This is a genomic window from Nonomuraea guangzhouensis (assembly GCF_019396345.1).
GTDB lineage: Bacteria > Actinomycetota > Actinomycetes > Streptosporangiales > Streptosporangiaceae > Nonomuraea > Nonomuraea guangzhouensis.
In genome coordinates this window covers 112790-169385 of sequence record NZ_JAHKRM010000004.1, presented here as the reverse complement: position 1 = coordinate 169385, position 56596 = coordinate 112790, and the positions used below count along the sequence as shown (strand labels likewise).

At 69.9% G+C, this 56596-nt stretch carries 53 protein-coding genes (2 of these 53 cut by a window edge); 25 read left to right on the top strand and 28 right to left on the bottom strand.

Going from position 1 to position 56596, the window contains the following annotated elements; all coding sequences use genetic code 11:
- Both KME78_RS08955 and KME78_RS08950 read right to left on the bottom strand, forming a co-directional pair.
- Positions 1 to 836 carry the 5' portion of a sensor histidine kinase gene (locus KME78_RS08955; RefSeq protein WP_308126857.1) on the bottom strand. The gene continues 277 nt to the left of window position 1, outside the view, so 836 of the gene's 1113 nt are visible here — the first part of the coding sequence; its start codon is at positions 834 to 836; its stop codon lies off the left edge, out of view.
- Positions 837 to 880: 44 nt separating this feature from the next.
- Positions 881 to 1864, bottom strand: coding sequence for an aldo/keto reductase (locus KME78_RS08950; protein ID WP_219528335.1), 984 nt, complete (start codon positions 1862 to 1864; stop codon positions 881 to 883).
- 99 nt (positions 1865 to 1963) lie between these two features.
- On the opposite strand from KME78_RS08950, the gene KME78_RS08945 reads away from it, so the two are divergent.
- Positions 1964 to 2812, top strand: a complete 849-nt coding sequence (locus tag KME78_RS08945) for an MmyB family transcriptional regulator (protein ID WP_219528334.1) — start codon at positions 1964 to 1966, stop codon at positions 2810 to 2812.
- Here the strand turns inward: KME78_RS08945 and KME78_RS08940 are convergent.
- Both KME78_RS08940 and KME78_RS08935 read right to left on the bottom strand, forming a co-directional pair.
- Positions 2807 to 3316: a cupin domain-containing protein gene (locus KME78_RS08940; RefSeq protein ID WP_219528333.1), complete on the bottom strand. Its 510-nt coding sequence runs from the start codon at positions 3314 to 3316 to the stop codon at positions 2807 to 2809. The genes KME78_RS08945 and KME78_RS08940 overlap by 6 nt on opposite strands.
- Entirely contained in the window at positions 3313 to 4191 is an 879-nt protein-coding gene (locus KME78_RS08935) for an NmrA/HSCARG family protein (protein ID WP_219528332.1), read from the bottom strand. The genes KME78_RS08940 and KME78_RS08935 overlap by 4 nt, the downstream gene beginning before the upstream one ends.
- Positions 4192 to 4302: 111 nt before the next feature.
- On the opposite strand from KME78_RS08935, the gene KME78_RS08930 reads away from it, so the two are divergent.
- On the top strand, positions 4303 to 5157 hold the full coding sequence (locus KME78_RS08930) for a helix-turn-helix transcriptional regulator (RefSeq protein ID WP_219528331.1): 855 nt from the start codon (positions 4303 to 4305) through the stop codon (positions 5155 to 5157).
- Between the two features lie 99 nt (positions 5158 to 5256).
- Here KME78_RS08930 and KME78_RS08925 read toward each other — a convergent pair whose 3' ends face one another.
- Positions 5257 to 6396: a PLL family lectin gene (locus KME78_RS08925; protein ID WP_219528330.1), complete on the bottom strand. Its 1140-nt coding sequence runs from the start codon at positions 6394 to 6396 to the stop codon at positions 5257 to 5259.
- 287 nt (positions 6397 to 6683) lie between these two features.
- Here KME78_RS08925 and KME78_RS08920 point away from each other — a divergent pair, with 287 nt between their 5' ends.
- Complete coding sequence (locus tag KME78_RS08920; protein ID WP_219528329.1) at positions 6684 to 7406, top strand: aspartate/glutamate racemase family protein; 723 nt, start codon at positions 6684 to 6686, stop codon at positions 7404 to 7406.
- Between the two features lie 49 nt (positions 7407 to 7455).
- Here the strand turns inward: KME78_RS08920 and KME78_RS08915 are convergent, their stop codons facing one another.
- Positions 7456 to 7980: a hypothetical protein gene (locus tag KME78_RS08915; RefSeq protein WP_219528328.1), complete on the bottom strand. Its 525-nt coding sequence runs from the start codon at positions 7978 to 7980 to the stop codon at positions 7456 to 7458.
- Positions 7981 to 8236: 256 nt separating this feature from the next.
- Between KME78_RS08915 and KME78_RS08910 the strand changes: the two genes are divergently transcribed.
- Positions 8237 to 8728, top strand: a complete 492-nt coding sequence (locus tag KME78_RS08910; protein ID WP_219528327.1) for a ricin-type beta-trefoil lectin domain protein — start codon at positions 8237 to 8239, stop codon at positions 8726 to 8728.
- A gap of 29 nt (positions 8729 to 8757) precedes the next feature.
- Positions 8758 to 9201 carry a peptidase inhibitor family I36 protein gene (locus KME78_RS67870; RefSeq protein ID WP_372454896.1) on the top strand — a complete coding sequence of 148 codons (444 nt, stop codon included), beginning with the start codon at positions 8758 to 8760 and terminating at the stop codon, positions 9199 to 9201.
- A gap of 230 nt (positions 9202 to 9431) precedes the next feature.
- Here the strand turns inward: KME78_RS67870 and KME78_RS08900 are convergent, their stop codons facing one another.
- Positions 9432 to 10376 carry a pentapeptide repeat-containing protein gene (locus KME78_RS08900; RefSeq protein WP_219528325.1) on the bottom strand — a complete coding sequence of 315 codons (945 nt, stop codon included), beginning with the start codon at positions 10374 to 10376 and terminating at the stop codon, positions 9432 to 9434.
- 174 nt (positions 10377 to 10550) lie between these two features.
- Between KME78_RS08900 and KME78_RS08895 the strand changes: the two genes are divergently transcribed.
- The 5 genes from KME78_RS08895 to KME78_RS08870 are packed head-to-tail and all read left to right on the top strand — an operon-like array spanning position 10551 to position 15540.
- Complete coding sequence (locus KME78_RS08895) at positions 10551 to 11159, top strand: biotin transporter BioY (protein ID WP_219528324.1); 609 nt, start codon at positions 10551 to 10553, stop codon at positions 11157 to 11159.
- A gap of 7 nt (positions 11160 to 11166) precedes the next feature.
- Entirely contained in the window at positions 11167 to 13074 is a 1908-nt protein-coding gene (locus KME78_RS08885) for a class I adenylate-forming enzyme family protein (RefSeq protein ID WP_246650757.1), read from the top strand.
- The gene (locus KME78_RS08880) at positions 13074 to 14234 is read left to right on the top strand and encodes a thiolase family protein (protein ID WP_219528323.1); all 1161 of its coding nucleotides are present in this window, start codon (positions 13074 to 13076) and stop codon (positions 14232 to 14234) included. Before KME78_RS08885 ends, KME78_RS08880 begins: the two co-directional genes overlap by 1 nt.
- Positions 14235 to 14263: 29 nt before the next feature.
- The gene (locus KME78_RS08875; protein WP_308126887.1) at positions 14264 to 14938 is read left to right on the top strand and encodes an energy-coupling factor ABC transporter ATP-binding protein; all 675 of its coding nucleotides are present in this window, start codon (positions 14264 to 14266) and stop codon (positions 14936 to 14938) included.
- Positions 14935 to 15540 carry an energy-coupling factor transporter transmembrane component T family protein gene (locus tag KME78_RS08870; RefSeq protein ID WP_219528321.1) on the top strand — a complete coding sequence of 202 codons (606 nt, stop codon included), beginning with the start codon at positions 14935 to 14937 and terminating at the stop codon, positions 15538 to 15540. Before KME78_RS08875 ends, KME78_RS08870 begins: the two co-directional genes overlap by 4 nt.
- A 39-nt stretch (positions 15541 to 15579) precedes the next feature.
- Here the strand turns inward: KME78_RS08870 and KME78_RS08865 are convergent, their stop codons facing one another.
- Positions 15580 to 16749, bottom strand: coding sequence for an MFS transporter (locus tag KME78_RS08865; RefSeq protein ID WP_219528320.1), 1170 nt, complete (start codon positions 16747 to 16749; stop codon positions 15580 to 15582).
- Positions 16742 to 17506: a GntR family transcriptional regulator gene (locus KME78_RS08860; protein WP_219528319.1), complete on the bottom strand. Its 765-nt coding sequence runs from the start codon at positions 17504 to 17506 to the stop codon at positions 16742 to 16744. Before KME78_RS08860 ends, KME78_RS08865 begins: the two co-directional genes overlap by 8 nt.
- A gap of 115 nt (positions 17507 to 17621) precedes the next feature.
- On the opposite strand from KME78_RS08860, the gene KME78_RS08855 reads away from it, so the two are divergent.
- The gene (locus KME78_RS08855) at positions 17622 to 18140 is read left to right on the top strand and encodes an MFS transporter (RefSeq protein WP_246650756.1); all 519 of its coding nucleotides are present in this window, start codon (positions 17622 to 17624) and stop codon (positions 18138 to 18140) included.
- 87 nt (positions 18141 to 18227) lie between these two features.
- Complete coding sequence (locus KME78_RS08850) at positions 18228 to 20099, top strand: bifunctional copper resistance protein CopD/cytochrome c oxidase assembly protein (protein WP_219528317.1); 1872 nt, start codon at positions 18228 to 18230, stop codon at positions 20097 to 20099.
- Here KME78_RS08850 and KME78_RS08845 read toward each other — a convergent pair.
- Positions 20075 to 22396 carry a beta-xylosidase/alpha-l-arabinosidase gene (locus KME78_RS08845; RefSeq protein ID WP_219528316.1) on the bottom strand — a complete coding sequence of 774 codons (2322 nt, stop codon included), beginning with the start codon at positions 22394 to 22396 and terminating at the stop codon, positions 20075 to 20077. The genes KME78_RS08850 and KME78_RS08845 overlap by 25 nt on opposite strands.
- Positions 22397 to 22604: 208 nt before the next feature.
- Between KME78_RS08845 and KME78_RS08840 the strand changes: the two genes are divergently transcribed.
- Together KME78_RS08840 and KME78_RS08835 are read left to right on the top strand one after the other, a co-directional pair.
- Positions 22605 to 23615 carry a LacI family DNA-binding transcriptional regulator gene (locus KME78_RS08840; RefSeq protein WP_219528315.1) on the top strand — a complete coding sequence of 337 codons (1011 nt, stop codon included), beginning with the start codon at positions 22605 to 22607 and terminating at the stop codon, positions 23613 to 23615.
- Positions 23616 to 23638: 23 nt separating this feature from the next.
- Positions 23639 to 24352 carry a cupin domain-containing protein gene (locus KME78_RS08835; protein ID WP_219528314.1) on the top strand — a complete coding sequence of 238 codons (714 nt, stop codon included), beginning with the start codon at positions 23639 to 23641 and terminating at the stop codon, positions 24350 to 24352.
- 9 nt (positions 24353 to 24361) lie between these two features.
- Here the strand turns inward: KME78_RS08835 and KME78_RS08830 are convergent, their stop codons facing one another.
- Positions 24362 to 24514 (bottom strand): SDR family oxidoreductase, encoded by a 153-nt coding sequence (locus KME78_RS08830; RefSeq protein WP_219528627.1) that lies wholly within the window; start codon positions 24512 to 24514, stop codon positions 24362 to 24364.
- A 408-nt stretch (positions 24515 to 24922) separates the two neighbouring features.
- On the opposite strand from KME78_RS08830, the gene KME78_RS08825 reads away from it, so the two are divergent.
- Positions 24923 to 25318, top strand: a complete 396-nt coding sequence (locus tag KME78_RS08825; RefSeq protein ID WP_308126856.1) for an SbtR family transcriptional regulator — start codon at positions 24923 to 24925, stop codon at positions 25316 to 25318.
- A gap of 282 nt (positions 25319 to 25600) precedes the next feature.
- Here KME78_RS08825 and KME78_RS08820 read toward each other — a convergent pair whose 3' ends face one another.
- From KME78_RS08820 to KME78_RS08810, 3 genes are all read right to left on the bottom strand, one after another.
- A complete protein-coding gene (locus KME78_RS08820) occupies positions 25601 to 26182 on the bottom strand; it encodes a tyrosine-type recombinase/integrase (RefSeq protein WP_308126855.1) in 582 nt (193 codons plus the stop codon).
- Between the two features lie 179 nt (positions 26183 to 26361).
- Positions 26362 to 27267 (bottom strand): hypothetical protein, encoded by a 906-nt coding sequence (locus tag KME78_RS08815; protein ID WP_219528312.1) that lies wholly within the window; start codon positions 27265 to 27267, stop codon positions 26362 to 26364.
- Between the two features lie 348 nt (positions 27268 to 27615).
- Entirely contained in the window at positions 27616 to 28551 is a 936-nt protein-coding gene (locus tag KME78_RS08810) for a DUF6414 family protein (protein WP_219528311.1), read from the bottom strand.
- Positions 28552 to 28860: 309 nt separating this feature from the next.
- Between KME78_RS08810 and KME78_RS64040 the strand changes: the two genes are divergently transcribed.
- Together KME78_RS64040 and KME78_RS64035 are read left to right on the top strand one after the other, a co-directional pair.
- Entirely contained in the window at positions 28861 to 29202 is a 342-nt protein-coding gene (locus KME78_RS64040; protein WP_308126886.1) for a sigma factor-like helix-turn-helix DNA-binding protein, read from the top strand.
- Entirely contained in the window at positions 29109 to 29546 is a 438-nt protein-coding gene (locus tag KME78_RS64035; RefSeq protein ID WP_246650755.1) for a UTRA domain-containing protein, read from the top strand. The genes KME78_RS64040 and KME78_RS64035 overlap by 94 nt, the downstream gene beginning before the upstream one ends.
- A 167-nt stretch (positions 29547 to 29713) precedes the next feature.
- On the opposite strand, the gene KME78_RS08800 is transcribed toward KME78_RS64035, so the two are convergent.
- Positions 29714 to 29956 (bottom strand): hypothetical protein, encoded by a 243-nt coding sequence (locus KME78_RS08800; RefSeq protein ID WP_219528310.1) that lies wholly within the window; start codon positions 29954 to 29956, stop codon positions 29714 to 29716.
- Positions 29957 to 30603: 647 nt separating this feature from the next.
- Here KME78_RS08800 and KME78_RS08795 point away from each other — a divergent pair.
- The gene (locus KME78_RS08795) at positions 30604 to 31380 is read left to right on the top strand and encodes a hypothetical protein (protein WP_219528309.1); all 777 of its coding nucleotides are present in this window, start codon (positions 30604 to 30606) and stop codon (positions 31378 to 31380) included.
- 320 nt (positions 31381 to 31700) lie between these two features.
- The gene (locus tag KME78_RS08790; protein ID WP_246650807.1) at positions 31701 to 32030 is read left to right on the top strand and encodes a peptidase inhibitor family I36 protein; all 330 of its coding nucleotides are present in this window, start codon (positions 31701 to 31703) and stop codon (positions 32028 to 32030) included.
- Between the two features lie 71 nt (positions 32031 to 32101).
- Here KME78_RS08790 and KME78_RS08785 read toward each other — a convergent pair whose 3' ends face one another.
- A complete protein-coding gene (locus KME78_RS08785) occupies positions 32102 to 32857 on the bottom strand; it encodes a phytanoyl-CoA dioxygenase family protein (protein WP_219528307.1) in 756 nt (251 codons plus the stop codon).
- A 101-nt stretch (positions 32858 to 32958) separates the two neighbouring features.
- Here KME78_RS08785 and KME78_RS08780 point away from each other — a divergent pair, with 101 nt between their 5' ends.
- On the top strand, positions 32959 to 33786 hold the full coding sequence (locus tag KME78_RS08780) for a helix-turn-helix transcriptional regulator (RefSeq protein WP_219528306.1): 828 nt from the start codon (positions 32959 to 32961) through the stop codon (positions 33784 to 33786).
- Here the strand turns inward: KME78_RS08780 and KME78_RS08775 are convergent.
- From KME78_RS08775 to KME78_RS08760, 4 genes are all read right to left on the bottom strand, one after another.
- Entirely contained in the window at positions 33761 to 35839 is a 2079-nt protein-coding gene (locus KME78_RS08775) for an alpha-galactosidase (RefSeq protein WP_219528305.1), read from the bottom strand. The two genes, KME78_RS08780 and KME78_RS08775, sit on opposite strands and share 26 nt — an antisense overlap.
- A 127-nt stretch (positions 35840 to 35966) precedes the next feature.
- Entirely contained in the window at positions 35967 to 36263 is a 297-nt protein-coding gene (locus tag KME78_RS08770) for a DUF3817 domain-containing protein (RefSeq protein ID WP_219528304.1), read from the bottom strand.
- 71 nt (positions 36264 to 36334) lie between these two features.
- Positions 36335 to 37780 (bottom strand): LCP family protein, encoded by a 1446-nt coding sequence (locus KME78_RS67075; protein WP_219528303.1) that lies wholly within the window; start codon positions 37778 to 37780, stop codon positions 36335 to 36337.
- A gap of 120 nt (positions 37781 to 37900) precedes the next feature.
- On the bottom strand, positions 37901 to 38611 hold the full coding sequence (locus tag KME78_RS08760) for a TetR/AcrR family transcriptional regulator (protein WP_219528302.1): 711 nt from the start codon (positions 38609 to 38611) through the stop codon (positions 37901 to 37903).
- Between the two features lie 68 nt (positions 38612 to 38679).
- On the opposite strand from KME78_RS08760, the gene KME78_RS08755 reads away from it, so the two are divergent.
- A complete protein-coding gene (locus KME78_RS08755) occupies positions 38680 to 39138 on the top strand; it encodes an RDD family protein (protein ID WP_219528301.1) in 459 nt (152 codons plus the stop codon).
- Here the strand turns inward: KME78_RS08755 and KME78_RS08750 are convergent, their stop codons facing one another.
- The gene (locus KME78_RS08750; protein WP_219528300.1) at positions 39139 to 39918 is read right to left on the bottom strand and encodes an alpha/beta fold hydrolase; all 780 of its coding nucleotides are present in this window, start codon (positions 39916 to 39918) and stop codon (positions 39139 to 39141) included. It abuts the gene before it with no gap.
- The gene (locus KME78_RS08745) at positions 39909 to 41111 is read right to left on the bottom strand and encodes an MFS transporter (RefSeq protein WP_219528299.1); all 1203 of its coding nucleotides are present in this window, start codon (positions 41109 to 41111) and stop codon (positions 39909 to 39911) included. Before KME78_RS08745 ends, KME78_RS08750 begins: the two co-directional genes overlap by 10 nt.
- Before the next feature lie 80 nt (positions 41112 to 41191).
- On the opposite strand from KME78_RS08745, the gene KME78_RS08740 reads away from it, so the two are divergent.
- A complete protein-coding gene (locus tag KME78_RS08740) occupies positions 41192 to 42061 on the top strand; it encodes a LysR family transcriptional regulator (protein ID WP_219528298.1) in 870 nt (289 codons plus the stop codon).
- A 3-nt stretch (positions 42062 to 42064) separates the two neighbouring features.
- On the opposite strand, the gene KME78_RS08735 is transcribed toward KME78_RS08740, so the two are convergent.
- Entirely contained in the window at positions 42065 to 43102 is a 1038-nt protein-coding gene (locus tag KME78_RS08735) for a helix-turn-helix transcriptional regulator (protein WP_219528297.1), read from the bottom strand.
- The gene (locus KME78_RS08730; RefSeq protein ID WP_219528296.1) at positions 43089 to 44075 is read right to left on the bottom strand and encodes a helix-turn-helix transcriptional regulator; all 987 of its coding nucleotides are present in this window, start codon (positions 44073 to 44075) and stop codon (positions 43089 to 43091) included. The genes KME78_RS08735 and KME78_RS08730 overlap by 14 nt, the downstream gene beginning before the upstream one ends.
- Positions 44076 to 44223: 148 nt before the next feature.
- Between KME78_RS08730 and KME78_RS08725 the strand changes: the two genes are divergently transcribed.
- Complete coding sequence (locus tag KME78_RS08725; RefSeq protein WP_219528295.1) at positions 44224 to 48195, top strand: S8 family peptidase; 3972 nt, start codon at positions 44224 to 44226, stop codon at positions 48193 to 48195.
- 62 nt (positions 48196 to 48257) lie between these two features.
- On the opposite strand, the gene KME78_RS08720 is transcribed toward KME78_RS08725, so the two are convergent.
- From KME78_RS08720 to KME78_RS08705, 4 genes are all read right to left on the bottom strand, one after another.
- Positions 48258 to 49154 carry an esterase/lipase family protein gene (locus KME78_RS08720; protein WP_219528294.1) on the bottom strand — a complete coding sequence of 299 codons (897 nt, stop codon included), beginning with the start codon at positions 49152 to 49154 and terminating at the stop codon, positions 48258 to 48260.
- A gap of 165 nt (positions 49155 to 49319) precedes the next feature.
- The gene (locus KME78_RS08715) at positions 49320 to 52382 is read right to left on the bottom strand and encodes an AAA family ATPase (protein WP_219528293.1); all 3063 of its coding nucleotides are present in this window, start codon (positions 52380 to 52382) and stop codon (positions 49320 to 49322) included.
- 148 nt (positions 52383 to 52530) lie between these two features.
- A complete protein-coding gene (locus KME78_RS08710; protein WP_219528292.1) occupies positions 52531 to 53574 on the bottom strand; it encodes an endonuclease/exonuclease/phosphatase family protein in 1044 nt (347 codons plus the stop codon).
- A gap of 40 nt (positions 53575 to 53614) precedes the next feature.
- Positions 53615 to 55714: a serine protease gene (locus KME78_RS08705; protein WP_246650754.1), complete on the bottom strand. Its 2100-nt coding sequence runs from the start codon at positions 55712 to 55714 to the stop codon at positions 53615 to 53617.
- A gap of 212 nt (positions 55715 to 55926) precedes the next feature.
- Here KME78_RS08705 and KME78_RS66010 point away from each other — a divergent pair, with 212 nt between their 5' ends.
- On the top strand, positions 55927 to 56052 hold the full coding sequence (locus tag KME78_RS66010) for a hypothetical protein (protein ID WP_281428659.1): 126 nt from the start codon (positions 55927 to 55929) through the stop codon (positions 56050 to 56052).
- A 49-nt stretch (positions 56053 to 56101) separates the two neighbouring features.
- Positions 56102 to 56596: the beginning of a YcaO-like family protein gene (locus tag KME78_RS08700; RefSeq protein WP_219528291.1), read on the top strand. The gene runs 807 nt beyond the window's last position; 495 of the gene's 1302 nt are visible here — the first part of the coding sequence; it begins with the start codon at positions 56102 to 56104; the stop codon falls past the right edge of the window.

Below are 56596 nucleotides of genomic sequence, written 5' to 3'. Positions count from 1 at the left end.
ACCTCGGAGACGGGCCGCCCGGCCAGCCCGTATTCGACGGTCACCGGCACGCACGACCGTTCGGCGACACCGGCCAGCGCCGTCCGCAGGCCCAGCTCGTCGAGCGCCGTCGGGTAGATCCGCCACGCCACGCTACGCAGCTCGTCGAGCAGCTGCCGCGACTCGGCGTAGGCCTGGTCCACGAGCTTGGCGGCCCCGGCGGGGCTGTGCCGGGCCCGCCCGAGCAGCATGGCCAGCGCCACGCCGCGCTGCTGCACGCCGTCGTGCAGGTCGCGCTCGATCCTGCGCCGCTCGTCGTCGACCACCCGCACGATGCCGTAACGGGTGACGGTCAGCTCGGCGATGCGCCGTCGCATCAGCTCCTGTGGCCCGGGGCCGAGGAAGCGTACGGCCAGCCGCCGCTCGGTCGCCACCAGCAGGCGGCACCAGAACGCGCCCAGGGCCAGCATCAGCACCCCGCAGGCCAGGCCGACCGCCCAGCTGTGCATCGACAGCCTGATGCCGGGCAGGTCCAGCGCCACCGGGGCGTACTCGCCGGAGAACACCACCCACATGCTGCCGCCCAGGAACAGCAGGGCGAGGAACAGCAGCGCCAGCGCGAGGTAACCCCCGAACACCCCGACCAGCGCACGCAGCGCCAGGTATCCGTGACCCGAGGCGGCCCCGTCGGTCTCCTGGCCGAACCAGGCGGCCAGCCGGGCCCGTTCCAGCTCCACCATCCGCGGCGCCCACCTGCTCCGGTACGGCCAGGCGAAGGCCAGCAGGGCGAGGGCCGCGGCTCCGGTGACCAGCCCGGCCAGCACTCCGGTGAGCTGCCTGAAAACAATGCCTGCCACGCTCGCGAAGTCTAGGCGCCGTCGCGGCGCGGCGGTGGCTCCAATCACACGGTGCGGGCCGTGCGGTGGGCGGCGAACGACTGGCGGTCGCCCGACCAGGCCGACCGGGGTACGGCCGCCTCCAGCCGGTCGAGGTCGGCGGGAGACAGGACGATCTCGGCACTGGCGGCGTTCTCCGCCAGACGCGCGGCGCGCCGGGTCCCGGGGATGGGGACGACGTCCTCGCCCTGGGCCAGCAGCCAGGCGAGCGCGAGCTGGGCCGGGGTCACCTCGCGCTCGGCGGCCAGCCGTCGCACCTCGGTGGCGAGCGCCTGGTTGCGCTCCAGGCTCTCGTCCTGGAAGCGCGGATCGCCGAGACGGAAGTCGTCGGCCCCGAGGGCGTCCGTGGAGACGGCGCCGGCCAGGAAGCCGCGGCCGAGCGGACTGTAGGGGACCAGCCCGATGCCCAGCCGGCGGGCCGTGGGCAGCACGTCGTCCTCGATGTCACGCCACCACAGCGACCATTCGTACTGCGCCGCGCTGATCGGATGGGTGGCGGCCGCCCGCTCGAGCTCGCCGGGGCTCGCCTCCGACAGCCCGAGGTGGCGGACCTTGCCCTCGGCGACCAGCTCCGCCATGGCGCCGACGGTCTCCTCGATCGGCACCTGCGGGTCGACGCGGTGCTGGTAGTACAGGTCGATATGGCCGACGCCCAGCCGGGCCAGTGACGCCTCGCAGTAGGCGCGGACGTTCTCGGGCCGGCCGTCGACCCGTCGTGCGCCGTCGTCGCCGCGGATGATGCCGAACTTGGTGGCCAGGACCACCTCATCCCGGCGCCCGGCCAGCGCCCGGCCGAGCAACTGCTCGTTGTGGCCACGGCCGTAGCTCATGGCGGTGTCCCAGAAGGTGACGCCGAGGTCGATGGCCCGGTGCAGGGTGGCGATCGACTCGGCGTCGTCGGCCGGCCCGTAGCCCTGCGACATGCCCATGCAGCCGAAGCCGACTGCCGAGACGGTGAGACCTTCCGGCCCTAGGGTTCGAACGTTCATGGCCTTCACCGTAACCGCGACCTATCCTGGTAACCACAGCACGCTGTTTCTAGTAATGGAAGTACCAGGATGTCGCGATCCGTGAGCTCCGTGAGCTCCGTGAGCTCCGTGAGCTCCGCGAGCTCGGCGATCCGGGCGAGAGAGCTGGGAGACCTGCTCCGCTCCCGCCGCGAGCGCCTTCAGCCCGCCGACGTCGGCCTGCCCGCGGGGACCCGACGGCGGACCCGCGGACTGCGCCGAGAGGAGGTGGCCCAGCTCGCGGCCATCTCCTCGACCTACTACACCTACCTGGAGCAGGGCCGTGAGGTGCGTCCGTCGCACCAGGTGCTCGACGCGCTCGCGGCGGCGCTGCGCCTCGACGCCGCCGAACGCGGCCACGTCCACGAGCTCATCCACGGCGCCCCGCCCGCCGAGACGCCGGCCGCCGCCGAATCGCTCTCACCTGTCGTCGTCTCACTCGTCGACCGGCTCGACCCGTGCCCGACCTATGTCACCGGCCGGTGCTTCGACGTCCTGGCCGCCAACCGGGCCGCCCGGGCATTGTGGACCGACTGGCCGGCCCGGCCGCCGGAAGCTCGCAACATGCTCTGGTGGATGTTCACGGATCCCGAGGCCCGGCAGGTCATGGTCGACTGGCCGGGCGAGGCCTCCGCGCTGCTCGGCCGCTTCCGCACGGCCGCGGCCCGGCACCCCGGCGACCCGGCCTTCAGCGCGTTGCTCGACCGCCTGCGCGCGGCGAGCCCCGAGGTGCGGGAGTGGTGGCCGCAGCACAAGGTCGTCCCTCTGGCCTCCGGCACCAAGCGGCTGCGCCATCCGGTGCTCGGCGAGCTCGAGTTGCACCACGTCGTCCTCCAGCTCGCCGACGAACCCGAGCACAAGCTCGTCACCTTCACCCCCACCGAACGTGACCAGGCGCGGATCTCCGAGCTGCTGCGGTTGCGGCTATAGGCGGTTCACAAACGGGGTCAGCTGGTGGATGTCGTGGCGGGCCCGTAGTGCCGCGATCGCCTCCTGATCGGGTGGCCGGCCGGTGGCTATCAGATCGGCGAGTTCGCGGAGATAGTGCTCGTGGCCGGACGGGGAGACGAGGAAGAGCATCCGCGCGGGCTCGGGTCCGGGATTGAAGAAGGCGTGCGGGCAGCCCGCGGGCACGAACATGACGCTCCCCGGACCGCCTTTGAACACCGGCGTGCCGGTGTCCGACTCCCACGTCCGCCAGTCGCCACCGGCCTTATCACGTGGGTGGAAGGCGAGCAGTTCGAGCTCCCCGTCGAGGACGTAGAACACCTCCTCGACGTTATGGTGCAGGTGCGCCCCGACGTCGAATCCCGGTGCGACGTCGGCCTCGAACACGGACCAGCTCGCCGACCGCTCCGCACCCACCTTGAGCGTGATGCCGGCGGTCTGGATCCGGGATCCGGCGCCGGGTGGGAGCAGCAGTCCGTCGGTCATGGCTTCCATCCGGTCGTGTCGAGCCAGGTCTCCAGCGTCATCAGGTCCGGGTGGGCGGCCCGCAGCGCCGGGAAGTCGGGTTCGTCGTCGTCGCGTTCGCCGAGCCAGGCGAACATCCGGGCCACCTGCTCGTCGAAGGCCCGTACCTGCTCGATGGGCACCTGGTGGAAGCGGGCGGGCAGGCCACCGGCCCGGCCGAAGGCCTCGGCGATCGCCTGCGCGGAGAGGCAGTCTCCGGCGATCTCGAGCGTTCGGCCGATGAACGCGCCGGGCTGGTCGAACGCGACCGCGACGAACGCCCCGATGTCCCGCATCGCGATCAGCCGTACCCGCGTCTCCGGTCGTACGGCGAGGTTGACCACCAGCTCGTCGCCGTCCACGACCGGGCGGGTGAGGGAGGTGAAGTTCTCCATGAACATGACGGGCCGCAGGACGGTGGCCGACAGCCCGAGCGAGCCGATGCGCTCCTCGATGCGGGCCTTGCTGTCGTAGTACGGGATGTCGCTCACCAGGCCCGCGCCGCTGATCGAGCTGTAGACGAGGTGCTCGACGCCGGACTTCTCGGCGAGCTCGGCCACCGTCGTGCCGCGCCGTTCCTCGGCCGCCACCCCTTCAGGGGTTACCTTGGCGCCGGTGAGCATGGTCAGCACCAGGAAGACGCCGTACGCGCCGTCCATCGCCGCCCGGAGCGACGCCGGGTCGTCCAGGTCGCCGGTGACGAGGGTGGCCCCCGCCGCCCGCAGCGATGCGGCGCCCGGCGAACCGGCATCCCGTACCAGGGCGCGAACCTCCCACCCACGATCGAGTAACTGGCGCGCGGCCGCGCCGCCCTGCTGGCCGGTGGCCCCGATCACCAGCACCTCTCGCTGTGTCATGTGCTCTCCTTCGCCCGGCGGTGACAATGATCAGGCTAGCCACGGAGAAGCGGTCGATCCTGGTACAGATACTGCTAACCTGCCGGTCGGTTCACCGTCCACGGGAGCGCTGTGGGAAGCGGCCACGACAGCGGACAGCCGGCGCGACGCGCCGAGCTGGGCGCCTTCCTGCGCGCGCGCCGGGCCCGGCTGCGGCCGGCCGACGTGGGGCTGCCGGAAGACGGCATACCGGGGCGACGCCGGACCGCCGGGCTCCGGCGCGAGGAGGTCGCCGAGCTGTCCGGCGTCGGCGTCACCTGGTACACCTGGCTGGAGCAGGGCCGGAACATCTCCGCGTCGGCCCAGGTGATCGACGCGCTGGCCCGCGCGCTGCTTCTCGGCCCGGACCAGCACCGCCACCTCCGCGACCTCGCCGGCCTCGCCGCCCCGGACCGGGAAACCTCCACCGATGACGTACGTCCGCGACTGCGCCGCCTGGTCGACGCCGCGGCGCCGAACATCGCCTCGATCTATGACGGCCATTTCGACTACCTGGCATGGAACCGTCCGTACGCGCTGATCCGCCACGATCCGGAAAGCTTTCCGCCCGACCGGCGCAACCTGGTGTGGATGATGTTCACCGACGAGGAGAACCGGGCCCGCATGACCCGATGGGAGCCGGCGGCGCGGGCCGTTCTCAGCCAGTTCCGGGCCATGGCCGGGCAGCGACCGAACGATCCGCGGTTCGCGGACATCGTCGCCGGGCTGACGGCGGCGAGTCCGGAGTTCCGGGAGTGGTGGAAGGAGTATCCGATCCGCTCCTTCAGGCCGGCGACGGTCGAACTCGATCACCCTGAGGCCGGGCGGGTCGAGCTGGAGATGTTCCAGCTCCGCCTGGTCGAGCGCCCTGACCTGGTGATGGTCGTACAGGTGCCGGTCAGCGACGCGATCCGCCGGCGGATCACCGCCATGCTCGAAACCACGTGATCGGGTTGCTGGGCCCCGGCGGAGTTCGCTGACAGGGCCGCCGCCCCGCTCAGCACGAGCGGCCGCGGGAGGCGCGCCGACGCTGGACGATGCCCGGGCTTACTGCTCCCAGTTCTCGTATACGAGCCCGTCGGTGGTTCGCACGAAAGCATTGGGCAGTGGAGGCCCTCCAGGCGAGGGATAGGTGGTGTTGCAGATGCCAATGCCCGCGTCGATGGTACGGCCGGTTGGATTCCCGTGGTCCTCCCAGACCGCCTTGACGCCGTCCCACCGGCAGGCCCAGACGGAGTTGTTGCCGTCGGTCACGAAGACCAGCGCGTATTGGGAGTCGTTGGTGCTGTCCGGGACGCTGATCGCACCCAAGCTGGCAAGGGCGTAATGGTCACTCAGCGGGGCACCCACATCGAGCCAGGAGTCGTCCTGACAGACCCAGACGTTGCTGGTCCCTCCGCTCAGGACGAAGCAGCAGGCTTGCGAGAGCTGCCCGGGGCCGCGCTTGATGATCGCCGCACCGGCCGGTCCACCGATAATCGAAGGGTATGGGGGCGAGCCAAGAGCAGTCCACCGTGAGTACACCGTGTCCGTGACGCCGAGCCACAACTGCCCGTCGCTGCCCCACACGTACACCTGCAGGCTCTGCTCGCCGGTCCTCTCGTCCGTGACGGCGAGGACTCCCATCGAGGAGCCGATCCCGACAACGCCGGGCGTACCCATGCTGTGCCAGAGCCAGGACGACCCGTTCCACCAGTTCACCCACGCATTGCCGTCGCTGCCGATGACGACGGCGAAGGGCGCGGGACTCATCGACGGCTTCAGCGCGACCGTCACCGCGCCGAGGCCTCGGAAAAGGTTGACGCCCGGCGGCTGCCCCTGGTCGGACCAGAGCCACGTTGTACCGTTCCACCACCTCACCCAGAGATGTTGGTCTCGTATGACGAACGCGTAAGGTCGATTTCCCTCCGGCCTGTCGTCGAGAGCGATGACGCCGACCGGCCGGTCGACCTTTCCTCCTTGGTCGACCCATTCGAAGATGCCATCTGGCCTCTGCCAGAGAATCCACAGATGACTGTCCTCCGCCCGTACGAATACGAAGGGGCGGGAGGCCGGCGAGACATTCCTGTCGACGACCGCCACCGCACCGATCCCGTACGTCACCCCAGGGCCGGGGTTGCCGCGACCAGCCCAGTGCCATGACGGCGGGATGGGCGCGCCGGCCCAGGGCAGCGAGCTCAGCGCCATGGCTCCGAGGCTGGTCCCCAGAAAGGCCCGGCGGGAGAGCTCCGGTATGACGACGTCCGCCGGGGATCGTCTGCCTTCGTTGCCGTCGTCGGATAACGCGGGCTGGTCGTCGGGTCGTTGTTCGCTTGATAACATGACTATTTCCTCTCGCTGCTTGAGCGCGAATGTTGCGGAGATTCAATAGCCAGTGGCTCGATAAACGATTAGTAGCGGGTTGCAGCCCAATGCCGTCCAGTTTCACGGATCCCGCGAATCGCTCCACGGCGGTCGCCGAAGGAGTGATCATCATGCGGCATCTCGGCATTCTCGCCCACAGCACCGAAGGCGCGGCCCTGTGTTTCCTGGCCTACTGCCAGGAGGGTTTCCGCCGGGTGGGCCGGCACGAGTATCCCGACGTGACCCTCGACTACATCGCCTTCGGCTACAGCATGCCCGCCTGGGACGCGGGTGACCACGACTCGATCAGGGCCACACTGGCCGTCAGCGTCGAGCGCCTCGCGCGCGCCGGGGCCGACTTCTTCGCCTGCCCGGACAACACCGCCCATCTGGCGCTCGAACGGCCCGGCGAGGATCTCGCCCTGCCGGGCCTGCACATCGCCGAGGTGGTCGCCGACCAGGCAGTTCGCGACGGGCGGACGAAGATCGCTGTGCTCGGTACGTCGTACACGATGGGCAGCGGGCTTTATCCGCGGGCGCTAGCCGCGCGCGGGATCGCGGCCGAGGTGCCGGAGGCGGACGACCGGCGGATCATCAACAAGATCATCTTCGATGAGCTGGTGAACGGCGTGTTCACCGAGGAGTCGCGGCAGGAGTACGTCCGTGTCATCGCGCGGCTGGCGGACAGGGGCTGTGACGCCGTCGCGCTCGTCTGCACCGAGATCCCGCTCCTGGTGACCCCCGAGGTGTCGCCGCTGCCGACGCTCGACTCGACCCGCCTCATGGCCGTCGCCGCCTACGAGGTCGCCACCGGCCACCGGCCTCTGCCCACCTGGCGCGGAGGGGGTGGCTGAGGCCCTGGATGCTCCCCCGGGCGGCGGATTCCAGGGCCTTTCGTATGCGCTAGTACCTGACGCAGTCCTGCTTGGCCAGAACCAGGCTCATCCCCGCGACCTTGTTGTTGCTGTTCGACACATAGAACATGTAGTACGCCTTCTTGCCCGGCACGTCGGCGGTGGGGTAACCACCCGGACCGCGCCGCAGATTGGGGTAGGCGGCCTTCAGCTGCGCCCTGCTGGAGCCGAGGCCGATGCCCTGAGGCGTCTTGAGGCCAGTGGGCGCGACGATCATGGCCACGCCGTGCTTCTTGGAGATGTACATCCCCACCCGGTATTCGCCGTACGGGCTCTCCTTGAGGTCCCAGCCCGTGCACCTGGCGTTGTCTCCGACTGACTTGCGGACGATTCGCCCGGTCGCCTTGGCCTTCGTGGCGGTCATGCCGAGCTTCAGGTTGCCGTACCCGTACGGCCCCAGCGTCGCCTTCTGGGCGGCGAACGCGGCGGGCGCGACGGCGACCGGCACGACACCTCCCGCCAGCGCCACCACAAGCGCTGAACGGCCGATCCGCAGGGCGGTCGTCTGCTTCATGGTGTTTCCTCCTTGATCTTTGACTTGATCACTTTAGTGATAGTTCGGACTGGTTGTGGAGGAATCACGGAGTTGCGGGCAAGCGCCGTGCGGCCCTCGCTCTGCAGGGGGTTGACTGGCGCGACCTAGCCGGTGCGGCCGAACACCCGGCCGTCGATCCGCCACCCCTAACAATCGGGATGGGTGGAGAGATTCGCTCGGACCAATATGTGGATTACGTCATTCGACTCCCATCGGTCCGTTCAAAGGAAATGGCATGAAGCTGACAACTCGTGTATTCAGCACAACGCTGGCGCTGCTCATCGCCGGTAGCGGTACGGCGTTGGCACAGCCTGCGAAGCCCGCTGCCGCCAAGTCGGCGCTGTCGGTGCGGCACTTCCATAACGTGCGTTTCCAGCGGTGCCTGGACGCGGACACGAACACCGGCGGCAATGGCGGCAAGGTCCAGCTGTGGGACTGCGGTCCCTGGAACCAGCAGGACTGGGACGTCCGGGCGGACGGCTCCATCTACAACATGCGTTTCCAGCGGTGTCTGGACGCGGACACGAACACCGGCGGTAACGGCGGCAAGGTCCAGCTGTGGGACTGCGGTCCCTGGAACCAGCAGCAGTGGGTTCTCCGTGACGATGGCTCCGTGTACAACGTGCGTTTCCAGCGGTGTCTGGACGCGGACACGAACACCGGCGGTAACGGCGGCAAGGTCCAGTTGTGGGACTGCGGCCCCTGGAACCAGCAGTGGTGGCGGTAACGGGGGCTGAGAAACACCTATGCAAGATCATGCGGCCGCGTCCTCACGTCCTCACTCGAACGCAAAGAATCGGCAACCTCGGGCGCGCGTCCCTACCCGAAACGAGAGGAAGAACAATGTTCCGCAACGTGAAATTCATCAGCATCACTTCAATCGCACTCATCGGCCTTTCTGTCGGCCCTGCCATGGCAGACGCAAAATCTAGCGCCGCCGATGCGTGCCCGAGGTCCAGGCTGTGCTTCTACAGCGACACCGACTTCGAAGGGCGTTCGCTGTTCGTCGCATCGGCGCCGACCGGTACCTGCTGGAACACAAGTGGCGACGGTTTTCCCTACAGGTCGATAATCAACAACACGAATTATCGGCACCGGGCATGGAGAGGTGGCAGCTGCGACGGAGAAAGCTGGATCATCGGCCCACACGACAGTGTCGATGACCTTGGATTCGACGCCCACAGCACATCGAGAGACTGACCAGTCGGGCGTTCCCTCCGAGGGAGCGGCGAGGCCATTCGCCGGGCTCGTCAGTGTGATGCGATGAAGACCGCACATCATCGAACGCCCCTTCTCGCGCGAAGCGAGAAGGGGCGTTCGACGCTTGACGACTTTTTCGGTCACCGTATCCATCAGGCCGCCGAGCGGATCGATCCGGACTCTGTCGGCGATGGCCTTGCCGATTTCCGTGTTCGCGCTGATCCCGCTGGTCACGGCCACTTCGTGTGGGTGTCCCATTGGACGATCTTCTTGAGTTGGGCGGTGGGCGGCAGTCCTGTGGCGCCGGTGAGGTCAGCGCGCCTGAAGTCGGCGTCCTTCAAGGTGGCGCCCTTCAGGTCGGCGCCCCTCAGGTTCGTGACGAAAAAGATGGTGCCGGTCAGGTCGGCGTCCTCCATGCGGGCCTTGGACAGGTCGGCGAGATTGAAATTGGTGCGCGCGAGGTTCGCCTTCGTCAGGAAAGCTTCGGAGAGGTCGGCGAAGGGCATGAGGCTGTCGGACAGGTCTGCTTCGATGAGATTGGCTTCGGCAAGAACCGTGCCGAACATCCTGTTGCGCGGCAGGTAGGCGCCTTGCAGGGTGGCGCCACCGAGCCGGGCATGTGACAAGTCGATCCAGCCGTCCTTCGCACCGACCGGCCGGACCCGGCCCAGCACAGTGAGCATGGTCTGAACATCTCTCGCTTGCCCGAACTGCTTCTTCGTCGACGTACGGCCGTTCCCCACGACATAGGAGGCGAGCACGTCGACGGTGGTCTGCCGGTAGGCGGGGACGTCTCTGCCGATGCCGTCCAGGGCGTAGACACCGCCGATCCGCACGTCCATGCTCTTGCCGCCGAGTTGTTCGACGGCCTTGCTGAATCGGTCGGTGACCTGGCCCTTCTGGGCGACCTCGAGGCCCTTCCTGGCGATCAGCAGCTCCTCGCGGGAGGCGTCGATCGATTTCGCGGTCTGAGCCAGTCCCTGCGCGGTCAGCAGCAGTCCGCCCAGCACACCGATGGTCGTGGCGACCTGCAGCAGGGTGGCGACGAACTGGCGTCGGCTGTTTCGGGCCACGCTGTGCAGCTCAGCGCGTTCCTTGGGCGGAAGCGTGTCGAATTCCGCCCGGGACAGGGGAGCGGTCGCCCGTTCATCGCGTCTCCACCGGAACCACGTCATGGACAGATGGTCTGATCAGCCGGGCGTCTTGGCCAGAGCAAACCCCAACTCAAATGCCGCCTCTCCGGGTGCGACATCTATCGTGGGCGATTGTTGTGGCATCCCTCCATGCGTGCCCTGCGACGTTGTGGTGTGAGATCGGATCCGCGCACCTACAAGAGTGGAGGAGGCGACATGTCCAAGTTCAACCTGGGGAACGGGTTCCCCACCGGCGACATCGCCCGGATCGCCGTCTTCGCGGCGCTGATCGCCGCGCTCGGCCTGCCGGGCAGCCTGAACGTCTTCGGCAACACGGTCCCGATCACGCTGCAGACGTTCGGCGTCATGCTGGCGGGCACGATCCTGGGGTCGTGGCGGGCCGCCGTGGCCGTCGCCGTCCTGCTCGTGCTGGTGGCCGCGGGCCTGCCGCTGCTGGCCGGCGGGCGTGGGGGGCTGGGCGTGTTCGTGGGGCCGTCGGCCGGCTTCCTGCTCGGCTGGCTGCCCGGCGCGGCCGTGACCGGCTGGATCGTCGAACGCGGCGGTCATCACCCGAGCGTCGTACGGCTGGTGGTGGCCTGTGCGGTCGGCGGCATCGGGGTGGTCTACCTGGCCGGTATCCCGGTGCAGGCGCTGGTCACCGGGGTCTCGCTGGGCAAGGCGGCGGTGTTCAGTCTCCAGTTCCTGCCCGGTGACCTGATCAAGGCGGTGCTGGCGTCGATTGTGACGAGGGGGACTCAACGGGCATACCCTGACGCCGTCCCGGCCGTACATCGCGAACGGCTCCGCGCCGGCAAGGAGGGCTGACCAGGTCATGCCGGTCGCCGTACAGGTATTGCGACACGCTTACGACCACCCGCACCGCCTCGCGGTGTGCGGTCCGGCGGGCGAGCTGAGTTACGCGGAGCTCGCCCGACGGATCCGCGGCACGGCGACGCACCTGGCCGCGCTGGGGATGGGCCGCGGCGCACTGGTCGCGATCAGCCTGGCCGACCCGGCGGACCAGCTCACCGCCGCGCTGGCGACGGATCTGGCGGGGGGTACGCCGCTGCTGTGCGATCCGGCGTGGGACGAGCGCGTACGGGCTGCGATCCCAGCAGATCTCCACCTGGACGGCCTGGACCACCTGGACGGTTTCGACCACCCGGACCACTCCGACCGTCCCGACCGCTCCGACCGTCCCGACCGCTCCGACCGTCCCGACCGCTCCGACCGTCCCGACCGCTCCGACCGTCCCGACCGCTCCGACCGTCCCGACCGCTCCGACCGTCCCGACCGCTCCGGTCACCTCGGCCGCCCGGGTCAGCCCGGGCACCTCGAGCGCCCGGATCAGCCCGGCCACCTTGACCGCCCAGGTCAGCCCGGCCACCTTGAGCGCCCGGGTCAGCCCGATCACCTCGACCGCCCCGGTCACCTCGGGGGCCTCGATGGCCGCCCTTCCAGCGAGAGGGATGCTGCTCTTGGGGTGGATGGCCTTGTGTCACCCGCTGAGGGAGGTGTACGGCCGTCCGCGCCAGCGGTGTGGCCGCGGCCGGAGGCCGGGGATCGGGCCTGGGCGTGCTTCAGCTCCGGGAGCACCGGCCGGCCGCGGGCCGTGGTCCGCACCCGCGCGTCCTGGACCGCGTCGTTCCCGCAGATGAGCGAGCTCGCCGGGATCGGGCCCGGCGACGTCGTCCTGGTGCCCGGGCCCTTGAGCTCGTCCCTGTACGGTTTCGCGGCCGTGCACGCGCTGGCCGTTGGTGCCACAGCCTTGGTGCCGGGCCGCTGGTTGCCCGGGTCCCTGGGCGCGCAGCTCGGCCAGGCGACCGTGGCGCACCTGGTGCCGCACTGCCTGCCGACCGTACTCGACGCCCTGCCGGAGGGCGCTCCGCTGCGGACCGTCGTGATCGGCGGGGCGGCACTGCCCGCAGAGCTGCGGGAGCGGGCGGTGGGCGCCGGGATACGGGTGGTGTCCTACTATGGCGCGACCGAGCTGTCCTTCGTGGCCGTCGACGTGGACGGCGCGGGGCTGCGCCCTTTTCCAGGTGCCGAACTACAGGTCAGGACGCCCCCTGGCCAGTCGCTCGGCGAGGTGTGGGTGCGCTCGCCCTGGCTGGCCGAGGGCTACCTGGCGGGAGCGTCGGGCCCGCTGCGGGTGGACGGCGACGGGTGGATGAGCGTCGGCGACGTGGCGGAGCCGTACCTGCCAGGTGAGGTTCTGCGGTTGCGCGGCCGGGGAGACGGCGCGATCCAGACCGGCGGAGCCACGGTCGTGCCGGAGGACGTCGAGGAGGTGCTCAGGAGCGTGCGCGGAGTGGGCGACGTCGTGGTGGTCGGCTCACCGCACCCGGACCTGGGCGCGGTGGTCACGGCCATCGTCGAGGTGGGCGCCGGGCCGCCGCCGCCGCGAGCCACGCTCGAGGCCGTGGCACGCGGCGGCCTGGCCGCCGCGCAACGGCCCCGCCGCTGGTACGCGATGGGCACCCTGCCCCGCACCTCGGCAGGCAAGCCGGCCCGCGGCCTCCTCACCGCCCGCTTGGCGGACGGTGATGCTGCCCGCTTGGCGGACGGTGACATCGCCCGGGGGACGGACAACGATGCCGTCCGGTTGACGGGCGCCGACGCCGCCGGCTCGATAGACAGTGGTATCGCCCGCTTGGCGGACGCCGACCCCGCCCGCTTGGCAGACGGTGACGCCGTCCGCCAGGCCGACAGCGACCCGTACCTCTGGCGGCTCCCCTGATGCGACCGCTCCCACCCGAGGCCCTGCCGGTCATCGTGGCCGCACGCCGTACGGCGATCGGGACCGCCGGGCACGCCTTCAAGGAGGTGACGGCCGACAGGCTGGCCGCGCCGGTCATCCAGGTGGTGGCCCGTGACGTCGCCTGCCTCGGTGTGCCGATCGACGACGTGGTGCTCGGCAACTGCATGGGTCCCGGCGGGAACCTGGCGCGGGTCTCGGCGTTGGGCGCGGGGCTCGGCGAGGCGGTTCCCGGTGCCACGGTGGATCGGCAGTGCGGCAGCGGGCTGGCGGCGATCCTGATGGCCGGTCAGGCCGTGGCCAGCGAGGAGATGGAGCTGGTCATCGCCGGTGGAGCCGAGAGCGCCTCCACCGCGCCGTTGCGGGCGCACCGGGAGAGCCCCGACACGCCGTACGAACGGGCGCCCTTCACCCCGGCGGGCCATCCGGACCCGGACATGGGGGCCGCCGCCGAGGCGCTCGCCGCGGCGCGCGGCGTGGAGCGGGAACGCCAGGACGACTACGCCGGCGCGAGCAACGCCAAGGCGGTGGCCGCGCGGGAGGCGGGGCGGTTCGCGGCGGAGATCGTCGAGGTCGGCGGCCGGACGGAGGACCAGCGTCCCCGGCTGATGCGGCCGGCGTCGCTGTCGCGGTTGCCGGCGGCGTTCGTCCCGGGTGGGTCGGTGACGGCCGGGAACTCCTCGCCGGTCAGTGACGGGGCGGCGGTGGTCGCCCTCACCTCGGAACGACTGCGGGCCGGAGCCGGGCTGCCCGGACTCCGGCTGCGGGGCGGAGCGGTCGTCGGCTGCGATCCCGCCCTGCCCGGCTGGGGTCCGGTGCCCGCGGTACGGCGGCTGCTCGGCCGTACCGGAGTGAGCATGGAACAGATCGCGGCGGTGGAGATCGTGGAGGCGTTCGCGGCCCAGACGCTGGCCGTCACCGACGCGCTCGGGCTCGATCCACTCGGCGCCGACAGGGAGCGGGTCTGCGCGGACGGCGGCGCGCTGGCGCTCGGCCATCCGTGGGGGGCGACCGGAGCGGTCGTGGTCACGCGGCTGTTCACGCGGCTCGTGCGGTCGGGCGCGCCGCCGGGGACGCTCGGGTTGGCGACGGCGGCGGTCGGCGGCGGCCTCGGAGTCGCCGCCCTGTTCGAGGTGGTATGAGCGGTGCGTGGGATCCATGGGTGGTGTGCGTGATCGAGCTGGACGACGTGCGGGTCCGGCTCGGGCAGCGTGAGGTGCTGTGCGGTGTCACGGCCGCGCTGCCCGAGCGGCGGGTGGGCGTGATCGGAGCCAACGGTTCGGGCAAGAGCACCCTGGCCCGGCTCCTGAACGGCCTGGTCCTGCCGACCTCGGGCACCGTCACCGTCCTCGGTGACGACACCCGCCGCCACGCGGCCAGGATCAGGCGGCGTGTCGGGTTCCTGTTCACCGACCCCGACGCGCAGATCGTCATGCCGACCGTGGCCGAGGACGTCGCGTTCTCCCTGCGCCGGCGGAAGCTGCCGCGCGAGGAGGTCGAGCGCAGGGTCGCCGACGTCCTGGAGAGGTACGGCCTGGCAGGCCACGCCGACCACCCCGCCCACCAGCTGTCCGGCGGTCAGAAACAGCTGCTCGCCCTCTGCTCGGTCCTGGTGCTCGAACCCGAGATCCTCGTCATGGACGAACCCACGACCCTGCTGGACCTGCGCCACTCCCGGCTGGTCGCCGACGTGCTGCGTGAGCTGCCGCAGCAGGTGGTCGTGGTCAGCCACGATCTCGCCCTGCTGGAGGACTTCGACCGTCTGCTGGTGCTGGACGAGGGGCGGATCGTGGCCGACGCCGCGCCGCGGGCGGCCATCGGCCACTACCGGAAGCTCATGTCGTGAACGCGCTCACCGGCGCCTACGTCCCCGGGGACTCACCGCTGCACCGCCTCCCCGCGGGGGCCAAGCTCGCGGCTCTGGCCGCCTTGTGCACGGTGCTCGTCCTCCTGCGCGCGCCGATGGCGATGGCGGTCGCCGCGCTGGTGGTGGGCGTGCTGTTCGCCGTCTCGGGGGTGGGCGCGGCGGCGGCCTGGGCGCAGGTACGTCCGGTGCGCTGGTTCGCCGTCGCGCTGTTCGCCATGCAGATGGTGTTCGCGGACCTGCCGTCGGCGATCACTTCGGTGTCGCGGGTCGTCCTGGCCGTCGCCCTGGCCGGGCTGGTCACCCTGACGACGCGGACGGCCGCCATGATGGCGTTCCTCGAACGCTGCCTGTCACCCGCGCGGTTCGTGGGGCTGGACCCGTTCCGGCTGTCGTTGCTGCTGTCCCTCACGATCCGCAGCGTGCCGGTCATGGCCGACCTGGCCACCCGGGTGCGGGAGGCTCAGCGTGCCAGGGGAGTGGAGTGGAGCATGCGCGCCTTCGCCGTACCGCTGGTGGTGAGCGCGTTGCGGCACGCCGACGCACTGGGCGAGGCCCTCAGCGCCCGCGGCCTGGACGACTGACAGCGCTGCTGACGGCGCTCACGTGTCGGCTGACGGCTGTCATGTGTCGACAGGCAGGCGGCGGGCGGCCACGCCTGCCCAGCCGAGGCCGAGTGCGGTGATCAGGAGTACGCCCGCGGCCCCCGCACCCGCCGCCACCAGGCCGGCCGCGCCCGGGATGAGGATCTGGCCGGTACGGTTGCCCACCAGTCGCAGCGACATCGCCCGCCCCCGAAGACCGGCGGGTGCCGACTCCGCGAGCCACGACATGGTCATCGGCTGCCCCACCCCGAGCCCGAAGCCCATGACCAGCAGCACACAGGCCAGCAGCCACAGCGGCATGGGCAGCGGTGTGACCACCATGGCCAGGGCCGCCGCGACGGTGCTGGCCACCAGGAGGCGCCGTCTGCCGAAGGTGCGTGAGAGGCGGCCCAGGAAGAACCTCGACCCCATCGACGCCACGCCACGGATCGCCAGTAGGGCGCCGACCACGCCTGAGGCGAGTCCTTGTTCGGTGCCCAGTGCCGGGAGGTAGACGAGGGTGATGTCGACCGCGGCCAGCACCACGCAGCTCGTCACGAGTGCGTGCGCGAGACCTGGCAGCCGCAGCAGCGACCGCACCCCGGCGGCGTCGCCCTTGACCTGCGCGGTGGTCCGTGGGCTGCCGGTCAGGAGCGTCGACAGTACGACGAGTACGGCGGCGAGGCCGCAGGTCCACAGGTAGATCCGGCCGGTGTCGGGAATGGCCAGCGCGCCGCCGAACACGGTGATCAGGACCGGACCGGCGGCCTGGCCCAGCGAGGCGGCGAACGTGTAGTGGCCGAAGGCCGTGTCGTACCGGCCGGGCGCGGTCACGTTGGCCACCAGCGCCTGCTGGGCGATGACGCAGCCGAGATGCCCCGTGCCGAGCAGGACGCCGCCCGCGATCAGCCCGGGGATCGTGTGGCCGAACGCCAGGAACGCGGCACAGGCGGCCGTGAGCAGGATCGCCCCCGCCACGGCCATGCGCCGCTCGCCGTACCGGTCGGCGGCCTGACCGGCGGGGATGGCCAGGAGGAGCGGCGCGATGGCGAAGCTGGCGCCCAGCACGCCCAGCCACGCCGCCGGGACATGCAGCTCGATAGCCCCGTACGACATGGTCGGCCGCAGCACGAACGTGACCACCTGCGTCCCCATGGAGTGCGCCAGCAGCAGAGCCGTCCGATGGCGCCGATGCCAGCCGTCAGACATCGATCCCGTCCCATTCAGACCCGGCCCGCTCAGATCCAGCCTGGTCAGATCCAGCCTGGTCGAGCGCAATACGGTCGGAGTCGGCTCGGGCGCGCAGCCGCCGGGCCGCCTGCGCGCCCAGGCTGGTGTCGATGTGCTCGCGCATGACGGCCGCCGCCCCCTCGGCGTCTCCGGCGATCACGTACTCCAGCAGGGCCTCGTGCTCGGCCGCCTTGCGGTCGCGGGCGGCCTGGCCGCGTTCGACCTCCAGGGCCAGGCGGCGGAAGCGGTCGGACTTGTCCCACAGGCCGTCGAGCGTGCTGATGAGCAGGTCGTTGTGCGAGGCGCCGTAGAGGGCGGCGTGGAAGCGGCGATGGGCGACGAGCTGCTCGTACGCGGGATCGCCGGGCAGCGGGCTGAGCCCCTCGGCGGCCGCGCGCATGCCCGCGATGTCGGCCCTGGTCCTGCGCTCGGCGGCCAGGGCGACGGCCAAGGGATCGAGGGAGCGCCGCAGCTCCAGCAGGTCGCGCGCCTCCTCCGCGGACAGCGGGGCCACCCGGGCGTCGCGGTGGGCGTCCAGCGCCACCAGGCCCTCACTCTTCAGCCGGCGCAGCGCCTCGCGGAGCGGCGTGGTGCTGATGCCGATGTCGCGCGCCAGCGTGACCTGCGCGATCACCGAGCCGGGCGGCAGGACTCCGGACAGGATCAGCTCCTTCACCCGCAGGTACGCATGGTCGGCCTTCGTGGGGGAGAGCTCGGCCGGCGTCCCGTTCGTCACGGCTATAACGTACCGCACCACGTTAAGACGCGAAATTTCGGGCTAAATGGTCATAGGTTATAACGGGACTCCCGGCAGCCCTCCGGTGTGGGAGCATTTGGGCACCATGCGAGCCATGCTGCCGTTGCGATTAGCGCGGTCGGCCCTCTTCGCGGCCGTCTGCGTGACGCTGGCCGCCCTGGCCCACTGGTTCGCGGGTGGCACACTGCCGGGCGTCGGCCAGGTCGCGCTCGGAGCCGGGGTCGTGACGGCCATCACGGTCGTGGCGGCCGGCCGCGAGCGCGAACCAGCCCCGATCGCCCTCCTGCTCGGCTCGGCGCAACTCCTCCTGCACGGCCTCTTCTCCTGGCATGCGCCCATGACGCCCGGTCACGGGCTGGCCTCCGACGTCGAGATGGAGCTCTGCCACCTCACCGCCACGCTGATGACCGGATGGTGGGTGGCCAGGGGCGAGACCGCCCTGTGGTCGGTGCTGCGGCGCCTGGCCGTACGCGTGCTGCTGATCCTGGCGCCGTGCCCCGTACGCCCGCCGACTCCGCCGGCGCCCGCCTACCGCGCACCCGGCATTCCCTACGAAAGCGTCCTACGTCACGCGGTCGTCCGGCGTGGACCCCCGCTCCCGGCTGCTCGCTGAAAACTCCCATCCCGCAGCCACGTGGAGAACACCATGACGTCTACCCCCGCATGCCGTCGACCGCTGCCCGCCCGCACCTGAGCAGCCGTGTCCATTTCCCGAGGCGGGCCGTCGACGGCCCGCCGTTACGCCGTTGTCGCCGTGGCCGCCGGACTCCTGGTGCTGGTCGCGGCCCTGCTGTTCGGCGGAAGCCTGCCGGTGCGGGCGATCCCGGGCCTGCCCAAGGCCGGACCGATCACCGATTGGGGCCTGCCCCTGGCCCGGTTCGTCTATGACCTGTGCGCCTTCGCCACCGTGGGAACGCTCGTCGCCGCCGTGCTCCTGGCCCCGCGCGGCACGCCGGAGGCCGCCGCCTGCCTGCGCGCCGCCGGCCGGTGGGCGCTGGGCTGGGCCGTCGCCGCGGCCGCGATGTACCTGCTGACGATCTCGGAGGTCACCGGCCTGCCGCTCGCCGACCTGATGGAGGACCCGTCGATCCTGACGTTCGGCACCACCGTCCCGCAGACCCAGGCGCTGTTCATCGTGGCCGCGGCGGCGGCGGTGGTCGCGATCGGCGCCGGCTTCGGGCCTTCGCCCTGGTGGAACGGCCTCCTGCTGGCGGTCGCCGCCTTCGCGGTGCTGCCGCCCGCCTACGTCGGTCACGCGGCCTCGGCGGGCGACCACGACATCGCGATCTCCGCCCTGATGGCGCACCTGGTGACGGTGGCGGTGTGGGTGGGCGGCCTGGCCGCCGTGCTGGTCCACTTCCGGCGGTCGGACCGGCTGGCGGAGGTGGTGCCCAGGTTCAGCACGCTGGCGCTGGCCTGCTTCGCCGCGGTGGCCGTGTCCGGTGTGGCCAGCGCCTGGGTACGGCTGGACACCGTCCCCCAGCTCTGGCAGACCCGTTACGGCCTGCTCATCCTGGCCAAGACGGCCGCGCTGGTGGCCTTGGGCGCCTTCGGCCGGCACCATCGCCGCCGCACGGTCGCGGGCCTGGCCGAACGTCCGGTGCGGCACACCTTCGTCCGGCTGGCCACCGGTGAGGCGATCGTCATGGTGGCGGCCGTCGGGCTGGCCGTGGGTCTGTCGCGCACCCCGCCGCCGCCCTCGGAGGGCGGGGGAGGTGGTCACGACCACCTCCTGCTGGAGTACGACCTGCCGCCCTTCTCGATCGGCAACCTGGTCACCGAGATCCGGCTGGACCCGCTGATCCTGCTCCTGCTGGCCCTGCCCGCGATCGGCTACCTCATCGGGCTGCGCCGCCTGGCCCGCGACGGGGTGCCGTGGCCGCCCGGCCGTACCGCCGCGTGGCTGGCCGGGCTCGCGGTGCTGGCGTTCGCCCTGCTCAGTGGCGTGGGCGGGTACGCCCGCGCGATGCTGTCCGCGCAGGCGCTGCAGTACGGCCTGGTCGCCCTCGTGGCGCCGCTGCTGCTGGCGCTCGGCGCGCCGCTGACGCTCGCCGCCCAGACCACCACCGACCGCTCGCAGTACGGCGACGTGACCCGCGCGATCCTGGACAGCGGCCTCGCCGCGCGCCTCACCCACCCCGTGACCGTCGCGGTGCTGCAGGTCGTGCCCGTGGCCCTGCTGTACGGGACCGGCTGGCTCGGACAGTCGTTGTACAGCTACGCGGCGCACCTGCTCACCCTGGCCGTGCTGTTCTGCACCGGGATGGTGTGCTTCTGGGTGCTGACCGGAGTGGATCCGCTGCCGCGCCCGGTCACCTGGGTGACGCGGGCGCGGCTGCTCGCGGTGGTCGCCGTCGTGCCGCTCGCGCTCGGGCTGGCCCTGCTGTTCGGGCCGGGGGTGGGCCTGGACTGGTTCACGCTGGTGTCGCCGCCGGAGGTGTCGGACCTGTCCGCCGATCAACGGGCCGCCGGGCTGACGGTGCTGATCGCCGCGATCCTGGTGCTCGGGGCGTCGGCGGTACGGCTGGTGTCATGGCGGCGGGCCGCTCAACGGAGGAGGACACCTGTCTGAGAGTGACTCGGCTTCCGCACGTCGATCGTGGTCAGCCGCCGTTCGGCGCCGGTGATCTCGTACACCGGACCGGTCAGCGTCACGGACCGCTCGGCGACGACCTCGGTGACGGAGCGGCGGACGGTCACCGTCACTTCGCCGGGCTCGACGACGCGCCGGCCGTCGCGCCCGGTGAAGGCCAGCAGCCGCGTCGGCACCTCGAAATCGACCGACGCGCGCTCACCGGGGTCGAGCTCGACGCGCGCGTACCCGACCAGCTGGGCGACCGGCCGGGTGACCGAGGCGACCACGTCCGAGGCGTACACCTGCACGATCTCCGCGCCCGCCCGGTCGCCGGCGTTGCGCACGACGACCGAGCAGCGGATCGACCCGTCCGCCGCCGGGACCGTCCCGGCCACGGCCACGTCTTCGTAGGCGAACCTCGTGTAGCTCAGCCCGTGGCCGAAACCCAGCTCCGGAGCGGGGTCGACGTTGCTCACCGAGCTGGCCGCGCCGAGCCGGGGATGGAGATAGCTGTACGGCTGGCCGGCCACCGAACCGGGCATGCTCATCGGCAGCCGGCCCGAGGGGTTCACGGCGCCGCTGAGCACCCGGGCGATGGCTCCCGCGCCCTCCTCGCCGGGGAAGAACGCCTGCACCACGGCGGCGGCCTCGCGCAGGATGCCCGGTACGGCGTAGGCGCGGCCGGTCATCAGGACCACCACGACCGGCGTGCCCGTGGCGATGACCGCGTCGGCCAGCTCCCGCTGGGCCCCGGGCAGGTCGAGGGTGTCCACGTCGCAGCCCTCGCCGGAGGTGCCCCGGCCGAACAGGCCCGAGCGGTCGCCGAGCACGAGGATCACCACATCGGAGTCGGCCGCCAGGCGGGCCGCGCCGGCGATGCCCGTGCGGTCGCCGTCATCGACTCCCGTGCCGGGCTCGACCTGGAGCACCGCGTCCGGAAACTCCGTACGCAGCGCGTCGAGCAGCGTGGGCGACGCGATGCCGGGCTCCACGTCCGGGAAGTGCGGCAGGACGTGATTGACGAAGGAATAGCAGCCGAACAGCGCGGTGACGCTGTCCGCGTTCGGGCCGATGACGGCGACGCGTCGGCCCGTGCCGTCACCGAGCGGGAGCACGCCGTTGTTGGTGAGCAGCACGATGGACTCTTCCGCCAGCCGCCGGGCCAGCGCCCGGGATTCGGCGCCGTCCAGGTCGACCGGCCCCGAAGCAGTCGGCTCGTAGTCGTCGTCGAGCAGCCCGAGCTCCGCCTTCTGCAGCAGGACGCGGCGCAGGGCCCGGTCGATCAGCGATTCGGCGATCCGCCCGCTCGACACGGCCTGCTTCAACGGCTCCAGATAGGCCACCCCGGTGGGCAGCTCGACATCGATTCCCGCCGTGAGCGCCTGCACGGCCGCGTCCTCGGCGTCGGAGGCGACGGCGTGCAACGTGTGCAGGAAGGCGACCGCGAAGTAGTCCGCGACGACGGTGCCCTCGAACCCCCACTCGTCGCGCAGGATCGTGGTGAGGTAGTGGGCGTCCGCGGCCACCGGAATCCCGTCGATCTCCGCGTAGGAGTTCATCACCGAGCCCGCCCCCGCGTCCCGGACCGCCACCTCGAAGGGGAACAGCAGCACGTCGGCCACTTCACGCGGCCCCGCGTGGACCGGGGCCAGGTTCCGGCCGGCCCGGGAGTTCGAATAGCCGACGAAATGCTTCAACGTCGCGATGACGCCCGCGGACTGGAGTCCCCGCACGTATGCCGCCCCGATCGTCGCGACCTCGTACGGATCCTCGGAAACGCACTCCTCGATCCGGCCCCACCGCTGGTCGCGCATCACATCGAGCACGGGAGCCAGCCCCTGGTGAATGCCGAGCGCGGCCATGCTCGCCCCGATCTGCCGGCCCATCCGCTCGACCAGCGCGGCGTCGAACGACGCCCCCCACGCCGGCGGGACCGGATAGGTCGTGGCCCGCCACGCCGCCAGACCCGTCAGGCATTCCTCGTGCGCCAGCGCCGGCACGCCGAGGCGGGTGTGGTCGAGCAGCCATCGCTGCCGCGCGGCCAGCAGACCACTGGCCCATTCCGGATCGACGGGCCGGGTCCCGTAGTGGCGGGTGATGTGCCCGAGGCCGTGGCGGGCGAACTCCTCGAAGGCGACGTCCTCGCCCTGCATCGCATCCTGCAGTGGCGCGACGACCCCCTCTTCGCGGTTGACGTTCAGCCACACGCCCACGAGCTGCGCGAGCTTCTCGTCGAGTGACATGCCGGCCAGCAGGTCACCGACGCGTCGCGCCCGGCGCTCATCGATCGTCATGCACGCACCTTCACTCACCCGATGTGGTTATTGCTGCGGAAAATTTTCGGCTGAGTTTCGGAGAAATTACCGTGACATTGCCGTGCGATCACGCTAGGCTGCGGCCTGTGGCCGTGTCAACAGGTGCCACGCGCGCCTCAACGGACCAGGTCAGTCGGCAACCGCGGATGCCGATGGATTTTCGGAAAGTTTCACCACGGGAGGTCCTGTGCCCCGACCCACCCTCTCCGACGTCGCGGTGGCGGCCGGAGTGTCGGTGCCGACGGTCTCGAAGGTGCTCAGCGGCAAGAAGCACGTCTCCGCCGCCACCCGCGACAAGGTCCTCGAAGCGGTCCGGGCCTCTGGATACGAGGCGCTCCGCCCGCTCAGCACACCCCGGGTCGGCCTCATCGACCTGCTCATCGACGGGCTCGGCTCGCCCTGGGCGGAGGTGCTCGTCAAGGGCGCGGAGCAGGCGGCCGCGCGCTGGGGGTTCTCGCTCGTCGTGACCTCGTCCGCGCGGCCCGACTTCGACCTGCGGCGCTGGATCGGGATCGTGCGGAAGCGGAGCACCGACGGCATCGTCTTCGTGCTCTCCCGCGCCAACCAGGAGGAGTTCGCGGCGGTCGAGGAGCTGCTGCGGGTCCCGCTGGTGCTCCTCGACCCGGTCGGCAAGCGTGACCCCCGCCTCTCGACCGTCGGCGCCACGAACTGGTCGGGCGGGGTCATGGCAACGACCCATCTCCTTGAGCTGGGACACGAGCGGATCGGCTTCATCGGCGGGCCGCTCGACACGCAGTGCAGCCTCGACCGCCATGAGGGCTACCTCGCCGCGCACCGCACATTCGGCGTCGAGCCGAGGCCGGGCCTCACCCGTTTCGGCGACTTCCTGGTCTCCGGCGGCAAGACGTTCGGCGCCGAGCTGCTCGACCACCCCGACGGCCCCACCGCCATCTTCGCGGGCTCCGACCTGCAGGCCGCCGGCGTCTACCATGCCGCGGCCGAGCGCGGCATCCGGATCCCCGACGAGGTGTCCGTCGTCGGCTTCGACGACTCTCCGGTGTGCGAGATGATGTCGCCGCCGCTCACCACGGTCCGCCAGCCGCTCGACGACATGGCCAACGAGGCGGTCCGGTTGATCACCGAAGAGCTGACCCACCGCAAGGGCTCGGCCGGCACCCGGATCGAGCTCGCCACATCCCTCATCGTCAGAGGCAGCACCGCGCGCCCCGCGCACTGACGCCAGTCATACGGAGGAGAGCCATGACCTTTCCCGGAGGCACGTCGGTCACCCGGCTGTCGGTCTACTCGGGCGTATGCCCCGACGGCCTCGAAGGCGGCACGCCGCACCTGCACACCGCCTCCACCGAGGCGTACGTGGTCATCGGCGGCAGTGGCGCGTTGCAGACGCTGGACGTGCACGGTTTCCGGGAGACGCCGTTGAGTGCCGGTTCGACGGTGTGGTTCACGCCGGGGACGATCCACCGGGCGATCAACCGGGGCGGCCTGGAGGTGGTCGTGGTCATGCAGAACGCCGGGCTGCCCGAGGCCGGTGACGCGGTCATGACGTTCCCGCCGGAGGTCGTGGCCGACGCGGCCCGCTACCGGGAGGCGGCCACCCTGCCGGTCGGCGACGGGGTCGAGGCGGCAGTCCAGCGCCGTCGTGACCTCGCCGTGGAGGGGTTCCTGCGCCTGGCCGAGAGCCTGGCCGACGGCGACCCGGGACCGCTGCGGGCGTTCTACGACAGCGCGGTCGCGCTGGTGCGCCCCGCCGTCGCCGGCTGGCGGAAGACCTGGGAGGACACCGTCGCCCGGGAGACCCGGCACACCGCCGAGGTGCTCGACGCGCTGGAGCGCGGCGACGGGACGCACCTCCAGAGCGCCACCCTCCTCGAAGCCCCACCCGAAGCCCGCTGGGGCATGTGCGGCCGGCTCCGCACCCACGACGTCGCCCACCCCCGCGTCCTGTCCGAGTGAAGCGGGGGATCACCAGGTCGGCACCAGGCCGCCGTCCACGGTGACGTCGGCGCCCGTGACGTTCCCCGTACGGTCGCTCGCCAGGAGCAGCACCAGGTCCGCGACCTCCTCCGGACGCGAGAACCGGCCGCTGACCGAGCCGTGCGCGGCCTTGGCGACGATGTCCCCGGCCTCCGACCCAGTTCGTCCAGCTCAGCGGACGACTTGCGAGCCCCGGCGATCACCCGCACGCCCTCGCCGACCAGCGCGCGCACAACCGCCAGTCCGATGCCCCTGCCAGCTCTGGTGACGACGGCCATCCTGCCCTGTAGTCCGAGATCCATCGCGGTTCTGCCTCTCACTTTCGGGTGGTGATCGCTAACAGGACTCTAGGTGGGGAGCGACGTCGCGGCCTTGAATCATGTGACTGAAGCGTTGCCCTGGAGCCCACGTCGGCCAGGACCGGATCGAAGCGTCCGGAATCACGGATCAGTTCGCGGCCACAGCCGTACGTCCAGCGGTGCGTAAGGCGCCCTTCTGCGGCTCGCAGTAAGGTCGCAGGCGGGCGCACCGGGCGAGCGAGGAGTGCACGTGGCTGGCACGTCCCAGGCAGACGTACGGGGTAACCGAGCCCGTCTTCTGGCCGCGGCCCGCGGCGCGTTCGCCACCGACGGAACCGAGGCGTCCCTGCACGACGTCGCGCGACGGGCGGGAGTCGGGATCGGCACGCCCTACCGGCACTTCCCCACGCGCGAGGACGCGCTGCTGACGTGGCTGAACGACCTGGCCGCCGGCACGCGCACATTATCAGGGGCTACCGCAATCGATCATGGCGGCACTGGCGAGGAGAGCTCTGAACTGCACGTCTCGTGCGCCGCCAGGCGGGCCTCCGGTGCACGGCTGCTGGAACGTGCGCAGGTACGCGCCGACGTCACGGTCCATGAGGTGATCGCGCTAGCCATCGGCCTAGCCCGGGCGGCGCAGTAGCCGAGCGGCCCGTCCGATCTGATGGCGCGCTTGCTCTCCACGGCGATGTACGGATTGGCGCCGCACGGGTAACGATGGCAGCCCTTGACCGGGCATTGCGGAAGTCACCGGGGCACGCGAGGCATGCGCGCCATTGACTGGGGGATCAAGGGGTCGCAGGTTCAAATCCTGACGTCCCGACCAGATATTCGCTGGTCGATGAGGGTGTCATCCGGAAGGATGGCACTTTGTCCGCACTCCTGAGTGACCAACTGCGTGACTATCGGGTGAAGAGCTCTTCCATCACCTCCGCTCCGCCGAGCAGGACGGGGCGGATCTGGTTGGGGTAGACCGCCTCGGTGCGGCCGTCCCTCTGTGGCCGACGAGCCGGGCGATCTCCTCCAGCGGGACGCCGGAGTCCGAGAGCAGCGAGACGAAGCTGTGCCGCATCTCGCGTGGTGTCCAGTAGTAGGCGCGCAGACCCGCGTCCTTGGGGATCTTCCGGAACGCCCGCCGCACGTTGTGCGCGTCGAGCGGAGTGCCGACGAGCGACGCGAAGACGAGATCGTGATCTTTCCACTTCTTGCCAGCCTCCGCCTTGTCCTGCCGTTGCAGTTCCCGGTGCGCCTTGAGCCCCTCCTCGTACCGCCTAGGTAGCGCCAGAGATCGTCGCGACCGCCGGGTCTTGGTGTCACCCCCGGCGCGCACCGACCACCATACGGCGATCCACGGCGGGACGTCCTTGTCCGGATCTCCGACGAGATCCACCTCCTTCCAGACCAGTGCACGCAGCTCCTCCGTGCGAGCGCGGCCGTCGCGGTGAGAGTGCACGGGCCCGAAGGAGGGGGCGGCCAGGGTGACGAACGCCCGGGGGTGGGCGCTCACGGTCTCGGGACGCCTTTGCTGCCGGACAGGCCCGCGCGGATGAGGTGGAAGGTGCCGGCCTGGTAGCTGGGGAGCAGGCCGGGCAGACGAAGGAGCGGCGGTTGCCGCAGGCGGCCTGGGGGCCGGTCGCGGCCAACGCTGCCCCGCGGATCCAACCCTCAAAGCAGAGCCTTGAATGACTACTTATAGCCGGGCTTGTCGTCCTCCGGCTTGGTGCCCTCAAGCGTATTCTCGGTGGAATCTAGCCATTCCTCCTCGAGGCTCGGGGGCGTGGTAAACGTGTACGAATCTAGTTCCTTATTTCTTTCACTAACTTCTATAAATGACGGGCCGGCCTCGTCGTACCACGCCCAGTCCCATTGCTCAACAAAACCAGCCTTAGGCTGACCGGAGGTACGGAAATAATGTTTCCGATCTGCGGGAAATCGAATGATCTTATTCTTGCCATTAATCAGGCATTCCACTTTCAGGTGCCACTCGCATAGGAATTTCTCAGTCTTGGCCACTATGCAGATATCAAATATCTCTTTTGCTTCTAGGTTGATCGTATGCTTAGCAAAGTAGGGATCGCTTCCGACGGTCTCGTGGGCCATCTCCTCGAATGCCCAAAGTTTCGGTAGCGCCTCATCTAGATCGACTGTAAGCACAAGAGTTTCGTTTGAGCCCGCGCTAGGACAGGTGACAAGAGCACCTCTTGCCGGTGGGTGGCGCTTATGAACAGTCACCTTAATATTTGTAATGCAGATCGGTTCGTCAACATTATTTTGCAATAGACATCGCAGCCGCGTCATTCGATAATCAATGCCCCCTACTGACCGCGTCCATTGATGGACTATTTCGGGAAGCGAAGAGGATCCGTATGCAATATTTAGCGGGACAAGTGATTTTGCTTTACCGAAACTGGGGCGCCCGGCCTCTGGCAGGGTGCGCGAGAGTGACATTTGCCAGGCTTCGGGAGTGCGGGCAAGCTCGACGATTTCGATTGGCCGTCTTCCTTTTAGTAGCCTTCCTAGCTGCTTTCTAAATATGAACCAGAGCCCTCCAGCGATAGCGACTATGAGGCCTCCAACCACTTCCTCAAGCATAATTCTCTCCCTTGCGCCCTGGGTGTTTGGTTTGAATGGGACCGGTCATCCTACCTGCAGTGCTCAGCTTCCGCACAGGTCTCGCAGGTTTGCGAGCTGAGGCCCGCGCCCCCGATACCGCATTGTTTGTGTCCCTCGGTCGGCGTCAACTCCGTCCGTGCAGTATGGACGGGCGGCGTGGAAGCCGCAGGGCAATGAGACCAGAAGGCAGATTTGGCACCTCGGTCGGGTTACCGCCTCCGCTCCTCGCGGAGTGACGATTCGGCGGACAGATCCGCATTCAAGTAGCTCCATGCCGTCTGCGGCTGAGTGGTTCCCATGAGCACCCGCATGAGAGGAGCCCCTAGATCAAACGAAGATCGCCATTGGGAGGATTTGAACGGCAGGAGCGGCGACTATTGGATCAGAACCCCCAAAGTCGAGCCCAGTTTCGCTCATACTCATAACAATACCCCTGGCCTCTTCGGCGCCTGCAACACCCATAACGGTTCGTCGCGTGAGGTTGATCGTATCGTCACCCTGTAGAATTCGCGTGACTTTCCCTAGAACCGTGAATTCGCCCGCGCGGAGATGCTCATTGGTTGTGGCATTGAAGTAAAGTGAAGACACTGTCAGTACGGCCTTGATTCCAGACAAGGTCTCGAGCACAACGTCATGTACGGGAGACTTTTCTAGGTCCTCTTTCATTTTGAGGATTAGTCTTTTTGTCCACTCTTCTTGCGTTGCCTGCGCATCCTCCGCTGCTCCCGCGACTTCGGCAGCCTGGGTCGCCTTCGCGCGTCGAGCCGGGTTGCCGGACCTTTTCCTTTCCCTCTTCGCCGGATTAGACATTTCATCAAGATATGGGAGCACCTGCGCCACAAAGGCCAGTATATCTTCGAGCGGATTGCCGACATAGCGACCAGATATTTCCACTAGCTGCCTGGCCCTCAAGGCTCCTATTTGATCAGGATTATTTATGGCCACGACCTTGTTGTCCTCATGGAGATATGAATAGAGGAAGTTAAATAGGCTAGCATTCGTGTGCTGCCTAGCAGCCTTGTATTCGGAAGAATCTTCGGAGCGCCCACTTGCAAGCAGGTTGGCGTTTACTTCCCCCCCAAAGAAGGAGCTGATAGAGGGCAGCTTAAACTTTGCACCGCCTTCTCCTTTGAGTTCGCGACCCTTAGTGGTACGATCCACAGCCTCCGTTTCGTAGGCCACTCCACCGTCCAGGAAGGCAAGAAAGCTGATCATCATTTCGGTGTCGAGATACAGAGGGTGCGCGAGGTCATAGTTGGACATGCGGCGTTTATAGCATGACCGCTAGGACACTCTGACCATAACTGGAGAACTAGGGCGATTTGTTCCAATTTTCCTATTACGACATGTTCTCGGGAACGCTCCCCCTGGGATGTTGTCGTGCAGAATGCGGGCTGAGGTCCGTACCCCCGCCCCCGACACCGCATTGTTCGTGTCCCTCGGTCGGCGCCAACTCCATCTGTGCGGCATGGGTGTGGGCCGCATGAAAGCCGCCGGGCAGCGGTATCCGAAGAGGGAGTGGACACCTCGGTCGGGCCACACAATCTCAGCTTGGTCACCGAAGCGGCGAGGATGCGACGCCAGGTGATCGCCGAGGCACGCGAGTCCGGCATGAGCCTGGAAGAGATCGCCGGGCGCTTGGGCGTATCTCCCGGCCGCATCTCGCAGGTGAGGAGAGGGCCAGCGGCCCGCGCACCAGAAGGGCCAGCGTCTCCGGCATCCAGGGTGCTGGTCCAGCGCGCCTTGCCAATCGAGCCAGCGGTACGGGGCGCCAAGTCACTTTCCTCGCGGAGCGGCAGCGGCTCAAGGCCGACCGGCGGATGCTGTACGTCGGACTGGAGCCTGCCAGTGATCACGTGGCGGCCTGCCTCCGTGTCGGGCCAGGCGCGGAGATCGTCGCCAGGCGCAAGATGATGGTGGCCAACGACGTGCCGGTGAGGATCGTGACCAGCTACTTTTGCGCCGATCTGTTCGGCGATACCAGGCTGGCTGAGCCCGAGTTTATGCAGCCGTCATTCCAGTCCGCCTTGACCGCCCTGGGCTACACGTTCGGTCACGCGGAAGAGAACCTGACCGCCAGGCCGCCGACACCCTTCGAGCGGGAGACGTTGGAGCTGGAGCCCAGCGAGTGGATCGTTCAGGTCCTCCGGGCGAGCTACTCCACCGAGGGCACGCCCATTCACGTCCTTGAGACGATCTGTGCCGCCAACCGGCACATTTTCCCGATCGGACAGGTCTCCGGCTGCGACGAATTCTGAGTGACCAACTGAGTGACAATCGCTCCGAACAGCCCTGGACTCCGAGGGACCGTCGTGGACTGTACGCCCAGGTGGGAGCTGGAATCAGCCATGATCCCGCTCCCTACTCATGTGCCTGGGGGCGATCGACGGTCCAGAGCTTTGTTCCTCAGCCCTGGACCACCGGGCTACCGGGGCACCTCGGTGAGGTCATCCCAGTGCATCATCCAGCGTCGCATCCCGTTGGGCAGATCCTGCTGCGGCCCGTCGAGCTTGACGAAGGCGAGGCGACCATGGCGCATGACGGAGACCACTTCGCCGGTGCGGCCGGTGATCAAGGATCCGAAGGCCCGTGTTGTCATTGGGCTGTGCTCCATGCTGGAGATCACAACACGGCATCCCGGCTGCTGCCACGACTTCCCGACGCTCATGCCGTTTCCTGTGGTGCTTCAACGATCAGTGCCGAAGGTGGGTGGGAGATCCGCAGTTGCGCATAGCGCAGTGCGATTCGGTGGGCGGCCCGAGCAGGTTCGATGGAGGGATGCCAGGCGTAGATGACTCGCTGTCGCTTTTCATCCCACCCTGCACGCCACCAGTACCGCCCACCGTGGCACCAGACGACCAGCCCGACCCAGACGGACACCAGTGCCAGGCCATAGCCGTCGTGCACGTCCGCGGAGACGCCTTGAGCGGCGAGGGCATCGGCCAGGGCAACGGCGGCGTGCGTCTCCGATCGGGACGAAGACGGGCTCACAGCGCCTGCTCCGCCGCGTCCTGATCCTTCAACTGCTCGGCGAGTTGGGCGACGTCATCCGCATCGATTGTCTGGCAGAGTCCATGATCTACCTCTCGCCGAGAAAGGTGCCGGCCGTTTCGAGTCGCCCAGAGACGCCCCGCAGAACTACGCCAAATGCACCAACCAGGAAAGGCCGCCTGGAGGTCTTCGAGAATTACCGGTGTGGACATGGGAACAGCGTGCTTACCCAAGCGTTACGAACCCACCGCGTTATAAAGACGTCCAGGACGTTATGGAGTTACGCTCGAAACGTCCCTGACGTCCTCCGCTTCGAGGTGTACCGTGGCCAACGTCCCCCTACGCAGCGCGATGCTGAACGCCCAGGTCACGAACCAGAACTTGGCCGACCGATGCGGCGTGGACGTCAAGACGGTGGAACGCTGGTTGCAGGACGAAATGCGTATTCCGCACACGCGACACCAATGGGCCGCCGCAGAGGCACTAGGAGTTGAGACAGCCGTGCTATGGCCAGACGCAATTCGCAATACGGTGAAAACGGGACCGGACAAGGAGGTCTTGACCGTTTATCCATATCGCTCCGCATGTCCGAAATCAATCTGGCGCAATCTCATCAACTCGGCACGAAACGAGATCGTGTTCGCCGGTTACACGAACTACTTCCTGTGGCTGGAACACCCGAACCTGGCGAAGGTACTCAAGCGGAAGGCCCAGCAGGGCTGCAAGATCCGGTTCCTCGTCGGCGACCCGGAGACCGAGGTCACCCGCCGCCGTGAAGAGGTGGAGAACGTCCCGCTGACCGTCTCCACGCGCATCCGGATCACGCTGTCGGAGATCGAGCAGCTACGAGACGTCCCCGGCATCGAGGCCCGGTTTGGTGACGAGCACATCGCCATGAGCGTGTTCCGGTTCGACGCGGAGATGCTCGTCACCCCCCACCTGGCCAAGCTCGTCGGGCACGACTCGCCGATGCTCCATCTGCGGCGGTACCAGGACGACGGGTTGTTCGACCGGTTCGCCTACCATGCCTCTGAGCTGTGGAGCAACGGTCGTGACGTGTGGCAGCAACCCCAGCCCACGGGCCAGATTCCGAGTGACTGACTGGGTGACGATCGACCCGCACGACCCTGGCCGCAGGGGATCGTACGGGACCATAAGCCCAGGTGGGGTGGGTATCTGTCTTCCTGGCATCGAGACTCGGTGCGGGTGCCGCCCCAAGAACCCAGGCGCGGACCCCATGTCCCGACGCTGCGCCCGTCGTGATCCCTGAGTCACAGAATGTCGCGCCTGCCGGATGGGAAAGGGCCTTCTTGCCGCCATTTCATAGCTCTCCGTCGCCATAGTGTTACGTTTTGTTACGGCATGAATGGCTCATCCCATCGACAGGAGAGCGAGACGTTGTGAGGAACCTGTTCCGCCGTATGTCACTGACCGCGGCAATCGCGACGGCCGCGGCCAGTCTGGCGCTGCCCGCATCCGCCGCCCACGCCGATGACCCACTGCCGTGCCCCAGGATTTACGGAGTGTGTGCCTGGACGGAACCGTCCGGCAAGGGTGAGCTCAAGCTGCTCTTCGGCGACGATCCATACCTGGAACCGCCCGTGCGCGCCGTACAGAACCAGACCGGCGGCCTCTGGTGCTTCTACGCTTACCCGTACTTCCAAGGTGAGCGCTGGCAGATCGCCGGCGGGGAGACGGTCCGCGACCTCGGCTTGGACTCCCGTTCTGCCAGGCGGGGCACCTGCGGCTGACGCAGCGGGGTCTCGGGGGCAGCAGCCCGAGACCCCACCTCGCCAGGGCGACCTGGCTGGTCGGTGGCGGGTCAGGGCGTCGAGGTGCCGGCGGAAAAGGGCGGGAAGTGCTCGTCGGGCAGGGGCCGGCCGGGGGTGAGGCCGAGGGGGTCGGTCAGCACGTGCGCCGGTTCGGCGGCGAAGACCGCGTCGGCGTCCATGTAGATGACCACGTGCGCGATGCGCGGGTCGTCGGTGAAGTTGGGCGTGGCGGTGTGCGCCAGGTACGAGTTGTGGAAGGTGCAGTCTCCCGCCTTCAACGGGACGGTCACCCGCTGCCGCCACCGCAGCTCGGGCGCCACCCGGAAGAGATCATGCTCGTCCTCCAGGTCCTGGGCGCGCAGGTCCTGGAGGTCGTGCGAGCCGGGCAGGAACGTCATGCAGCCCCGCTCGACAGGCACGTCGACCAGCGCGATCCAGGCCGACAGGGCGTGCCGCGAGCCGGTGTGCGGCCAGTACGGCTGGTCCTGGTGGAACTCGGTGGCCGCGCCGTTGTGCGGCTGCTTGATCAGCAACTGGTCGTGCCAGAGCCGCAACGGCACGCCCGCCAGGCGGGTCGCGATCGCGGCGAGCCCCGGATGCAGGGTGAGCTCGCGGAGCGTCTCGTCCTGCTGCCAGAGCTGGAGCAACTGGACGAAGACGGCGCCGCCCTCGCGGTTGTCCCGCACGGTCTCCCGCGCGGCCAGCGCCGCCTTGGCGTACCGCTCCGCCTCCGGCCGCGAGATCACCTGCGGCACGTGGATGAAACCGTCACGCCGGTAGGCGGCCACCTGAGCGTCGTCGAGCATGTCCTTCTCCCTTGTCGATGCCTGTCGATGTGCCTCTACTCTTGCCGGGCGACCAGGGGGCAGGCTAGGACGGGGATGCTCGGGCATAGCACAATCCTGATGTGCACCGCGTACGACGAGATGACGTCTTCACCCCCGACCGGCCCGCCGTGGTGGCCGAGCGGCACGAGCTGGCGGCCGACAACGGCGCGCACAGCCACGACTTCCTGGAGCTGGCCGTGGTCGTCAGCGGCACGGCCACGCACGTCTCGGTCACCGGGGAGCAGGAGCTGAGCCGCGGCTCGGTCGCGCTGCTGCGGCCCGGCGACTGGCACGGCTACCGCGAGTGCCGTGAGCTGGTGGTGCACAACGTGTACGTCGGTCCGGAGATGTTCCAGCGGGAGCTGGCCTGGCTGCGGGCCGAACCGCACATCGGCCGGCTGCTGCACACCTCGGGACACGTCTCGCGGCTGGACGGCGGGGCGCTCGCGGTGGTGGAGGCCGCGCTTCCTGCGGCGGTGGGCGGGCACATCACGCAGGTGGGAGCCCTGCTGTGCCTGCTGGGCGGCGCCGCGGCCTCGCTCGGCGAACCCGCCGCCCGCGGCGCGGGGACGCACCCCGCCGTGCTGCTGGCCGTGCGGGAGCTGGAGGGCGACCCGCGGCGGAGCTGGTCGGTGGACGACCTGGCGGCGCTCGCGCACGTCTCGTCCGCGCACCTGGCCAGGACGTTCACCGCCCAGCTCGGGATCTCGCCGATGGCCTACCTGAACCGGCTGCGCGCCGAACGGGCGGCGGCGTTGCTCATCGAGACGGACCTGCCGGTCGCGGCGATCGGCAGGCAGGTGGGGTGGAGCGACCCCAACTACGCCAGCCGCCGCTTCCGGCAGTCCTTCGCGATGAGCCCGTCCGACTACCGGGCCAGGTTCAGCGCACCAGCTCCAGCTCGATGACCAGCGCGGTGGCGGGCTTCAACGCCGGGGACGGCAGCCCGAGCCCGGCCAGGACCGAGCCCTGCAGGCGTACCGGGGCGGCCGTCCACTCCGGCAGCGCGACACCTGAGGGCAGGCGGCCCGCCACCCGCACCTCGTAGACAGCCTCGGGATCGAGTCCGGGCAGGCGCAGCGGGGCCGGGCCCGTGGCCACGCGGGAGGCGAGCTGGACGCAGGCGAACACCGCGTGCCCGCCCTGGACGACGCCGTGAAGCAGCACCGCCGGGTCGGGATGGTCGGCACGGACAACGGTCCCGCCGTGCAGCGTCGGCCGCAGCCGCTTGTGCAGGGCGATCCACTCGGCCAGCTCCTCGCGTTCGGCGTCGCTCGCCGACGTCAGGTCCCACTCGACGCCCATGTGACCGAACAGCGCGGTGGCGCACCGGAACGACAGCGGCAGCGACCGGCCGGTGACGTGGTCGCGGGGCGCGCCGACATGGCTGCCCATCAGCTCCGGCGGCACGAGCAGGCCGGTCCAGCGCTGGATGGCCTGCCGGTCGAGCGCGTCGTTGCTGTCGGAGGTCCAGACCCGGTCGGTACGGGCCAGGATGCCGTAGTCGACGCGCGCGCCGCCGGACGAGCACGACTCGATCTCCAGCCCGGGATGGCGCCGGCGCAGCTCGTCGATCAGCCGGTAGGCCGCCAGGGTCTGCGCGTGCACGCCCGCCACGCCGTCGTGGACGGGCTCGGCGATATCGCGGTTGTGGTCCCACTTGATGTAGTCCAGCGCGTACTCGCCGACCAGCGTGTCGATCCGTTCCAGCAGGTAGTCGAAGACCTCCGCCCGGGCCAGGTCGAGCACGTGCTGGTTGCGCTGCGGCGGCGGGAGCCGGTCGGCGCGGCCGAGCACCCATTCGGGGTGCTCGCGGGCGAGGTCGGAGTCGAGATTGATCATCTCCGGCTCGAACCAGAGCCCGAACTGCATGCCGTGCTTGCGTACGTGCGCGGCCAGCGGGTGCAGCCCGTCGGGCCACACCTGCTCGTCCACGTACCAGTCGCCGAGCCCGGCCCGGTCGTCGCGACGGTGGCGGAACCAGCCGTCGTCGAGGACGAACCGCTCGATCCCCACCTCCGCGGCCCGGTCGGCCAGCGCCAGCAGCCGGTCGAGGCCGTGGTCGAAGTAGGTGGCCTCCCAGTTGTTCAGGGTGACCGGGCGGGCCGGGCGCGGGCCACGCGCGCGCAGGTGGCCGTGCAGCCGCCCGCCGGCCTCGTCGAGCCCGGCGTCCGACCAGGTGAAATAGACCAGCGGGGTCTCGTACGTCTCGCCCTCGCCCAGGGTGATCTCGCCGGGCGCGAGCAGTTCGCCCGCGGCCAGCAGCGTCACGCCCTCCTGCAGCCGTTCGACGTAGTGGACGTGGTCGCCGCTCCACCCGGCGTGCGCCGCCCACACCTCGCCGTGCCGGAACCCGAACCCGCCGGTCCCCGCCACCAGCAGGCCCGTGCTGTCGTGGCCGGTGCGGCCGCGCCGGTTCTCCCGCGACCAGACGCCGTAGGCCAGCGGCCTGCGCTGCGGCACCTTCTCCAGCGCCCACCGCCCGGTGAAGTCGAGCAGCTCATCCGCCCGCGCGGGCAGCGGCAACGCGCAGGTCAACCCGTCCACGCGGTACGGGTCGGCGGCGGTGTTGGTCAGCGCGTGCCGCATCGTGACCACACCTTGGGCGTCCATGGCCAGCTCGCTCACCAGCCGGAGCCCGGCCCGCTCGTCGGACGCGGTCACGGTCACGCTGCCGCCCGAACCAGGCACGGCCCGGGTCTCCACTGGGCCTTCAAGGCTCCACCTGACCGGCCAATTCCCGGACGTACGGGCTCCGGCCAGGCCCGGCCTGCCGTACCAGCTGTCGCCCTGGACCGGCACCAGCGGCGGCGCGGGCGTCAGCGACGCCAGCGCGGGCAGGAGATGCGGCTCGGCGACCGCGCCGAGGTCGGCACCGAAATGGCGCACCCGCGGCAGGCCGGAGCCCGCGACGTCAAGGACGAGACAGGCGCCTGCGGCGGAGAGAATCACGGGGGACACGTTGGGGGGACTCCTCACACTCGGACGGGCACCGGGCCCGCCGCTTCCGTGTAAGAGGTTCGCACGAGGCGCTCGCCGACCGGCGAGCAGGTGCCGCCGTTGGCGGGTGCACGAACACGCTCAACCGTCAGGCGGGTTGGCCGGCCACCGCGCGCGCCGCCATCCGCCGTTCGAACCACAGTGAGGTGAACGGCGGCACCGCGCACGCCAGGCCCAGCACCACCGCGCCTCGGCTCCAGCCCGCCTCTCGCGCCGAGAGCAACACTCCGACCACGTACAGCACGAACAGCGCCCCGTGGATCGGCCCGAACACCTTGACCCCGAGCTCGCCGGTCGCGGCCACGTACTTGAAGAACATCCCGACCAGCAGCCCCGCCCACGAGCAAGCCTCGGCCACCGCCACGACCCGGAACCAGCGCAGCATGCCCCACCCTTCGCCCAAATATCGCAATATCGCGCATACTCTACAGGCTGTAGAGGAAGGGCAGGTGCCGGCTAGGTTCCCTTGTTCGCAGGCACGCAGGACGAGCCCAGCGTGTCCAGCCGACTGGATTGCTTGATGCTCCGACGTGGCGAGCGCGTGGTGGTAGGCGTACTGGAAGGAGAAGGGGCGGCGGCTTCGGCGCGGGCAGTCTGGCTCGAGCCGCGGGAGCGCGCGATGGCGGTCTTCACTGACTTGAGGATGAGCGGATAATTCGGGTACGCCGGGTTGTAGGTGGGCGGAACGAAGTTCAGCTTGGACACCCGGGCGCTCTTGACCCGCTGGGCGAGAGGGACCAGTTCCTGCAGCAGGCCACGCGGGATGTCGGTGCGGAAGGTCTCCTTGGCCGCCTTGGCCAGGGCGTTGAACTTCAGCAGCACGTTGCTCGGGTTGAGCTGGTTGAGCATGGCACTCATCACGCACTGCTGGCGGCGCATCCGGGTGCGGTTGTCGCCGCCCGCGCAGGTGCTGCCCGGATGGTCGCGGGCCCGGCCGTACCAGAGGGCCTGGGTGCCGTTGAGGGTGCGGTTGCCGGCCTTGACCACGCCGCCGTCGGCGCGGCCCACGCCGTAGCAGATGTCCTGCTCGACGTTGATGGTGACGCCGCCGAGAGCGTCGATCAGGCGCGCCACGCCCCACATGTTGACCAGCATGTAGTAGTCGATCTTGATGCCGAGGATCTGGCCGAGCGCGTTCTTGGTCGCCTCCGGGGCGCGGTCGGGGGAGCGGCCGGTGACCTCGGGGTGCATGTCGGCGTAGGCCCATACGCCGTTGAGCAGGTCGGCGGAGCCGCGGCCCTGACCCGGTGGCAGCCAGAAGTTCTTCGGCGGCGGGAAACGCCTGGCCAGTGCGGAGCCTGGCGTGAACGGCGCGTTCTCCATCTCCCGCGGTAGCGCGAAGATCACTGAGTCGCCGGTGCGGACATCGATACTGACCACGTTCATGCTGTCGGTGCGGATGCTCACTCCCTTGCGTGAGCTCGCGCCGTCGCCGCCCAGCAGCGCGATGTTGACCCGATCACGTCCTCGCCACGGATCCTTGTGATCGATCGGCTGAGACGGTGAGTTCTTGAAGATGGAGTCGATCGCGTCGTCGGAGGTGCGGACAGTGGTGGCGACCAGTCCGAACGGCAGTGCCACGGCCACCGCGAGCAGGCCCGCGACCGCGCCCGTACCGAGTTGACCCCGGCTACCGAGCTTGCTGGGACGCAGCACGATGTAGGAACTGATCACGACCGCGGCCCATGCCAGCCCGCCCACCACGCACAGGCCGGTGATCACGGTCAGCCAGGTCGGGTCGAGGAGCAGGCCGGCCAGTGCCTTGGCGTTGATCAGCACGATCACGGCACCGATCAGCAGGACGCCGAAGATCCCCATCATGATCAGACCGGTGCGTTTGCGTCCGGCACGCACGTGCGCGGCCCCCGGCACAACGATCGACGCGATTGTCCAGCCGATCACGGATGGAGCAGCCCACCTGCGCATCAAATCTCCCCCTTGGCGGCATCTGCCCCATTGCGCAAGCAATTTAGCAAATGGCACCAGGTAACCCGGCCTGAATCGAAGTCTCATCAGGTCTGGCTAGGTTGCGGCAGCTTGCCCGGGTTTCGGGGCGTCGGTGCGCACAGCCAGGTCGAGGACGTGCCGGGCCGTGGCGTCCAGGAGCTCGGGAGCGGGCGGGGCGTCGTGGACGAGCGCCTGGTAGTAGAGCGGCCCGAGCAGCACGCTCAGCAGCGTGTCCACGGTCGGCTCGGGCACCGGGCGGCCGGTGTGGCGTTCGAGCACGGCGCGCAGTCCCAGCAGGTCGCGCTCACGCTGCTCGCGCAGGAACCCCTCACGCAGCGCCCGCGCGGTCGCCTGGTCGGTCTGGGCATGGCCGAGCAGCGCCCGCAGGACCTGGCCCGCCGGCTGCTGAAAGAACCCCGCGATCCGGCGGAGCTGCGCTTTCAGCTCCGCCTCCGCGTCTTCTCCGCCACCTCGCCAGGCCAGCGCGTCGCGGGCGTCGTCGGCGAGCGTGTCGAGGAGGATGTCGACCTTGGACTTCCACCAGCGGTACACGGTCTGCTTGGCGACACCGGCCCGGGCCGCGATGCCCTCGATGGTCACCCCGTTGAACCCCCGCTCGACCAGGAGATCATCGGCGGCGTGCAGCACCGCGAGCCGGATGCTCTCGCTACGCTTGGGGCCCGTCCGGCTCACCACGGCCGTCCGGCTCGCGGCGGGCTCGGCGTTTCGGTCGGCGGGGATGGCAATCGTCCTTTCATGGGCGTTCCGGCAGGTCGATTCTGGCATGCCGGTCTGTGGAACAGGATGGAACGCCCTTCGGAGAAAGACCGCTACTCACCTCGGGGAGTGGATCCATGCAGGACGGCCCACCGTACGGCTATCTCGTGCCGGAGCTGATCGCGGGACGCTGGCGGCGGCTGTTCGCCGGTATCTACGATGTCGTCCTCGTGGGTGTGCTCACCTGGCCTCTCCTGGCGCGGTCCGGAATCTTCGAGCCGAGGGAGTTCGCCGACTACGTCGTCAACCTGGACTGGCGCCGGCTGATCGCCGGGACGCTGGTGTGGTACGCCTACCACTGGCTGCTGACCGGCTACTGCAACGGACGGACCGTCGGCAAGAAGGCGTTCGCCATCCGTGTGGTGCGGCAGAACGGCGCCAGGCTCACCCCCGCCATGGCGGCGGGGCGCGCGCTGATGTCCGGCTGCTTCGTCGCGGTGGGCATGACCGTGATCGATCTCGTCTGGATCGTGTTCACCAGCCGCAAGCAGGCGCTGCACGACCTGGCCGCCAACACGGTGGTCATGATCGACTGATCAGCGGCCGGCCAGGAAGTCGAGGACCAAGGGGCCCGCGACCTGGCGGAACTCCTCGAAGTAGGCGTGTCTGGCGCCGGGGATGAGCCGCATCTCCGCCCCGGGGATGCGGCCCGCGAGCAGGGGCGCGTTGGCCGCCGGGTTGAAGACGTCGTCGGTGCCGTGGACGATCAGCGTGGGCGCGGTGATGCAGGGCAGCGCGTCCCAGGCGTCGTGCCCGGCGCTGGCGGCCAGGTGCCGCCGCCGGGCGAAGGCGGGCATGCCGGGATCGCCGAGGGTGGTGTACGGGCCGGGGTGCGTAGCCAGCCAGGCCGGGGTGTACATCAGCTCCAGCAGCGCCTGCCGGGCCGCCCGCTTGTCGGGCTGGGCCAGCGACCTCTTCACCGTGTTGTCCCGTTCGAAGCCGTGCGCGCCGCCGGGCGAGGTGCACCCGAGGATCAGCGACCCCACCCGGCGCGGATGGTCGGCCGCCAGCCACTGGGCCACGCGGCCGCCCATCGAGGTGCCGTACACATGGGCCCGGTCGGCGCCCAGGTCGTCGAGGACGGCGATCATGTCGGAGGCGAAGCCGCGGGTGGTGTAGGGGACGTCGGGCTTGTCGCTGTCGCCGGTGCCGCGGTAGTCGAGGGTGATGGTGGTGTGGCGGTCCTCGAAGTCGTCCCTGACGTCGTCCCACCAGTGGTGGTCGTTGGCCTGCCCGGCCAGCAGGACGAGGGGCTCGCCCCGGCCGCGGATCTGGTAGGAGACGGCGACGCCGTCCCCGGTGACGGTTACCGGCATGATCGTGTGTCGAAGCGGCGGGCCAGGTCCAGCAGGAACCCGGCGCCGACGAGCAGCCCGACGGAGACGGTGATCACGCTCGACCAGCCGCCCGTCTCCCACCGGTAGGCGGCCAGTGAGCCGAAGACCGAGCTGCCCGCGTAGTAGGCCAGCAGGTACAGTCCCGCTGCCTGGCCCACGCCGACGCCGACCCGGTGGGCGCGGTCGGAGACCCAGCCGCTGACCAGGGAGTGCGTACCGAGGAAGGCGAAGGTCACCAAGGCCAGTCCGATCACGATGGCGGGCAGTTGGGGCGCGGCGGTGAGCAGCGTACCGGTCACCAGGAGGGCGACACCGAGCAGGGCGGCCAGGCCGAGCCCGCGCCGCAGCGCCAGCCGCCCGGCGGCCAGCGGCCCCGGAACGCCCACCGGATAGGCCAGGAACACCAGCGCGCCCGCGCCGCCCAGCAGATAGGGCGCCGCCTCCAGGCGGAAGGTCAGCGCGTTGCACAGCCCGACGAACGCCCCCATCGTGGCCGCGCCGACCAGGCACAGCGCCACCAGGGACGGGTCCCGCAGCGTGAGCGCGGTGTTGCGCAGCAGGTCGCCCAGCCGCGGGCTGGACCGCTCGAAGTGCCGCGACGGCGGAAGCAGGACCCACAGGCCGATGGCGCAGAGCAGCGTGACGACCCCCACGACGGCGCTGGCGCCGCTCCAGCCCCACGCCGCCTGGACCGGGCCGGGCAGCAGCCGCCCTGCCGCCCCGCCGAGGGCCGTGCCGGTGATGTAGGTGGCATTGGCCCGTACGTGGGATCCGTCGGGCATCTCCTCACGCAGGTAGGCGAGCGCCACGGCGGGCAGCCCGGCCAGTGCGACGCCCTGCAGCCCGCGCAGGACCAGCAGCGAGTGCCAGGTGGGCGCGAACGCGGTGGCAATGCCCAGGACCGCGCAGCCGGTCAGTGACCACCGCATGATCACCACTCGGCCCACCAGGTCGGAGATCGGGCCGACGAACAGCAGCGCGACCGCCATCGTGATCGTGGCCAGCGACAGCACCGCCGTCGACTCCGAGGCGGAGACCCCGAAGTGGTCGGCGACGCCGGGCAGCAACGGCTGGACGTAGTAGAGCGCCAGGAAGTTGGCCAGGCCGCCGAACATCAGCCCGTACCTGATCCGGAGGGAGGCGCGATCCCCTGACACGCGAGTCGAGAGCACCCGTCGAGCGTGCCCGCTCAGCGCTGATGCGCAAAATGCAGAATTTGCCGGAGCTGATGCGAAAAGGGCATCATCGCAGGATGGAGCTGCAAACCCTGCGTTGGTTTCTGACGCTGTGTGACACGGAGAACATGCGCGACACCGCCGCGATGGAGGGCATCAACCAGTCCACTCTGTCGCGGGCGCTCGCCCGGCTGGAGGCCGACCTAGGCGTCGAGCTGTTCCACCGGCACGGGCGCCGGCTCGCGCTCAACCGGTTCGGCCTGCTGTTCCGCGAGCACGCCGGCCGCGCCGTGGACGAGCTGCAGGGTGCGCGCCGGCGCATCGACGCGCTGGCCAACCCGGACACCGGACTGATCCGGCTGGGCTTTCTGCACTCGGTGGGCCGCTGGCTGGTGCCGGAGATCCTGCGCGACCTGCGGGCCGTCACGCCCGGCATCCGCTTCGAGCTGCACCAGGGCTTCGCCAGGGAGCTGTTCACCCGGCTGGCCCAGGGCGACATCGACGCCGCCCTGGTCACCCCGCCACCGGACGGCAACCCCGCGCGCTGGCACCCGCTACGCGAGCAGCGGCTCTGCCTCGCCCTGCCGGTCGAGCACCCGCTCGCCGCCGCGCCGGGGCTGACGCTCGCCGACGTACGCGACGAGCCGTTCGTCGCCTTCGCCCCGACCACGGACCTGCGCCGGGTCATCGACCGGCTGTGCGAGGAGGCGGGGTTCGAGCCGGTCATCGCCTTCGAGAGCGAGGAGATCGCCACCGTACGCGGCCTCATCGGCGCCGGGCTCGGCGTGGGCGTCCTGCCGCTCCCCGCCTCGCTGGAGCACGATGACCCCGCCTACCTCCCGCTCGTCCCGGCCCAGCACCGCCCGATCGGCCTGGCCTGGGACCCGCTGCCCACCCCCACGGCGGCCGCGGCGCTGTTCGTCGAGCACCTCACAGGGGGCCGCTGAGCCTCAGCCCTCCGGCGGCGGAGGATGGCGGAAGGCGGCCTGGACGCCGGCCTGGAAGCGGGTGTGGGCGCCCAGCCGGCTCATGAGGTCGGCGATGCGCCGCTCGGCCGTGCGGTAGCCGACGCCGAGCTGCCGGGCGATGGCCTCGTCGGTCAGGCCGGCCACCAGCAGCGCGATCAACCGCTCGTCGTCGTGCGCGGAGGCACGCGCTCGCGCCTGCGGTGCGGAGCCGGGCGCCGGAGGCCGCAGGCGCAGCGGCAGCGCCCGCTGCCACAGCCCTTCGAAGAGCCTGCTCAGCGCCTCCAGCAGCCCGGACGGATGGACCACCAGCGCGGCGTCGGCGTCGGGGTCGTCCGGGTGATGGCGCAGCAGCAGCAGGGCGAACCGGTCGTCCATGAGGTAGAGCTTCATGGGCAGGCTGGGCAGCACCCGCGCCTGCTGGCCCGCCCCGACCATCGTCTCGATCAGCCGCAGCGCCCCGATCCGGTCGACGAACTCCCGCTCGTAGATCATGCGGCTCGTGACGCCCCGGTCGAGCAGCTCGCGCTGCGCCGTCACGCTGCCCGGCGGGTCGAAGTACGGCGGCTTGGAGAAGCAGCGCATCTGATGCCAGGCGGCCCGCTGGATCTGGGCGTGCCGCTGCTGGACCGCCCGCTGCCCGGTCACCACCTCGACGACCGCCGGCGGCGTCTCCCCGGTCGCCCGGCGGCGCTGGAAGGCCTGGTCGAGCTCGCCCGCGCGCTCGCGGGCCCGCAGCAGTTGCCGTTCGGCGGTGACCAGGAGCACGTCGAGGGCGGCCTCCGGGGCGACGGCGGCGTAGCGGGCCGGCCCGTCGGAGCGGGTGACCAGCCCCTTGGCCTCCAGCGAGGCGAGCAGGGCGGGCAGCTGGTCGGCGCGCAGGCCGATCGCCGCGCCCAGCGACGCGATCCGGGCGGCGGTGGCCGGCGAGCCGTCGATGAGCAGCTCGTACACCGCCTCCTCGTCCGGGGTCAGACCGGCCGCGCCGAGCGATCCCGCGTGGTTCCCGTCACTCCGGGTCATCGTGTACGCCCTTTTCGTCGGCCAGCCAGCCGCGCAGGACGGCCTGGTAACCGGCCTGGAAGCGGGTCTGGGCGTCCAGCTGGATCATCATGGCGTGCACGTGACGCCGTACCGTGCGATCGCTCCAGCCGAGGTGGGCCGCGATGGCCTTGTCCGTCTGGCCGGCCACCAGCCGGGCCAGCAGGTCACGCTGCGCGTCGGTCGGGCTCCTGTTCTCCGGCAGGCGGGCGCGCCCGTGGCTGACGTGCAGTGGCACGGCGCGTTCCCAGTACATCTCGAACAGCGCGGCCAGCGCGTCGAGCAGCGTCGAGTCGTACACGACCAGCGCCGACTCGACCATCTGCAGGTCGTGACGGAGCGGCACGAGGGCCATGGGGTAGTCGCTGAGCACCAGCTTCATCGGGACGTCGCCGACGCGCACCTGCTCGCCCGCGGCGATGTAGTCCACGATGGTCTTCAGCGTGCCGCGCATCTCGATGGCCCGCCTGTCGTACACCACCCGGTAGTCCACGCCGCGGTTCAGCAGGTCGAACTCCTGCGTGTTGCCGCCCACGACGCCCGCGTACGGTGGCGCGTCGAACATCCGGATCTCGCGCCGGGTGCCGCGCTGGAGCTGTTCGAAGCGGCGCAGCACCGCCTCCCGCCCGATCACCACCTCCACCAGCCCGGCCGACTCCTGGTCGGAGGTGGTGAGGTGATAGCGCGTGGACAGCTGGGCCACCCGCAGCCTGGCCTCGGCCAGCGCGCGGGTCCGCTCGCGGATCAGCGCGTCCAGTCCCATCTCCGGCGGTACGACGATGAAGCGGGGCGGATCCTCGGGCAGGCGGGCGATCAGCCCCAGCTCCTCCAGGCCGACGGCCAGTCCCGGGGTGCCGCCGAGCCGCTCCAGCTCGTCGAGGGTGACGGGGGAGTGCTCGACCAGAGCCTCGTAGAGGGCCTGCTCCGCCGCTGACAGGCCGAGGATGCGCAGCATCCCACCATGATCACCCACAACCCGGCGCTCTCGCCGTCCTTTTCCCGTCATTGGCGGGAATAGGACGACGAGTCATCTTTTCAGGATATTTCTTGACATGTCATGGTTCGGGAGAGTCGATCATGCCTGCTATCCCGCGAGGAGAACCATGACTCGTCAACGATGGCGAAGCCCGTCCATCGGGCTTTTAGCGATGGGGCTGGTGCTGTCGACCGGCATGGCCGTACAGCCATCGCCCTCGGCCACCCCCGCACCCGCCCTTTCCGGCCAGACCGCCGCCGCCGTCGAGTCGTCCGGAACACCGGCCGCGGACGCGGCGAAGATCACCCTGATCACCGGCGACGTGGTCGCCTACGACACCGGTCCCGGCGGCAGCCCCCGCCACCAGGTCACCCCCGCCCGGCGTCCCAACGGCGCCCCGGTGACCTTCATCTCCGTGCGTGATCGGAACTCCTACTACGTCTATCCCTCCGACGTGATGGGCCTGGTGTCCTCGGGCCGCCTGGACAAGGCCTTGTTCGACGTCGCCTACCTGGCCGCGAACGGCTACACCGACAAGGAGAGCGCCACCCTGCCGCTGATCGTCCAGTACGGTCAGGCCAAGCAGGCGGCGAAGACGCTGTCGGAGCAGGCCGACGCGCTGCCCGCCACCGCCGAGCCGCTCGGCCTGCCCAGCGTGGGCGGCGCCGCGGTGCGGGTGGACAAGAAGGCGGTCGGGCAGTTCTGGACCGCCGTCGACCGCCCGGCGACGGACAAGGGCGTCGCGGCCTCGCTCGACCGAGGGCTGTCGGCCATCTGGCTCGACCGCAAGGTGAAGGCAGTGCTCGACAAGAGCGTGCCGCAGATCGGCGCCCCTGAGGTGTGGGCCGCCGGCCTGAAGGGCGAGGGCGTCAAGGTCGCGGTCCTCGACACCGGCGTCGACACCACCCACCCCGACCTCGCCGACCGCATCACGGCGACCGCGAACTTCACCGAAGAGGCGGACGTCAAGGACGGTCACGGGCACGGCACCCACGTCGCCTCCACGATTGCGGGCACCGGGGCCGCCTCCGACGGCAAGTACACCGGCGTCGCGCCGAAGGCGTCCCTGCTCGTCGGCAAGGTGCTCAACAAGGCCGGCAGCGGTGACTCGTCCGGCATCATCGCCGGCATGGAGTGGGCGGTCGCCCAGCAGGCCCGGGTGATCAGCATCAGCGCCGGCGCCTGCTGCTACGCCGGGCCCGACCCGCTGAGCGAGGCGGTCGACAACCTCAGCGCGCAGTCGACGTCGCTGTTCGTCATCGCGGCGGGCAACGACTACGACAACCGGAAGATCGCGACACCGGGCTCGGCCGCGTCGGCGCTCACCGTCGGCGCGGTCGACGGGTCGGAGAAGCTCGCCCCGTTCTCCAGCAAGGGCCCGGTGCTGCGCGACTACAGCCTCAAGCCTGACCTCGTCGCCCCGGGCGTCGACATCGTGGCCGCCAGGGCCGCGGGCACGTCGATGGGCTCGGTGGTGAACGACAAGTACACCGGCGCGTCGGGCACGTCCATGGCCACGCCGCACGTGTCCGGCGCCGCGGTGCTCCTGGCCCAGAAGCACCCGGACTGGACCGGCGCCCAGCTGAAGGCCGCGCTCGTCAGCACCACCCATGACGACGGCTTCGGCGCGTACGAGCAGGGCTCTGGACGCGTGGACGTGGCGCGGGCCGTACGGCAGACGGTCGGCGCGTCCGGCAACCTCGACTTCGGCGCCCTGGCCTACCCCCACAAGGACCGCGTCACCAAGACGATCACCTACACCAACGGCGGCGACCAGCCGGTGACGCTGACCCTGAAGTCCGGCGTCACGGCCCACAAGGGCGGCGACGCGCCCGAGCGCACGCTCACCCTGGACCACGACACGGTCACCGTCCCGGCGCACGGCACCGCGCCCGTCGCCGTCACCTTCGACCCGTCGGGCCCGGCCACCTGGTACGAGGGGTTCGTGCACGCCGCCGACGCGAGCGGCGCCGTGACGGTGAACACCGCGGTGGGCGCGTTCGTGGAGCCGGCGAAGGTCACCATCAAGACCAAGATGGTGCTGCCCGACGGCGCGACCGACGTGCAGCCGATCCCGTGGGCGGTCCTGCGCACCGACGACCGCGACGACCTCGACTTCGTCTACTACCCCGACAGCGGCCCCGAGTCCCAGACGCAGGTCTACACCGGCACCTTCAGCGTGACCTCCGGCGTGAGCTGGCGCGGAACCGACGGCCAGTGGAACATCGGCATGCTGACGGAGCCGGAGTTCGCGGCCACCAAGGACACCACGATCACCCTCGACCTGCGCAAGGCCCGCCAGGTCACCCAGAGCACCCCGAAACCGACCGAGGTCTACAACTCCCAGTACTTCTCCGTGCGCAACGCGGCCAACGGCCTCGAGTCCGTCGCGTTCGAGACCACCCCCGCCTACGGGCTGCACAACTACTGGTTGCTGCCCACCCGCCCGGTCACCCAGGGCACCTTCGACGTCTCGGGACAGATCCTGCGCGGCGCGCCCGTGATCAGCATGAAGACCGACCGGCTCACCCTGCATCCCCGCTACCAGAACCTGGACCCTGTGGTTCCCAAGCTGAACGGCCGTAGCACGCTCACCCTGGTGTCCGGGGGGCGCGGCCAGGCCGCCGAACTCGCCGGCGCCGGCGTACGCGGCAAGCTCGTCCTGCTCGACCTCTCGGACCTGTGCCCGGACAACGCCTGCACGGGTAACGCGCTCGACCGGGTCAAGGCCGCGGCCGACGCCGGCGCGGCCGGGGTGCTCGGCTACGGGGCGGTCAACCGGGCCTTCCTCGAACTGACGAAGTCCTGGCCGATCTACCCGATCCCGACGATGAGCCTGACCGCCGACGAGGGCCGCGCCCTGGCCGCCCAGCTCACCAAGCGGCCGGTGAGCGTCCAGGCCGAGGGCATCACCGCCACCCCGTACATCTACTCACTGATGCTCCGCGAGCGCGTCCGCGTCCCGGCCAAGCTCGACTACGAGCTCGGCAAGCGGAACCTCTACGAGATCGAGAACCGCCTGCACTCCGACCGGCCCGCCACCGCCTCCATGTTCTGGGGGGCGACCGTGCTGACCCGCCCCGGCTATCTGCACGGTTCCCGGCTCGGCTACTCCTGGCCCGCGCGGACCGCCGTGACCGAGTACGTCGGGCCGGTCTCGCCGGACGTGTCGTGGACGCGCGAGACCCAGCTGGCCTACCCCGACGGCGACGACTCCGGCCGGACCTTCGGAATGTGGGCCACCGCCGTGGACGTCTACCCGTCGGCCGGTACGAAGACCGAGGAGTGGGGCGCCCAGCCGCGCGTGCCCGGCACTCCGGTGTTCACCGACCAGACCCGCGCCACCGGGACCACGATGTGCTTCCCCTGCCGTACCGGCGACATGTTCGTGGCCGCCCTGCCGATCCTCGGCCCGGGGCCGAACCACCAGGAGGCGTTCACCTGGAACGCGCGGTTCGACGAGACGCGCGGCGGCAAGGACGAGCTGCACCTCTACCGTGACGGCCAGGAGATCCCCATGGACGAATCGGGGACCAGCGGCCCGGTCCTGATCCAGATGCCGAAGTTCAACCTGCCGGAGGGCGAGTCCCGCTATCGCCTCACCGACAAGTTCCACACTCCGCAGCCGGCGCAGCAGTACGCGACCGACGTGGCGACGGAGTGGACGTTCCGCTCGAAGCGCCCGACCGGTGGGATGCAGACGCTCAACGACGGCCTGTGCGTCGGCTGGTTCTTCACCAGCACCCTCACCCCGTGCGAGCCGGTCCGCAAGCTCAACCTCCGCTACGACCTGGACCTGGACCTCGACAACAAGACCGCGGCGGCCAGACCGCACAAGATCACGGTCACCGGTTACCAGGGCTCCTACGACGTGCCCGACGCGCGCCTCGGCAGCCTGAAGCTCTCGGTCACCTACGACGACGGCGCCCACTGGAAGGCCGTCACCACCTCCAAGAAGAACGCCACCTCCTACACCGCGACCATCGCCCACCCCGCCCTGTCCGCCACCAACGGCACCGTGGGCATCCGCGCCCAGGGCGTGGACGCCGAGGGCAACACCATCGACCAGACGATCACCCGGGCCTACGGCCTGAAGTAGCCCCGCAAACAGATCGGCACGCCGTCCTCGTGACGGCGTGCCGATCGTCGTTTCCGGACTACTTACTGGGCCTGCTGGTCGTACAGGCCGTCCATCATCCGCAGGAGCGGCGCGGGGTAGGAGCCCGAACCCTCGTCGCTCAGCTGCCCGCCCCATGACGCCTGCCACGCGCCGGTCGAGGTCGTCCGCATGGCGGTGTGGCTCAGCGTCCCGCCGTCCGCGTTCTTGTCATAAAGCGCCCAATGATGGGCAGTGCGCTTGTTGGTCGCCGAGTCCGCGCTGACCGTGTCGTCGTGGCTCGAGGCGAGGAAGGTGTAGTCCGTACCCATTTGGGAGAGTGGTTGTTTCCCCAGCCAGCTGATGAAGCCGCTGCCCGGGCGCATGTCGCTGCACTGCTCGTGGGTGAGGGCGCAGGCGGTCACCAGCGCGCTGCCGATGCCCTGGTGCGGCGTCGCGAGCGTGACCATGTCCTCGATGTACAGGTAAGGAGGCCAGGCGATGGGCCACACGGTCGCCCCGATGTTGTTCTTGTCGACCGTCAGTCCGCTCAGGTCGGGCGGCGTCTTGCCCACGCCGTACCTGTTGACGCCTTCGATGGCCGCCTTCGCGACCAGGCCGCCCATGGAGTGCGTCACGACGTCGACGGCGACGTCATGGCTGGAGTACAGGTAGTAGACGGTCCACGCGAACTGGCGGCCGACCTCCTGGATGCGCGTGTCGGTGGTGCCCTGGAGCCGGAGGTCGCAGTTGGTGGCCTTGTTGTAGTAGCCGAAGGTGACGACGTCGCCCCAGCCGTTGGCGTTCAGGAGGTTCTTGGCGTCTTTCCAGGAGCTGGCGCAGTTGGTGTCGGCCTCGCGGTCGAACCCGTGGACCATGAGGGTGACCCGGTGCCCGTCACTCCGCGCGGGCGCGGCGGCGGAGGCGGCCGGTGCGGTGGCGATCAGGGCGGCTGCGATCATCGCCCCGACCAACGGCAGGGCTAAACCGGATCTGAGTGATCTGTGCATCCACGCTCTCCGTTTCCGTGAGGTCGGAAGCACGGTAAAGCGCGGACGATCATCTGCGAATCGGTCGGCCGGTGGCACATATCCGGTCATGCCGGACATATGACTAAGTAGCGGTGGTCACCTGCTTAGGTCGAGCCCGGTGAGCTGGGCGCGGGAGGCCACGCCGAGCTTGGGAAACGCTTTGTACAGATGATGTCCCACCGTACGCGGGCTGAGGAACAGCCGCGCGCCGATCTGCCGATTGGACAGCCCCGCCGCCGCGAGCCGTACCACCTGACGCTCCTGCGGCGTCAGCCGGTCGAGCAGACCGCCACTCGCGGACACCGCGGCCGCCTCACCGGCCGCCTCCAACTCGCCATGGGCCCGCCGGGCCCACGGCACCGCGCCGAGCGCGTCGAACCCCTCAAAGGCCGCGCGCAGCCGCAGCCGCGCGTCCGAACGCCGATGCGCCCGCCGGAGCCACTCGCCGTACAGCAGCTCGTTGCGCGCCTGCTGGAACGGCTGGTCAGCGGGTACGGCCACAGCCCGCGCGAAGTGCTCGCCCGCCTCGTCGCCCTGGGCCAGCAGCCCCCTGAGCCGGGCGGCGACGGCGGTCGCCCACGGGCGGTCCACGACCACCGCCCACCCCTCGAACCCGGCCGCCGCCCGCACCGCCAGATCGTCCCGCCCGGCGCGCACCGCCGCCTCGACCAGGTCGGGCGCCGCGTAGAGCGCGACCACGGGGTGGCGCTGACCCGCCGTCTGGAGGTGGTCGAGAGCGGCCCCGGCCCGGCCCCAGCCCAACTGCGACAGCCCGAGCGCCCAGGCGGCGAGCGCCCGGGTGGCCTCGACGTCGCCGTCCGCCCGCGCGGCCAGCTCCCGGCAGCGTTCCTCCTCCCCGCCGACCGCGGCCATCCAGGCGAGCAGGCCGTGCACGTGTCCGGCCCGATGGGCCTGGTGGATGTCGGAGGCGACGCTCAGCGCCTCCGACGCGGCGGCCGTCGCCTCGCGGTGCCTGCCGCGCAGCAGCTGCGCCTGCGCTAGCAGCGCGAGCGCCTGGGGGAGCACGCCGATCAGGCCGTGCTCTCGACACCGCGCGACCAGCGACCCGGCCAGCTGGTGGGCCGTCACTTCATCGCCCGAGATGATGCTCAGGGAGGTGGCGAGCGGCAACAGCTCGCCGAACTCGCCCGCCAGTGCGGCGACCGCCCGGATGGGGGAGACGTCCGTCACTGGCTGCCCCGCCACGAGCCGCGCCACGACCGCCATCCCGGCGGCGAGCTCGGCCGCTGTGCGGATGGGGGAGACGTCCTCTGCGGGCCGGCCATCCTCCACCACCATTCCCGCGGTGAGCGGTCCTCTGGGTAGGGGGAGTGCGCTGAGCCGCAGGTCGGCGTCGTGGGCGAGCTTCGGGTCGGCCGCGAAGGAGGCGTAGTGGATCGCCTCGGCCAGCATGCGGGCCGCCAGGGCGGGGTCGGCCGTCAGTACGTACTCCGCGCCCTCGGTGAGCAGCCGCCCCGCCGCGCTCGGCGAGCCTTGTTCCACCTCCACGCAAGCCCGTACCCGGGCGAGGCCGGCGTGCTCGGCCGGGGTCGTGGCGAACGGCGCCGCCCGGTCGGCCAGCCCGATGGCGCGCTTCAGCTGCCCGGCCTGAACCGCCAGCTCCGCCGCCGCGATCAGCCGGCGCGCCGTGTGGACGGTGTCGGCGGTGAGGTCGGCAGCCCGCTCGTACGCCACGGACGCGGCAGCCGACCCTTGCCGATCGCGCGCCCGTACGGCCGCGCGCTCCAGATCCCCGGCGACCTCCTCGTCCGGACCGGTAGCGGCGGCGGCCCGATGCCAGGCCCGCCGATCGGCCCGCGCCTGACCACCCAGAGACTCGACCGCCTGACCGTTCAGGGGCGGTGCCGCCTGACCGTTCAGGGGCGGTTCCGTCCTGTCGTGGAGGGCTGTGGCCGTCCGGGCTTTCAGGTGCCTGGTCACTTGGCCGGTCAGAGACATGGCTGTCTGGTCGCCCAGGCACCCCGCCGGCTGGGCGCTCAGCGACTCCGCCAGTGCCAGGTGGGCGGCGACCCGGCGGAAGTACGGCGCGCCGCGATAGGCCGCGCTCCTGATCAGCGGATGCCGGAACGACAGCCCGGCCGCCGAGAGCTGGATCAGCTCCTCACGTTCGGCGAGCGCCAGGTCCGCGACCGTCGCGCCGAGACGGGCGGCGGCCCGCAGCACCAGATCCAGATCCCCGGTGTCATCGGCCGCGGCGACGAGCAGCGCCGTCCTGGCCGGCTCGGGAAACCGGTCGATATGGGCCTCGAACGTGTTCCGCACCCGCTGCGACAGCGGCCCCGACTCACCCGCGAACGGCAGCGGGCTCAACCGGCCCGCCCGCTGCTCGGGGGTCAGCACGGCGGCGAACTCGATCAGCGCCAGCGGATTGCCCGCCGCCTCGTCGAGGACCCGACGCCGCACCTGCGGCGCCAGATCATCGGCCCGCTCGCTCAGAAACGCCTCAGCCGCCGCCGCCTCCAACCGCCCCAGCCGCAGCTCGGCCACCCCGGTCGAGGCCAGCGCCTCCATCCGCGGCCGGGTATCTCCGGGCGCGGCCATCGGTTCCACGCGCGGCGGCGCCACCGTGGGTACGGCGAGCGCCCCCATCCACGGCGAAGTCTCTCCCGGCGTGGTCATCGCGTCGGGCCGTGGGGTGGCCGCGCCGTCCCTGGACGCGAACAGCATGACCACCCCCTCGGCGTTCAGCCGCCTGGCCGCGAACAGCAGTGCGTCGGCAGAGGCGTCGTCGAGCCACTGCGCGTCGTCGATCAGGCACAGGATCGGCCCGTCTCCGGCCAGGTCCGACAGCAGCGTGAGCGCCGCCAGCCCGACGAGGAACCGGTCGGCCACCCCGGCCGGCGCCGCCCCGATCGCACCGCGCAGCGCCGCCGCCTGACCGGACGGCAACCGCTCGACGTGCCCGAGCACCGGCCGCAGGAGCAGGTGGAGGGCGGCGAACGGCAGTTCGGTCTCCGACTCCACACCCAGCGTCCGCAGCATCGGCCAACCGGCGGCCCGCTCGGCGGCGTAGTCGAGGAGCGCCGACTTGCCGATGCCGGTCTCGCCCTTGACGATGACCGCGCCACTGCGTCCGGCCCGGGCGGCTTCGAGCAGCGCGTCGACCTCGGCCTGCTCGGCCCCGCGTCCGTGTAACATCCGGCCTCCCGACGATCAAGTCAAGGAGTCAGTATGGAACCTCGACAAGGCTCCGGTAAGACGAACGCTTCTCGCAAAATCTCGGCAGGCGGAGCAAGGCCACCGTGCAGTGGTCACGCGGTCGGTGGTGTCGGCGGCTGGTATCGACTCAGGAGTGGGTGAGGGTGACGCTGGCCGGGCGGTGGTCGGTTGCCCGCTGGTCCCGTGCGGATCCGTCGCCGGCGATCTGGGCGGCCCAGGCTTGATGTTCGACGAGACCGGATCCTGGCACCTTGGTCAGTGGTGAGCCGCCATTCGTCAGGGCGGGCGAGAGGAGGATGTGGTCCAGCAGCACGCGCCGGTGCGCCTCCTCGGTGACGAAATCGTCGAACTCGGCACTGAAACGCTGGTTCTCAGGGACATCGGCCTGGGCGTGGCCGAAGAGTCGCTCGGGCCGGTACGGCGAGCCGACGAGGATGTCGGTGACGTTGTGCGCGAGGTACAACTCCTCGAAGAAGTCCTGGCCGGGGCCGTCGTTCAGGTCTCCGAGCACGATGATCGCCGAGCTCGGATCGGCGTCCATGCGCTGCTCCGTGGCCCTGCGGATGCGCATCGCCTCGGTGGCGATCCGCCGCCGGTTCCGCAACGCGGCCCGGATGAACTCCGGTCGCCGCGCGGGGTCATGCCACATCTCGCTGCCCTGGTTGATGAAGTTCGACTTCAGATGTGCGACCACCACCTGCAACGTGATCCCGTCGACATCGATGGTGCAGCACAGCGGGTTTCTGGTGAACGCGTACTCGTCGAGAACCGCGTCACCGTCGACGTCGGCCAGCCACGGCTCGATGAACAGCTCCACCTCGTCCGAAGGAGTGAGGGCGCCCGCGACACGGTCGGGTTTGAACAACAGGGCCAGCTTCTGGCTCCCACCGGAATCGCCCTGCACGAAGTCATACGTGGCGGTGCCGTCGACGGTCAGATACTCCTCGATGAACAAGGCCAGCTCCGCCGGGCGGCTCGGCGCCTCCACCAAGGCGACGATGTCCGCGTCGATGGCGGAGATCAGTCCGGCCAGGCGGCCGGCGGCCTGCGCGGTTACTCCTTGGTCTCCATCTCGGGAGAATGTCGGCTTGAAGGCCGCCGGCTGAGCGTCGAGGGTGAACCAGTCGTTCATCCACTCGCCGTTGACCGTCGTGACCTTGAGTGTCGTCATAGTTCCGTCTCCGTCCGTCCCTTTATGGCGCCGCCGGGTTTCATACCGGGGTCGGTGAGGTGAGTGAGGCTCCGATCGCCTGGGCGACCTCCGGGTGAGCGAGGTACTCCTCGATGTCGTGGGCATGGCCCGCCGGGTTGGCGACGGGGGTTTCGACCAGTTCCCCCTGCCAGTGGTCACTCAGCGGGCAGCCGATGGAGACCGGATCGCTGGGGCACCAGGCGTTGAACCAGTGGGCCACCCGGTCTGGACGCTGGGGCCCGCCGGCGAGCAGGCGCTCAAAGACGCTGTCCAGCCCGAGCGGGCTGCCGGCGGTGACGAGGAGTTCGACTTCGATCCTCGGGTCGATCCGGGTGAGCAGGTCCATGGCGACCACCGTGCCCAGGCTGTGGCTGACCAGGACCAATTGGCCGGTTCGCGGCATCGTCTGGAGCACGCAGTCCAGAACGGTATCCCGGATCCGCTGGTTGTCGAGGTAGGCGGCCACATCGGCGAAGATCGCGGCTATGAGCAGCTGATCCAGGTTGGTGGTGTCGGCCAGCCAGCTCAACCCCTGGTGTACGGCATCGCTCAGCCCTTCCTCCCTGGCCGGGTGTTTGGCGGGCCGGCCTGCTTGGGCCGCCGCCTCGATGATCATCTGCTCGTACAGCCGCCGAGTGCTGCCGGATCCCGGTGCGGCCGCCTCGACGGGATCGCCGGCGGCCTCCCATGGCGAGTGGGGGATGCCTTCGCGGGTCTGCATGGCCTGGACGAGCTGGGACCCGTAGAAGGGGAACCAGACGTCGGCCGGTGCGATCGTGGGCAGACACGCGCGGGTGAGTCCGCCGTTCAACGCGGCGGTCCAGTACCGGCGCAGTTGCTCGGGGTCGTGTCCCTGCTGGCCGCGGCCGTGCAGGAAGACCAGGTGCCTGGACCCGCCGAACGCGGTCGGGCCGGCGGCCAGACCGATGCGGGCCGCGGCGGTCCGTACGTGCGTGGCATCCACTCGTACGTCTGTCTCGACGGACAGCCCGTCAACCGAAGGGGCGGGAGGCGGGATCAATCCGGTGACAACCGGCCGAGCGGCGGTGCCGTCCTGGAGCCCCGACTCTGACCCCATCTCGGCCAGGAACGCCAGGCGGGCGTCGTCGAGCGGCAGCGTGGCCAGCTGCTTGAGTATGACGCTGATGCGCACGCCCTCGTTGGAGATCCAGTCGATGGCGTCGTCGCCGTCTCCCTCTTGCCAGATCTGCCCGTCGCGCCGCAGAACTCGTCCCTGGTCGTCGGTCCTGGGCACGCCACTGTGGTGGAGTGCCGTCACTTCCCATTGGTCGTTGAACACCGGGGAGCCGGAACTGCCGGGCTCGGTGTCGGTCTGGTACTGGATGAAGCGGTCCAGCCGTGCCTCCAGCCGGTTTTCGCGGATGGAGATCTCTTTGAGCCGGCCGCTGGGATGACCGACGATGTTCACCGGCTCTCCGATGACCAGCTTGCCCGTCTGAACACTGAGCCTGTTCCAGCCGAACGTCTCCCCTGGGGGCCGGCCGTCGGAATCGGGGCTCACCAGGACCAGGGCGAAGTCGAGATCGTAGTCGGCGATGAAGAGGGTGTCCGGGGCGAGGGCGAACCGCTTGGACACGTCAGGGGCGTTGTCGATGGTGACCTGGGCGTCGAACTCCACGAAGGCCGACCGTGCCGCCGTGGCGTCGGGGAACACGTGGTGATTGGTCAGCAGCAGCCTCGGTGAGACCAGGAAGCCGGTGCCGAGCGGGATCTCGCGGCCGTTCTCGCTGACCGAGATCCGTGCGACGGTCCGTGCGGCCCGTGCGCCACGGGGCAGGAAGCTCCACGCCTGCAGGTCTTTGGCCACTCCGAGGATGCGCTCGTACATCTTCGGCTGGTCCAAGCTGTCGGCACGGATGGCCTCCATCGCCGCGTCGGCCGGGATCCCGTTGCGCTGGATGAGGCGGGCGGCGCGGGCCGCGAGCATCTCTGGCGAGTCGGGGAACGCCTCCCCCCGCTCCTGCCTCCGCCAGGCGTCATAACGGTCGGCCCCGCTCCAGCGGTACCGCTCGGCGGCCGCCTGCGTCCGCGCCAGCTTATTTTCCCGGACTTTTGTTGATATATCCATAGCGACCCGCCACTCCACTAAAACGGGCATATCACAATAAATATGCGCGTTGCGACGAGCTGGCGTCCAGGGAGCGATGGGCGAATTGACTCGCCGCAAGTACGCCTTTGCTCCCGCGTGACCCGATGCGAAAGCGCCCTAATCTGTGGTTAAGTTAAGCCCCTATATGCGTAAATATGTCATTAAATGACTTATGTTCATTTCTGTGGTATTTGTCGAGGGGATGGCGAAGGGGGAGCCTCATGGGAAATGTCGTGGATTATGTGCCGGTCGAGTCGTTGGACAGGTCCACTCAGCAGCTGACCCCGGCCGAACTCGACCGCCTGGAGGAACTGTCATCCGCGATGCCCGGCGATGGCGAGCAGTAGGCCATATCGGGATCCGGAATCTTGCGCCCTGCCGCGCGGCGCGGAGACGGTGAACCGGGCGTTCTGCGAGGTGGAGCGGGCGGTGCCGTTGGGCGAGGCCAGAAGGCGAGTGGAGGTGGCGCTGGCCGCGCTGGGCCTGCGGGCGGAGCTCATGGACGCGGGAGAGGGCCGCGATCCGACCGCCTGGTGGTGCGGGCTGCTCGGCGGCGCGGGGGAGCAATCCCCGATCGCGTGCGGGATGGGTAAGGGGCGCCCGGAAGAGGCCCGCGTGGGTGCGCTGTTCGAGGCCGTCGAGCATTTCCTTACCGGCCCCGCGGGGTTCGACCCCATCGGCGTTGAACCTGCCGCGCCGGCCGAGCTCGCCACTGGACCGCTGCGTGGGGACATCTGCGCACTGCTGCTGGCCCGGATGCCCGGCAGGCGAATGGCCTGCCTGCGTTATCGAGCCCTCGGCGGGGGTCGGGAGGCGCTGGTGCCGCTGTTCCTGTTCGCCCCCTGGTACGTCGAGACCGGCGCCGCGCGACTGCGCCGGCTGGCCGGGGAC

Coding starts and splice junctions, on each gene's coding strand:
- KME78_RS08950 (WP_219528335.1), bottom strand. CDS start 1,864: ATGAACGTTCGAACCCTAGGGCCGGAAGGTCTCACCGTCTCGGCAGTC.
- KME78_RS08940 (WP_219528333.1), bottom strand. CDS start 3,316: ATGACCGACGGACTGCTGCTCCCACCCGGCGCCGGATCCCGGATCCAG.
- KME78_RS08935 (WP_219528332.1), bottom strand. CDS start 4,191: ATGACACAGCGAGAGGTGCTGGTGATCGGGGCCACCGGCCAGCAGGGC.
- KME78_RS08925 (WP_219528330.1), bottom strand. CDS start 6,396: ATGGCGCTGAGCTCGCTGCCCTGGGCCGGCGCGCCCATCCCGCCGTCA.
- KME78_RS08920 (WP_219528329.1), top strand. CDS start 6,684: ATGCGGCATCTCGGCATTCTCGCCCACAGCACCGAAGGCGCGGCCCTG.
- KME78_RS08915 (WP_219528328.1), bottom strand. CDS start 7,980: ATGAAGCAGACGACCGCCCTGCGGATCGGCCGTTCAGCGCTTGTGGTG.
- KME78_RS08910 (WP_219528327.1), top strand. CDS start 8,237: ATGAAGCTGACAACTCGTGTATTCAGCACAACGCTGGCGCTGCTCATC.
- KME78_RS67870 (WP_372454896.1), top strand. CDS start 8,758: ATGCGGCCGCGTCCTCACGTCCTCACTCGAACGCAAAGAATCGGCAAC.
- KME78_RS08900 (WP_219528325.1), bottom strand. CDS start 10,376: ATGACGTGGTTCCGGTGGAGACGCGATGAACGGGCGACCGCTCCCCTG.
- KME78_RS08895 (WP_219528324.1), top strand. CDS start 10,551: ATGTCCAAGTTCAACCTGGGGAACGGGTTCCCCACCGGCGACATCGCC.
- KME78_RS08885 (WP_246650757.1), top strand. CDS start 11,167: ATGCCGGTCGCCGTACAGGTATTGCGACACGCTTACGACCACCCGCAC.
- KME78_RS08880 (WP_219528323.1), top strand. CDS start 13,074: ATGCGACCGCTCCCACCCGAGGCCCTGCCGGTCATCGTGGCCGCACGC.
- KME78_RS08865 (WP_219528320.1), bottom strand. CDS start 16,749: ATGTCTGACGGCTGGCATCGGCGCCATCGGACGGCTCTGCTGCTGGCG.
- KME78_RS08855 (WP_246650756.1), top strand. CDS start 17,622: ATGCTGCCGTTGCGATTAGCGCGGTCGGCCCTCTTCGCGGCCGTCTGC.
- KME78_RS08845 (WP_219528316.1), bottom strand. CDS start 22,396: ATGACGATCGATGAGCGCCGGGCGCGACGCGTCGGTGACCTGCTGGCC.
- KME78_RS08835 (WP_219528314.1), top strand. CDS start 23,639: ATGACCTTTCCCGGAGGCACGTCGGTCACCCGGCTGTCGGTCTACTCG.
- KME78_RS08815 (WP_219528312.1), bottom strand. CDS start 27,267: ATGCTTGAGGAAGTGGTTGGAGGCCTCATAGTCGCTATCGCTGGAGGG.
- KME78_RS08810 (WP_219528311.1), bottom strand. CDS start 28,551: ATGTCCAACTATGACCTCGCGCACCCTCTGTATCTCGACACCGAAATG.
- KME78_RS64040 (WP_308126886.1), top strand. CDS start 28,861: ATGCGACGCCAGGTGATCGCCGAGGCACGCGAGTCCGGCATGAGCCTG.
- KME78_RS64035 (WP_246650755.1), top strand. CDS start 29,109: ATGCTGTACGTCGGACTGGAGCCTGCCAGTGATCACGTGGCGGCCTGC.
- KME78_RS08800 (WP_219528310.1), bottom strand. CDS start 29,956: ATGAGCGTCGGGAAGTCGTGGCAGCAGCCGGGATGCCGTGTTGTGATC.
- KME78_RS08790 (WP_246650807.1), top strand. CDS start 31,701: ATGTCACTGACCGCGGCAATCGCGACGGCCGCGGCCAGTCTGGCGCTG.
- KME78_RS08785 (WP_219528307.1), bottom strand. CDS start 32,857: ATGCTCGACGACGCTCAGGTGGCCGCCTACCGGCGTGACGGTTTCATC.
- KME78_RS08770 (WP_219528304.1), bottom strand. CDS start 36,263: ATGCTGCGCTGGTTCCGGGTCGTGGCGGTGGCCGAGGCTTGCTCGTGG.
- KME78_RS08760 (WP_219528302.1), bottom strand. CDS start 38,611: ATGCCAGAATCGACCTGCCGGAACGCCCATGAAAGGACGATTGCCATC.
- KME78_RS08755 (WP_219528301.1), top strand. CDS start 38,680: ATGCAGGACGGCCCACCGTACGGCTATCTCGTGCCGGAGCTGATCGCG.
- KME78_RS08750 (WP_219528300.1), bottom strand. CDS start 39,918: ATGCCGGTAACCGTCACCGGGGACGGCGTCGCCGTCTCCTACCAGATC.
- KME78_RS08740 (WP_219528298.1), top strand. CDS start 41,192: ATGGAGCTGCAAACCCTGCGTTGGTTTCTGACGCTGTGTGACACGGAG.
- KME78_RS08735 (WP_219528297.1), bottom strand. CDS start 43,102: ATGACCCGGAGTGACGGGAACCACGCGGGATCGCTCGGCGCGGCCGGT.
- KME78_RS08730 (WP_219528296.1), bottom strand. CDS start 44,075: ATGCTGCGCATCCTCGGCCTGTCAGCGGCGGAGCAGGCCCTCTACGAG.
- KME78_RS08725 (WP_219528295.1), top strand. CDS start 44,224: ATGACTCGTCAACGATGGCGAAGCCCGTCCATCGGGCTTTTAGCGATG.
- KME78_RS08720 (WP_219528294.1), bottom strand. CDS start 49,154: ATGATCGCAGCCGCCCTGATCGCCACCGCACCGGCCGCCTCCGCCGCC.
- KME78_RS08715 (WP_219528293.1), bottom strand. CDS start 52,382: ATGTTACACGGACGCGGGGCCGAGCAGGCCGAGGTCGACGCGCTGCTC.
- KME78_RS08710 (WP_219528292.1), bottom strand. CDS start 53,574: ATGACGACACTCAAGGTCACGACGGTCAACGGCGAGTGGATGAACGAC.
- KME78_RS08705 (WP_246650754.1), bottom strand. CDS start 55,714: ATGCCCGTTTTAGTGGAGTGGCGGGTCGCTATGGATATATCAACAAAA.
- KME78_RS66010 (WP_281428659.1), top strand. CDS start 55,927: ATGGGAAATGTCGTGGATTATGTGCCGGTCGAGTCGTTGGACAGGTCC.